Annotated in this window: 54 protein-coding genes and 1 pseudogene (1 of these 55 cut by a window edge); 29 read left to right on the top strand and 26 right to left on the bottom strand. The window is 70.6% G+C overall.

Annotation, left to right across the window (positions count from 1 at the left end; genetic code table 11):
• Together trmB and ACWICD_RS02330 are read right to left on the bottom strand one after the other, a co-directional pair.
• Positions 1 to 398: the 5' portion of a tRNA (guanosine(46)-N7)-methyltransferase TrmB gene (gene trmB, locus ACWICD_RS02335; RefSeq protein ID WP_454139154.1), read on the bottom strand. The gene continues 340 nt to the left of window position 1, outside the view; 398 of the gene's 738 nt are visible here — the first part of the coding sequence; it begins with the start codon at positions 396 to 398; its stop codon lies beyond the left edge, outside the window.
• 30 nt (positions 399 to 428) lie between these two features.
• On the bottom strand, positions 429 to 1,265 hold the full coding sequence (locus ACWICD_RS02330; RefSeq protein ID WP_376129688.1) for a DUF3097 domain-containing protein: 837 nt from the start codon (positions 1,263 to 1,265) through the stop codon (positions 429 to 431).
• 189 nt (positions 1,266 to 1,454) lie between these two features.
• Here ACWICD_RS02330 and ACWICD_RS02325 point away from each other — a divergent pair, with 189 nt between their 5' ends.
• From ACWICD_RS02325 to ACWICD_RS02310, 4 genes are all read left to right on the top strand, one after another.
• Entirely contained in the window at positions 1,455 to 3,467 is a 2,013-nt protein-coding gene (locus ACWICD_RS02325) for a TPM domain-containing protein (protein ID WP_454139153.1), read from the top strand.
• A 73-nt stretch (positions 3,468 to 3,540) separates the two neighbouring features.
• Positions 3,541 to 4,278 (top strand): PspA/IM30 family protein, encoded by a 738-nt coding sequence (locus ACWICD_RS02320; RefSeq protein WP_376129682.1) that lies wholly within the window; start codon positions 3,541 to 3,543, stop codon positions 4,276 to 4,278.
• Between the two features lie 148 nt (positions 4,279 to 4,426).
• Positions 4,427 to 5,248 carry an arginase family protein gene (locus ACWICD_RS02315; RefSeq protein ID WP_454139152.1) on the top strand — a complete coding sequence of 274 codons (822 nt, stop codon included), beginning with the start codon at positions 4,427 to 4,429 and terminating at the stop codon, positions 5,246 to 5,248.
• Positions 5,245 to 5,733 (top strand): Fe-S oxidoreductase, encoded by a 489-nt coding sequence (locus ACWICD_RS02310; protein WP_376131143.1) that lies wholly within the window; start codon positions 5,245 to 5,247, stop codon positions 5,731 to 5,733. Before ACWICD_RS02315 ends, ACWICD_RS02310 begins: the two co-directional genes overlap by 4 nt.
• Before the next feature lie 8 nt (positions 5,734 to 5,741).
• Here ACWICD_RS02310 and ACWICD_RS02305 read toward each other — a convergent pair whose 3' ends face one another.
• The 3 genes from ACWICD_RS02305 to ACWICD_RS02295 are packed head-to-tail and all read right to left on the bottom strand — an operon-like array spanning position 5,742 to position 7,493.
• Entirely contained in the window at positions 5,742 to 6,224 is a 483-nt protein-coding gene (locus tag ACWICD_RS02305; protein ID WP_376131146.1) for an SIP domain-containing protein, read from the bottom strand.
• Positions 6,225 to 6,279: 55 nt separating this feature from the next.
• Positions 6,280 to 7,011, bottom strand: a complete 732-nt coding sequence (locus ACWICD_RS02300) for a tyrosine-protein phosphatase (protein WP_376131149.1) — start codon at positions 7,009 to 7,011, stop codon at positions 6,280 to 6,282.
• A gap of 5 nt (positions 7,012 to 7,016) precedes the next feature.
• Positions 7,017 to 7,493, bottom strand: coding sequence for a carboxymuconolactone decarboxylase family protein (locus ACWICD_RS02295; protein WP_376131152.1), 477 nt, complete (start codon positions 7,491 to 7,493; stop codon positions 7,017 to 7,019).
• A 192-nt stretch (positions 7,494 to 7,685) separates the two neighbouring features.
• Here ACWICD_RS02295 and ACWICD_RS02290 point away from each other — a divergent pair, with 192 nt between their 5' ends.
• From ACWICD_RS02290 to ACWICD_RS02260, 7 genes are read left to right on the top strand one after another with little or no spacing between them, the layout of a single operon-like run.
• Entirely contained in the window at positions 7,686 to 9,188 is a 1,503-nt protein-coding gene (locus ACWICD_RS02290) for an ABC transporter substrate-binding protein (RefSeq protein WP_376131154.1), read from the top strand.
• Positions 9,185 to 10,135, top strand: a complete 951-nt coding sequence (locus tag ACWICD_RS02285; RefSeq protein WP_376131157.1) for an ABC transporter permease — start codon at positions 9,185 to 9,187, stop codon at positions 10,133 to 10,135. The genes ACWICD_RS02290 and ACWICD_RS02285 overlap by 4 nt, the downstream gene beginning before the upstream one ends.
• The gene (locus tag ACWICD_RS02280) at positions 10,132 to 11,037 is read left to right on the top strand and encodes an ABC transporter permease (RefSeq protein ID WP_376131160.1); all 906 of its coding nucleotides are present in this window, start codon (positions 10,132 to 10,134) and stop codon (positions 11,035 to 11,037) included. The genes ACWICD_RS02285 and ACWICD_RS02280 overlap by 4 nt, the downstream gene beginning before the upstream one ends.
• The gene (locus ACWICD_RS02275; protein ID WP_376131163.1) at positions 11,034 to 11,822 is read left to right on the top strand and encodes an ATP-binding cassette domain-containing protein; all 789 of its coding nucleotides are present in this window, start codon (positions 11,034 to 11,036) and stop codon (positions 11,820 to 11,822) included. Before ACWICD_RS02280 ends, ACWICD_RS02275 begins: the two co-directional genes overlap by 4 nt.
• Positions 11,819 to 12,625: an ABC transporter ATP-binding protein gene (locus ACWICD_RS02270; RefSeq protein ID WP_376131166.1), complete on the top strand. Its 807-nt coding sequence runs from the start codon at positions 11,819 to 11,821 to the stop codon at positions 12,623 to 12,625. Before ACWICD_RS02275 ends, ACWICD_RS02270 begins: the two co-directional genes overlap by 4 nt.
• 38 nt (positions 12,626 to 12,663) lie before the next feature.
• Positions 12,664 to 13,728, top strand: a complete 1,065-nt coding sequence (locus tag ACWICD_RS02265) for a M4 family metallopeptidase (protein WP_376131169.1) — start codon at positions 12,664 to 12,666, stop codon at positions 13,726 to 13,728.
• A gap of 4 nt (positions 13,729 to 13,732) precedes the next feature.
• Entirely contained in the window at positions 13,733 to 14,020 is a 288-nt protein-coding gene (locus ACWICD_RS02260) for a protealysin inhibitor emfourin (protein ID WP_376131172.1), read from the top strand.
• Positions 14,021 to 14,094: 74 nt separating this feature from the next.
• Here the strand turns inward: ACWICD_RS02260 and ACWICD_RS02255 are convergent, their stop codons facing one another.
• Together ACWICD_RS02255 and ACWICD_RS02250 are read right to left on the bottom strand one after the other, a co-directional pair.
• On the bottom strand, positions 14,095 to 14,805 hold the full coding sequence (locus tag ACWICD_RS02255) for a uracil-DNA glycosylase (RefSeq protein ID WP_454139151.1): 711 nt from the start codon (positions 14,803 to 14,805) through the stop codon (positions 14,095 to 14,097).
• Positions 14,806 to 14,813: 8 nt separating this feature from the next.
• Positions 14,814 to 15,602, bottom strand: a complete 789-nt coding sequence (locus ACWICD_RS02250) for an SDR family oxidoreductase (protein WP_376131178.1) — start codon at positions 15,600 to 15,602, stop codon at positions 14,814 to 14,816.
• A 135-nt stretch (positions 15,603 to 15,737) separates the two neighbouring features.
• Between ACWICD_RS02250 and ACWICD_RS02245 the strand changes: the two genes are divergently transcribed.
• Both ACWICD_RS02245 and metX read left to right on the top strand, forming a co-directional pair.
• Positions 15,738 to 17,060 carry a bifunctional o-acetylhomoserine/o-acetylserine sulfhydrylase gene (locus ACWICD_RS02245; protein ID WP_454139150.1) on the top strand — a complete coding sequence of 441 codons (1,323 nt, stop codon included), beginning with the start codon at positions 15,738 to 15,740 and terminating at the stop codon, positions 17,058 to 17,060.
• An 81-nt stretch (positions 17,061 to 17,141) separates the two neighbouring features.
• Positions 17,142 to 18,344 carry a homoserine O-acetyltransferase MetX gene (gene metX, locus ACWICD_RS02240; protein ID WP_376129785.1) on the top strand — a complete coding sequence of 401 codons (1,203 nt, stop codon included), beginning with the start codon at positions 17,142 to 17,144 and terminating at the stop codon, positions 18,342 to 18,344.
• Here metX and ACWICD_RS02235 read toward each other — a convergent pair whose 3' ends face one another.
• Genes ACWICD_RS02235 through ACWICD_RS02215 form a run of 5 tightly spaced genes read right to left on the bottom strand, consistent with a single transcriptional unit; the run spans position 18,345 to position 22,789 of the window.
• Entirely contained in the window at positions 18,345 to 19,088 is a 744-nt protein-coding gene (locus ACWICD_RS02235; protein WP_376129788.1) for an NUDIX hydrolase, read from the bottom strand.
• The gene (locus tag ACWICD_RS02230; RefSeq protein ID WP_376129875.1) at positions 19,085 to 20,332 is read right to left on the bottom strand and encodes an MFS transporter; all 1,248 of its coding nucleotides are present in this window, start codon (positions 20,330 to 20,332) and stop codon (positions 19,085 to 19,087) included. Before ACWICD_RS02230 ends, ACWICD_RS02235 begins: the two co-directional genes overlap by 4 nt.
• 50 nt (positions 20,333 to 20,382) lie before the next feature.
• Complete coding sequence (locus ACWICD_RS02225; protein ID WP_376129791.1) at positions 20,383 to 20,697, bottom strand: thiamine-binding protein; 315 nt, start codon at positions 20,695 to 20,697, stop codon at positions 20,383 to 20,385.
• Positions 20,694 to 21,932: a glycosyltransferase 87 family protein gene (locus ACWICD_RS02220; RefSeq protein ID WP_376129794.1), complete on the bottom strand. Its 1,239-nt coding sequence runs from the start codon at positions 21,930 to 21,932 to the stop codon at positions 20,694 to 20,696. Before ACWICD_RS02220 ends, ACWICD_RS02225 begins: the two co-directional genes overlap by 4 nt.
• Positions 21,933 to 21,964: 32 nt before the next feature.
• Positions 21,965 to 22,789, bottom strand: a complete 825-nt coding sequence (locus ACWICD_RS02215) for an ADP-dependent NAD(P)H-hydrate dehydratase (protein ID WP_376129797.1) — start codon at positions 22,787 to 22,789, stop codon at positions 21,965 to 21,967.
• 27 nt (positions 22,790 to 22,816) lie between these two features.
• Between ACWICD_RS02215 and ACWICD_RS02210 the strand changes: the two genes are divergently transcribed.
• Complete coding sequence (locus tag ACWICD_RS02210; RefSeq protein ID WP_454139149.1) at positions 22,817 to 23,890, top strand: NADH:flavin oxidoreductase/NADH oxidase; 1,074 nt, start codon at positions 22,817 to 22,819, stop codon at positions 23,888 to 23,890.
• Positions 23,891 to 23,917: 27 nt separating this feature from the next.
• Here the strand turns inward: ACWICD_RS02210 and ACWICD_RS02205 are convergent, their stop codons facing one another.
• Complete coding sequence (locus ACWICD_RS02205) at positions 23,918 to 24,976, bottom strand: hemolysin family protein (protein WP_376129802.1); 1,059 nt, start codon at positions 24,974 to 24,976, stop codon at positions 23,918 to 23,920.
• The gene (locus ACWICD_RS02200) at positions 24,973 to 26,304 is read right to left on the bottom strand and encodes a hemolysin family protein (RefSeq protein WP_376129878.1); all 1,332 of its coding nucleotides are present in this window, start codon (positions 26,302 to 26,304) and stop codon (positions 24,973 to 24,975) included. The genes ACWICD_RS02205 and ACWICD_RS02200 overlap by 4 nt, the downstream gene beginning before the upstream one ends.
• A 428-nt stretch (positions 26,305 to 26,732) precedes the next feature.
• Here ACWICD_RS02200 and ACWICD_RS02195 point away from each other — a divergent pair, with 428 nt between their 5' ends.
• The gene (locus ACWICD_RS02195; RefSeq protein WP_454139148.1) at positions 26,733 to 27,683 is read left to right on the top strand and encodes a hypothetical protein; all 951 of its coding nucleotides are present in this window, start codon (positions 26,733 to 26,735) and stop codon (positions 27,681 to 27,683) included.
• 143 nt (positions 27,684 to 27,826) lie between these two features.
• On the opposite strand, the pseudogene guaB1 reads toward ACWICD_RS02195, so the two are convergent.
• Positions 27,827 to 29,282: pseudogene (guaB1, locus tag ACWICD_RS02190) on the bottom strand (GMP reductase).
• 186 nt (positions 29,283 to 29,468) lie between these two features.
• Here guaB1 and ACWICD_RS02185 point away from each other — a divergent pair.
• Positions 29,469 to 33,170, top strand: coding sequence for a multifunctional oxoglutarate decarboxylase/oxoglutarate dehydrogenase thiamine pyrophosphate-binding subunit/dihydrolipoyllysine-residue succinyltransferase subunit (locus ACWICD_RS02185; RefSeq protein ID WP_454139147.1), 3,702 nt, complete (start codon positions 29,469 to 29,471; stop codon positions 33,168 to 33,170).
• Positions 33,171 to 33,227: 57 nt separating this feature from the next.
• On the opposite strand, the gene ACWICD_RS02180 is transcribed toward ACWICD_RS02185, so the two are convergent.
• A complete protein-coding gene (locus ACWICD_RS02180) occupies positions 33,228 to 33,890 on the bottom strand; it encodes a response regulator (RefSeq protein WP_376129814.1) in 663 nt (220 codons plus the stop codon).
• A gap of 252 nt (positions 33,891 to 34,142) precedes the next feature.
• Here ACWICD_RS02180 and ACWICD_RS02175 point away from each other — a divergent pair, with 252 nt between their 5' ends.
• Positions 34,143 to 35,306: a sensor histidine kinase gene (locus tag ACWICD_RS02175; protein ID WP_454139146.1), complete on the top strand. Its 1,164-nt coding sequence runs from the start codon at positions 34,143 to 34,145 to the stop codon at positions 35,304 to 35,306.
• A gap of 54 nt (positions 35,307 to 35,360) precedes the next feature.
• Positions 35,361 to 36,047 carry a GOLPH3/VPS74 family protein gene (locus ACWICD_RS02170; protein WP_454139144.1) on the top strand — a complete coding sequence of 229 codons (687 nt, stop codon included), beginning with the start codon at positions 35,361 to 35,363 and terminating at the stop codon, positions 36,045 to 36,047.
• Positions 36,048 to 36,063: 16 nt separating this feature from the next.
• On the opposite strand, the gene ACWICD_RS02165 is transcribed toward ACWICD_RS02170, so the two are convergent.
• Positions 36,064 to 36,306 carry a zf-HC2 domain-containing protein gene (locus tag ACWICD_RS02165; RefSeq protein WP_376129822.1) on the bottom strand — a complete coding sequence of 81 codons (243 nt, stop codon included), beginning with the start codon at positions 36,304 to 36,306 and terminating at the stop codon, positions 36,064 to 36,066.
• Positions 36,303 to 37,001, bottom strand: coding sequence for a sigma-70 family RNA polymerase sigma factor (locus ACWICD_RS02160; protein WP_376129825.1), 699 nt, complete (start codon positions 36,999 to 37,001; stop codon positions 36,303 to 36,305). The genes ACWICD_RS02165 and ACWICD_RS02160 overlap by 4 nt, the downstream gene beginning before the upstream one ends.
• Positions 37,002 to 37,068: 67 nt before the next feature.
• Between ACWICD_RS02160 and aroA the strand changes: the two genes are divergently transcribed.
• From aroA to bcp, 3 genes are read left to right on the top strand one after another with little or no spacing between them, the layout of a single operon-like run.
• Entirely contained in the window at positions 37,069 to 38,436 is a 1,368-nt protein-coding gene (gene aroA, locus ACWICD_RS02155; RefSeq protein ID WP_454139143.1) for a 3-phosphoshikimate 1-carboxyvinyltransferase, read from the top strand.
• A complete protein-coding gene (gene rsgA / locus ACWICD_RS02150; RefSeq protein ID WP_376129831.1) occupies positions 38,433 to 39,476 on the top strand; it encodes a ribosome small subunit-dependent GTPase A in 1,044 nt (347 codons plus the stop codon). The genes aroA and rsgA overlap by 4 nt, the downstream gene beginning before the upstream one ends.
• Before the next feature lie 21 nt (positions 39,477 to 39,497).
• Positions 39,498 to 39,962: a thioredoxin-dependent thiol peroxidase gene (gene bcp, locus ACWICD_RS02145; RefSeq protein WP_454139142.1), complete on the top strand. Its 465-nt coding sequence runs from the start codon at positions 39,498 to 39,500 to the stop codon at positions 39,960 to 39,962.
• A 4-nt stretch (positions 39,963 to 39,966) separates the two neighbouring features.
• On the opposite strand, the gene ACWICD_RS02140 is transcribed toward bcp, so the two are convergent.
• Positions 39,967 to 40,377, bottom strand: coding sequence for a histidine kinase (locus tag ACWICD_RS02140; RefSeq protein ID WP_454139141.1), 411 nt, complete (start codon positions 40,375 to 40,377; stop codon positions 39,967 to 39,969).
• Positions 40,378 to 40,592: 215 nt separating this feature from the next.
• On the opposite strand from ACWICD_RS02140, the gene ACWICD_RS02135 reads away from it, so the two are divergent.
• Positions 40,593 to 40,841, top strand: a complete 249-nt coding sequence (locus ACWICD_RS02135; protein WP_194425087.1) for a WhiB family transcriptional regulator — start codon at positions 40,593 to 40,595, stop codon at positions 40,839 to 40,841.
• 83 nt (positions 40,842 to 40,924) lie between these two features.
• On the opposite strand, the gene ACWICD_RS02130 is transcribed toward ACWICD_RS02135, so the two are convergent.
• From ACWICD_RS02130 to ACWICD_RS02120, 3 genes are read right to left on the bottom strand one after another with little or no spacing between them, the layout of a single operon-like run.
• Positions 40,925 to 42,412 (bottom strand): sensor histidine kinase, encoded by a 1,488-nt coding sequence (locus tag ACWICD_RS02130; protein WP_376129838.1) that lies wholly within the window; start codon positions 42,410 to 42,412, stop codon positions 40,925 to 40,927.
• A gap of 26 nt (positions 42,413 to 42,438) precedes the next feature.
• A complete protein-coding gene (locus ACWICD_RS02125; RefSeq protein ID WP_376129841.1) occupies positions 42,439 to 43,680 on the bottom strand; it encodes an AAA family ATPase in 1,242 nt (413 codons plus the stop codon).
• Positions 43,677 to 44,306 carry an SAF domain-containing protein gene (locus ACWICD_RS02120; RefSeq protein WP_376129844.1) on the bottom strand — a complete coding sequence of 210 codons (630 nt, stop codon included), beginning with the start codon at positions 44,304 to 44,306 and terminating at the stop codon, positions 43,677 to 43,679. The genes ACWICD_RS02125 and ACWICD_RS02120 overlap by 4 nt, the downstream gene beginning before the upstream one ends.
• Before the next feature lie 98 nt (positions 44,307 to 44,404).
• Here ACWICD_RS02120 and ACWICD_RS02115 point away from each other — a divergent pair, with 98 nt between their 5' ends.
• The gene (locus ACWICD_RS02115; RefSeq protein WP_376129846.1) at positions 44,405 to 44,686 is read left to right on the top strand and encodes a helix-turn-helix domain-containing protein; all 282 of its coding nucleotides are present in this window, start codon (positions 44,405 to 44,407) and stop codon (positions 44,684 to 44,686) included.
• Positions 44,687 to 44,692: 6 nt separating this feature from the next.
• Here ACWICD_RS02115 and ACWICD_RS02110 read toward each other — a convergent pair whose 3' ends face one another.
• Complete coding sequence (locus tag ACWICD_RS02110) at positions 44,693 to 45,283, bottom strand: hypothetical protein (protein ID WP_376129849.1); 591 nt, start codon at positions 45,281 to 45,283, stop codon at positions 44,693 to 44,695.
• Between the two features lie 129 nt (positions 45,284 to 45,412).
• Here ACWICD_RS02110 and ACWICD_RS02105 point away from each other — a divergent pair, with 129 nt between their 5' ends.
• Positions 45,413 to 45,853: an Rv3235 family protein gene (locus ACWICD_RS02105; RefSeq protein WP_454139140.1), complete on the top strand. Its 441-nt coding sequence runs from the start codon at positions 45,413 to 45,415 to the stop codon at positions 45,851 to 45,853.
• A 155-nt stretch (positions 45,854 to 46,008) separates the two neighbouring features.
• Here the strand turns inward: ACWICD_RS02105 and ACWICD_RS02100 are convergent, their stop codons facing one another.
• Both ACWICD_RS02100 and secA read right to left on the bottom strand, forming a co-directional pair.
• Positions 46,009 to 47,232 carry a pyridoxal phosphate-dependent aminotransferase gene (locus tag ACWICD_RS02100; RefSeq protein WP_376129855.1) on the bottom strand — a complete coding sequence of 408 codons (1,224 nt, stop codon included), beginning with the start codon at positions 47,230 to 47,232 and terminating at the stop codon, positions 46,009 to 46,011.
• A 174-nt stretch (positions 47,233 to 47,406) separates the two neighbouring features.
• Positions 47,407 to 50,229 carry a preprotein translocase subunit SecA gene (gene secA / locus ACWICD_RS02095; protein ID WP_454139139.1) on the bottom strand — a complete coding sequence of 941 codons (2,823 nt, stop codon included), beginning with the start codon at positions 50,227 to 50,229 and terminating at the stop codon, positions 47,407 to 47,409.
• Between the two features lie 173 nt (positions 50,230 to 50,402).
• Between secA and ACWICD_RS02090 the strand changes: the two genes are divergently transcribed.
• From ACWICD_RS02090 to ACWICD_RS02075, 4 genes are read left to right on the top strand one after another with little or no spacing between them, the layout of a single operon-like run.
• Positions 50,403 to 51,371 (top strand): efflux RND transporter periplasmic adaptor subunit, encoded by a 969-nt coding sequence (locus ACWICD_RS02090; protein WP_454139138.1) that lies wholly within the window; start codon positions 50,403 to 50,405, stop codon positions 51,369 to 51,371.
• The gene (locus ACWICD_RS02085) at positions 51,368 to 52,129 is read left to right on the top strand and encodes an ABC transporter ATP-binding protein (protein WP_454139234.1); all 762 of its coding nucleotides are present in this window, start codon (positions 51,368 to 51,370) and stop codon (positions 52,127 to 52,129) included. The genes ACWICD_RS02090 and ACWICD_RS02085 overlap by 4 nt, the downstream gene beginning before the upstream one ends.
• Positions 52,126 to 53,334, top strand: a complete 1,209-nt coding sequence (locus tag ACWICD_RS02080) for an ABC transporter permease (protein ID WP_454139137.1) — start codon at positions 52,126 to 52,128, stop codon at positions 53,332 to 53,334. Before ACWICD_RS02085 ends, ACWICD_RS02080 begins: the two co-directional genes overlap by 4 nt.
• A gap of 14 nt (positions 53,335 to 53,348) precedes the next feature.
• Positions 53,349 to 53,936, top strand: coding sequence for a PadR family transcriptional regulator (locus ACWICD_RS02075; protein WP_376129866.1), 588 nt, complete (start codon positions 53,349 to 53,351; stop codon positions 53,934 to 53,936).
• Positions 53,937 to 53,983: 47 nt separating this feature from the next.
• Here the strand turns inward: ACWICD_RS02075 and ACWICD_RS02070 are convergent, their stop codons facing one another.
• On the bottom strand, positions 53,984 to 54,358 hold the full coding sequence (locus ACWICD_RS02070) for a PIN domain-containing protein (protein WP_376129869.1): 375 nt from the start codon (positions 54,356 to 54,358) through the stop codon (positions 53,984 to 53,986).
• On the opposite strand from ACWICD_RS02070, the gene ACWICD_RS02065 reads away from it, so the two are divergent.
• Positions 54,289 to 56,058 (top strand): DEAD/DEAH box helicase, encoded by a 1,770-nt coding sequence (locus ACWICD_RS02065; protein ID WP_454139136.1) that lies wholly within the window; start codon positions 54,289 to 54,291, stop codon positions 56,056 to 56,058. The two genes, ACWICD_RS02070 and ACWICD_RS02065, sit on opposite strands and share 70 nt — an antisense overlap.
• Positions 56,059 to 56,165 lie beyond the last annotated feature (107 nt).

Here is a 56,165-nt window from a genome sequence, read left to right as displayed (position 1 = left end):
TGCTGCAGCACTTCGGGTGCGTTCGCCTCGACGAGGCGCAGATTGTCCACGCCGGCACGCTCGGCATCGAGCATCGTCCGGGCGAGGCCCGCGCGGAAGACCTCGATCGCGAGGAAGTCGTCCTCCGGGCGGGACGACGCGGCGTGCACGATCGCGTGCCCCTGGCCCGAGCCGATCTCGGCCATGAGCCGTGCGCGGCGCCCCCACACCGCCTCGGGGTCGATGGCCGTGCCGGGACGGATGCTCGTGACGGCGGCATCCCGTTCCACGTCGAGGACCATGCGGGGTGCGAGCTCGGCCCACGCGCGGTCCTGCCCGTCGGTCATGCGTCCGCTGCGTCGCACGAACGAGACGGGGCGATCGCGGAAGCGGGGGCGGGGGGCGGCGGGGTCGGACACCTCCCCAGGCTACCGAGCGACTCGTGCGGGTCAGGGCACCGTCACGAAGTCGATGAGCTCCTCGACCCTGCCGAGAAGGGCCGGATCCAGATCGCGGAAGGTCGTCACCGACGCCAGGATGCGCTGCCAGGCACGGGCGAGATCGGTCTGATCCTCCGCGGGCCACCCGAGAGCGCGGCAGACGCCGACCTTGTAGTCGATGCCGCGCGGCACGTCGGGCCAGCGCGGGATGCCGACCGAGGCCGGGAGCACGCACTGCCACACATCGACGTAGGGGTGCCCGACGATCCGCACGTGCGCTCCGTGCGGTCCGCGCTCAACGGCCTGAGCGATGCGCGTCTCCTTCGACCCGGGCACGAGGTGGTCCACGAGCACGCCGTAGCGGCGGTCGGGTGACGGCGGGTCCGACTCGAGCACCTCGGCGAGCAGGTCGACGCCCTGCAGGTACTCCACGACGACGCCTTCGACACGCAGGTCGTGGCCCCACACCTTTTCGACGAGCTCGGCGTCGTGGCGTCCTTCGACGAGGATGCGACTGGCCCGTGCGACGCGGGCCCGGCCGTCCGGCGCCGCGAACGAGCCCGAAGCGGTCCGTGTGCGCGGCGCGGGGCCTTTCCGCGTCGGCGCGACGAGCACGACATCGGCGCCGTCGATCAGGAAGCCCGCGCCGAGCGGGAACAGACGGCGGCGACCGCCGCGGTCCTCGAGTTCGACCACGCCCGAGGACAGGCCGACGATCGCGCCGCAGTATCCGTCGGCGGCGACCTCGACGACGAGGTCCCGCTCCGCCTCGACCCGTGGGACCGGCTTCGCGGCGCGCTCCCGCCATCCGGCTGCGAGCACGTCCGTGCCATAGCGATCGTCCATCGTGCGCCCTCCGAATGCGCAAGGCTACGCGAACGGCCCGGTCCCCTGTCCCCGACCCGCCGCCCTCGAGACGGATGCCGCCCGTTCGCTGTGCGCGTCCGGTGGAGGCCGCCCTGACCTACCGGGTCGCGCGCGGGGCTGAATAGACTCGTGAGGGGCGTTGTCTCATCGCCCGAGAAGGGGGACTCGATGCGTTCGCGATGGACCGCAGCCCTCGCGACGGCGTTCGCCCTGGCCCTCACGGGCACCGCGACCGCCGCGTGGGCGACCGACCCGGTGCCGCTGGGCGAGGGCTTCGTGTACGACGATCCGGGCGTGCTGTCGTCGTCCGAGACCGCGACCGTCGAAGAGCGTCTCGAGCAGCTCGCCGCCGACTCGCCCGTGAGCTTGTGGGTCGTCTACGTCGATCGCTTCACGAGCCCGAGCGATGCCCAGGAATGGGCGAACGCCACCGCGACCTCCAACGGGCTCGGCCCGAACCAGTACCTGCTCGCGATCGCCGTCGAGCAGCGCAACTACTATCTCTCCGGCGACTCCCAGGGCCCGGTCGGCTTCGACACGCTCGGCACGATCGAGCAGGAGCGGATCTACCCGGAGCTCGTCGACGAGGACTGGGCCGGCGCCGCCATCGCGGCTGCCGACGGACTGCAGGATGCCGCGACCGGCGGCAGCGGCGGCGCAGCATCCGCCGACAACTCGACAGGCGTGAGCATCGTCATCGGCGTCATCGTCGTCGGCGCGATCGGAGTCATCGTCTGGCTCGTCATCCGCTCCCGCCGCAAGAAGGGCTCGGCGAGCCGTCCCGTCGAACAGGTCAGCACCGAAGAGCTCGAACGGCGCGCGGCATCGGCCCTCGTGCAGACCGACGACGCGATCCGCACGAGCGAGCAGGAGCTCGGCTTCGCGAAGGCGCAGTTCGGCGACGCGGCGGCGGCCGAGTTCGAGAGCACCCTCGCGGCGGCGAAGGAAGGCCTCAATCGCGCCTTCACCTTCAAGCAGCAGCTCGACGACGAGATCCCGGACACCCCCGAGCAGACGCGCGAGTGGAACATCGAGATCATCCGGCTGTGCGATGAGGCGAACACGAGCCTCGATGCCAAGGCCGCCGCGTTCGACGAGCTGCGAAAGCTCGAGCAGAACGCGCCCGAAGCCCTCGCGCGCGTGCAGGGCGAGCGCGCCCAGGTCGCCGCGGCGCTCGACGAGGCGACGGCGCACCTGCACTCCCTGTCGGATTCGTACGCGCGCGAAGCCCTCGTGACCGTCGCCGACAACCCGCAGCAGGCCCGGCAGCGCATCGCGTTCGCCGACGAGCAGCTGTTGGCGGCGGCTGCGGCGATCGCCGCCGGCAGCGGCGGCGAAGCGGCCGTCGGCATCCGCGCGGCCGAAGAAGCCGTCGGGCAGGCGGCCCTGCTCGAGCAGGCCATCGACAAGCTGGGCGCCGACCTCGCCGAGGGCGAGAAGAGCGCCGCACGACTGGTCGCCGAGCTCGAGCGCGACGTCGCTGCCGCCTCTGCCCTCCCCGACGATGACGGGCGGCTCGCCCCCGTGATCGCTGCAACCCGGCAGCAGATCGAGAGCGCGCGAACGCACCTCTCGGGCACCGACAGGCGACCGCTGTTCGCCCTCGAGGGTCTCGAATCCGCCAATCAGCAGATCGACGCGATCGTGCAGGGTGTGCGGGATGCCGCGGCGCAAGCCGAACGCGCCCGCCAGATGGTGGGTCAGGTCATCCTGCAGGCGCAGGCGCAGGTCTCCACCGCCGAGGACTACATCACGGCCCGCCGCGGTGCGATCGGCGCTCAGGCCCGTACGCGCCTGGCCGAAGCGGGCGCATCCCTCGTGCAGGCGCAGCAGCTGCAGCAGGTGGACCCCGATCGGGCGATGCAGTCCGCACAGCGCGCCCAGCAGCTCGCCGCGCAGGCGATCCAGCACGCCCAGAACGATGTCGGCGGCTTCCAGGGCGGCGGCATGTACGGCGGCGGATCAGGGGGCGGCGACAACCTGCTCGGCGCCATGCTCGGCGGCATCGTCATCAACTCGCTCCTCGGCGGCGGCTCCTCCGGGCGCTCCCGCCGTTCGTCGGGCGGTTTCGGCGGCGGCTTCAGCGGCGGAAGCCGCAGTCGCGCAGGCGGCGGCGGGTTCCGCACCGGCAGCTTCGGCGGGGGCGGTACCCGCTCACGCCGGGGAGGAGGACGCTTCTGACCGCCGCACGCCCGACACCCGGCATCCGATCTCTCTCGACCTCGAAACCAACCCTCGATAGGAAGGACACCTGATGGCAAAGCAGTCCATCTTCGGTCGCATCTCGACGCTCGTACGCGCCAACATCAACGCAATCCTCGACCAGGCCGAGGACCCGCAGAAGATGCTCGACCAGCTCGTCCGCGATTACACCAACTCGATCGCCGACGCCGAGTCGGCCATCGCCGAGACCATCGGCAACCTGCGTCTGCTCGAGCGCGACCACCAGGAAGACGTGCAGGCGGCGCAGGAATGGGGCAACAAGGCCCTCGCCGCGAGCCGAAAGGCCGACGAGCTGCGCGGATCGGGCAACACGTCCGACGCCGACAAGTTCGACAACCTCGCCAAGATCGCGCTGCAGCGCCAGATCAGCGAAGAGAACGAAGCCCGCGCCATCGCTCCGGCGATCGCGTCGCAGAACGAGGTCGTCGACAAGCTCAAGGACGGCCTCAACGGCATGAAGCACAAGCTCGAGCAGCTTCGGTCGAAGCGCTCCGAGCTGCTCGCCCGCTCGAAGACCGCCGAGGCCCAGAACAAGGTGCACGACGCCGTCAAGTCGATCGACGTCATGGACCCGACGAGCGAGCTCGGTCGTTTCGAGGACAAGGTGCGCCGTCAGGAGGCTCTCGCCGCCGGCAAGCAGGAGCTCGCCGCGTCGACCCTCGACGCGCAGTTCAACCAGCTCGACGACATCGGCGAGCTCACCGAGGTCGAAGCGCGCCTGGCCGCGCTCAAGGTGGGCGGCTCGCCGCAGGCGGCGATCGAGGACTGAGCAGCGCTCACGCACGTCGCTTCCCGCGCACGGAACCCGCACTCGCGCACGCACTTCGCGTGCGCGGGTGCGGGTTTTCTGCGCGCGGCCGGCCGCCGCTGCGCGACGACCATCCGGATGTGCCGCCGGGGTGGAGGATGATGGACGGATGACCCGTTACATCGTGGTTCCGCAATGGCAGGGGAGCCCGTCCTCACGCGCGATGCAGCTGATCGACGGTGCGCAGGCGATCGCCGGTGACCTGCCGCGATCGGCGACGACCGTCGTCGAGGTGCCCGCCGAGGCGGGAGAGTCGCTCGACACGGGCGTGCGACGCCTGAGCTCGCTGCGCCGCGTGCGCGAGCAGGTCGCCGCCGCTCTCGAACCGCACACCGAGCCCGTGCTGCTCGTGGGCGGCGATTGCGGTGTCGCGGCCGCCGCGATCGCCCATGCCGCCACGCGCACGGCGAAGCTCGCTGTCGTCTGGTTCGACGCGCACGCCGATTTCAACACGCCCGACTCGTCGCCTTCGGGCGCCTACTCGGGCATGGTGCTGCGCTCCATCGCGGGCGACGGCGAGCAGAGCCTGGGCCTGACGCCGGGCATCGTCCCGCCCGAGCGCATCGTGCTCGCCGGCGCGCGTTCGTTCGACGAGGCCGAGGTGCGGGCGATCGACGACCTCGACGTGCGGATGCTGCCGGTCGATGCCCTGCGCGACCCCGAGGCTCTCGCCGATGCGGTGCGCGCCACCGGCGCCGATGCCGTGTTCGTGCACGTCGATGTCGACGTGCTCGACCCCGCGGAGCTGACCGGCAACGCGCATCCCGAGCCCTTCGGAGTCACCGTCGCCGAACTCACGGCCGCGATCGGCGCCGTGCGCGCCGTGCTGCCCCTCGCGGGGTCCTCGCTCGCGGGTTACTCGCCCGCGTCGGCGGCGACCGCCGACGACGACCTCGGCGCGCTGCTGCGCGTCATCGGTGCGCTCGCGTGACGCCGATCGCGACGCCGCCCGCGGGCTGGGAGCGCGCCGCCGAGCGCGCGGTCGCACGCGGGCGCACGATCGACCGGCTGATCCCCCGCATCCTGCTCGACTCCCCCATCAGCCGCCTCGGCTATCTGTACGGCACGACCGTCGGCTGGATCTGGGGCACGCTGTGGAGCACGGGGCGCATCGAGAGGCGCGCCGGTCTGTGGGTGTTCCGCGGCCTGCCGGCCTGGGCCTTCCCGCGCGGCGGCGTGTGCGTCGGCGGCTGCTTCCTGACCGGCGACGGGCGGATCAGCGAGCACGTGCTGCGGCACGAGACCGTGCACAAGCGGCAGTGGCAGCGGTACGGCTTCCTGATGCCGGTGCTCTATGCGCTGGCCGGGCGCGATCCGCTGCGCAACCGGTTCGAGATCGAGGCCGGGCTCGAAGACGGCAACTACGTCGCGCGCAGCGTCGCAGGCGCGCATCGAGACGTGCGCACGACGCGATGAGGCGTGCGCTACCGCGAGCCGCCCGCGGGGGCCAGCCCGTACTTCGCGGGCGTGTGGATGGCCGCCGCAGCGATGCCGTTGCGCGTCGTGAGGTGGTCGACGATGTCGGCCGTGCCGAGATAGCCGCCGAGCAGGTGGATGCGGGTCTCATCGTCGGCGCCGCAGAGCATCTCGTCGGCCCACGCCGTGACGGCACGCGCGAGGGCCTGGCCTGCCGCGCACCCGCGCCCCGTGCCCGGATCCCCCGAACGGCGGGCGCGGTCGAGCCAGGTCAGCGTCATGCGCGCGGGGACGACGATGTCGGCCTGCCACGTGGCATCCGGAATCTCGATGAAGACGCGACCCGTCGAACACAGCGGGAGCGTCGCGAGCAGAGTCTCGAGCTCGGTGAGCGAGGTCTCGTCGGCCGTGATGAGGTGCTGCACACGCGTATGCCGCGATGCACGGCATGCCGACGCGCTGTGCGCAGTCTCGTTCCCCGGGGTGCTCATGATGCTTCGACTATACCCGAATGTAGGCATGCCTAACCTGACATGGGGAAGATTCTCACCCGACGAGGATGCGACGCAGTTCGACGATCTCGTCATCGCCCAGGCCGTGCGCGCGCAGGTATTCGCCGGGTGATCCGTAGACCTCGTCGACGCGCGCGAGAGCATCGTGCATGACGTGCGCGGGCGAACGGGTCGCGAGCTCTTCGAGGTGCACCGCTTCGGGATGCTGCGCACGCAGCCAGGCGAGCACCTGTCGGTTGCGCCGCTCGGGCAGGAGCGTCTCGGAGCGTGCGTAGTCCGCCACGACGGCGTCGGCGTCGACGCCTGCGGCGGCGAGCGTGAGGGCGACTGTGACTCCCGTGCGATCCTTGCCGACCGTGCAGTGCACGAGCACGGGCTGGTCGGTGACGATGCCGCGGACGACATCGACGACACCCTCCGACGAGTCCTCGAGCAGCAGGCGGTACATGTCGGCGAGGCTCAGGTCCTGCTCGAAGAACGACGCGACCGAGCCGAGGAACAGCGGCACGCGCTGCACTTCGATCCCGAGCCCGTCGATGAGGCTCGGCGCCGAGGACACCTCGTCCTCGTCGCGCAGGTCGATGACGCGGCGGATGCCGAGGGTCCCCAGCGAGGCCCGTCCGGAATCGTCGACGCGCGCGAGATTGCCCGAGCGGAAGAGCACGCCCGATCGCGTCTGTGCGCCGCCGGCGGGCAGACCGCCGACGTCGCGGAAGTTCGTCGCCCCCGAGACCAGGACGGCGTCCTCGTCGGCCCGACGGTCCATGCCCGTCACGTCTGTTCGGCGCCGCGCGGCGGCACGGGATACCGGCCGGCGATCGTGATGCGATTGAACGCGTTGATCGTCACGAGCAGCCAGCTCAGGGCGACGTACTCCTTCTCGCTGAGGATGCTCCCCACCCGGTCGTAGACGTCGTCGGGGATGCCGTCCTCGTGGATGAAGGTGAAGGCCTCGGCCAGTTCGAGGCCGGCGCGCTCGCGCTCGCTGAAGACACCTGAGTCGCGCCATGCCGCGATCTGGGCGATGACGTCGGCGTCGACGCCCGCCGCGACGGCGCGGTCCACGTGCACGCGCACGCAGTAGGCGCAGCCGTTCAGCTGCGACGCGTGGATCTGCACGATCTCTTTGATGCGGGCGTCCAGACCCGCTTCGGCGGCGATCCCGCCGACGGTCTTGGCCAGCCCGTCGAGCGCGGCGTAGGCCTCACGGGCGGATCGGGACAGGTGCACCCGCGGCTCAGGAGTCATGCTGCCAGCGTACTCACGGCCCGCCGCAGACGGCTCCCCTCCCGCGCCCGGATCAGCCCGCCCCGCGCGTCACGGATTGTTCTGGCGGGCCCGGGGAACTCTAGGCTTGTCTCCGCACTGGTCGAACCTGCCGATCACCCACCTCGAGGCCGGCATCCGAACAGCATCGGATGCCCCTCCGAAAGGACTCGCATGCACCGCCGCACAGCCTTCGCCGCCGGCCTCGTCGTCACGGGAGCGCTGCTCCTCAGCTCGTGCGCGAGCCCAGACCCGGCGCCGACGTCGACGGGCTCCCCCGACGCCGACGCATCGGTCGCGATCCGGCTCGTGCTCGAACCGGGCAACCTCGACATCCGCGAGACCGCGGGAGCGGCGCTGGACCAGATCCTGATGGACAACATCTACCAGGGGCTCGTCGCGCGCACACCCGAGCAGGACATCGTGCCCGCCCTCGCCGAGGACTGGGCCGTCTCGCCCGACGGGCTCGAGTACACCTTCACGGTGCGCGAGGGGGTCCTCTTCCACGACGGTCAGGAACTCACGGCGCAAGATGTCGTGTGGTCGCTGGAGACCCGCAAGGCCACCCCCGCATGGCGGGACTCCGGGCGCCTCGCCAACGTGACCTCGATCACGGCCGACGGCCAAGAGGTCACGCTCAGCCTCGAGGAGCCCGACTCCAGCCTGCTGTGGAACCTCACGGGCCGTGCGGGCGTCATCCTCAAGCAGGACGACACCGTCGACTACAAGACGTCGGCCAACGGCACGGGACCGTTCACCTTCGGCACGTGGCGCCAGGGCGACAGCATCACGTTCGACCGCAACCCCGAGTACTGGGGCGATGCCGCGGGCGTCGCGGAGGTCGTCTTCGACTACATCCCCGACAACCAGGCGGCCCTCAACGCCGCCCTCGCGAACGAGATCGACGTCGTGACGGGCTTCGACGCCAACCTGGCCGAGCAGATCGAGGCCGGCGGCGACTTCACCGTCGTGCTCGGGCAGTCCACCGACAAGGGCACGCTCGCGATGAACCAGACGTCCGGCCCGCTCGCCGACGAGCGCGTGCGCCAGGCGATCCGACAGGCGATCGACCACGACGCCTTCGTCGAAGCCCTCGCGTCGGGCTCGACGCTCTACGGCCCGATCCCCGAGCTCGACCCCGGCTGGGAGGACCTCGCCGACGTCGCCCCCCACGACCCCGCTGCCGCGCGCGAGCTGCTCGCCGAGGCCGGAGCCGAGGACATCGACCTCACCCTGACGATCCCGAACTTCTACGCCACGACGATCCCGCAGATCCTCGTGTCGAACCTGCACGAAGTGGGCATCACGCTCGAAGTCGAGTCGGTGGACTTCCCGACGTGGCTGACCGATGTGTACACGAACAAGGATTACGAGCTCAGCTTCGTGCTGCACACCGAAGCACGCGACTTCGAGAACTGGGCCGATCCCGACTACTACTTCACCTACGACAACCCCGAGGTGCAGGAGCTGTTCGCCCAGTCCCTCGCGGCGGTCGACGAAGCCGAGGCCTCACGACTGCTGGCCGAGGCCGGTCGCCTCGTGTCGGAAGACGCGGCCGCCGATTGGCTGTTCAGCGGCGCCTCCGTCGTCGCCGTGGGCACTAACATCGCGAGTATGCCCTCGATCAACGTGAACGAGCGCCTCAACCTGGCAGAGCTGACCAAGAGCGACGGGTGATCCGGTACGCGCTGACGCGGTCGGCCCTGCTCATCGTCGGGCTGTTCGTCGCCAGCGTCCTGATCTTCCTGACGCTGCGCGTGCTTCCGGGTGACGTCGCGCAGCTCATCGCCGGGGTGGGCAGCTCCCCCGCGCAGGTCGACGCGATCCGCGCGCAGCTGGGCCTGGATCGGCCCCTCACGGCGCAGTACGCAGACTGGATCGGCGGCATCTTCCGCGGTGACCTCGGCACGTCGCTGCTGACGGGGTCGGGCGTCGTCGACGAACTCGTCGAGAAGTCCCAGGTGACGGTGCCCCTGGGCATCATGTCGATGGTCATCGCGCTGCTCATCAGCGTGCCGTTCGGTGTGCTGTCGGCGATGCGCCGTGGCCGCGCCGACGGCACGGCACTGAACGTCGGCGCACAGCTGCTCGCCGCCGTGCCCGTCGTGTGGGCCGGCATGATGCTCGTCGTCGTCTTCGCCGTCTGGCTCGGGTGGCTTCCCGCGCAGGGGTTCCCCCGGGCGGGGTGGAACGAGCCGGGGGCGGCGTTGCGGTCGCTCCTGCTGCCCGCGCTCACGATCGGCATCGTCGAGGGAGCCATGCTGCTGCGGTTCGTGCGCAGCGCGACGCTGCAGGCCGTCGGGCAGGACTTCGTGCGCACCGCCGCCGCGAAAGGGCTCACCCGCAACGCCGCGCTCATCCGGCACGGGCTTCCGGTCGTCGGCCTGTCGGTCATCACGGTGCTCGGTCTGCAGGTCGCGGGCATCATCGTCGGCGCCGTCGTGATCGAGCAGCTGTTCACCCTGCCCGGAGTCGGTCGCATGCTCGTGGCCGACGTCGGCGCGCGTGATCTGCCCAAGGTGCAGGGCGAGCTGCTCGTGCTCACCGGCTTCGTGCTCATCGTCGGATTCCTCGTCGACCTCGCGCACCGCGCGATCGACCCCCGCCAGCGGGAGGCATCGTGACACGAACGGATGCCGCACCGGGCCGCTGGGCATGGCTCGGCCGGCTGTGGCGCCTGACGACGGGGCGGTTCGGCCTCATCGTCGTGGCCGCGATCGCCCTCACGGCCCTCGTCGCGGGAGTGTGGACGCCGTTCGATCCGCAGCAGGTCGCCATCTCGAACCGCTGGGCGGGGCCGGGCTGGCCGCACCTGCTCGGCACCGACGGATCGGGGCGCGACATCCTGAGCCTCATCATGGCGGGCTCGCGCACGGCGATCTTCGTCGCCGTCGGGGCGGGCATCATCGCGACCGTCATCGGCGTCTCGCTCGCTGCGCTCGGCGCGCTCACGGCACGGTGGGTGCGCGAATCGGTCGCCGTCTTCGTCGACATCCTGATCGCCTTCCCCGTGCTCATCATCGCCATGATGATCTCGGCCGTGTGGGGCGGAGGCCTGTGGGTCGTCATCTGGGCGGTCGGGATCGGATTCGGGGTCAACATCGCGCGGGTGACCCGGCCCGAGCTCCGTCGCGTCCTGCACAGCGACTTCGTGCTCGCGGGGCGTGCGTCGGGCCTGAACCCCGCCCAGAACCTGTTCCGGCACCTGCTCCCCAACGTCGCACCCGTCTTCATCGTGCAGCTGTCGTGGGGCATGGCCGTCGCGATCCTCGCCGAGGCGGGGCTGTCGTACCTCGGCTTCGGCGCGCCCGTCACCGAGCCGTCGTGGGGTGTCCTGCTGCGCGATCTGCAGGCCTACATCACGGTGCATCCGCTCTCGGTGGTCTGGCCGGGACTCGCGATCACCCTGACCGTCCTCGGGCTCAATCTGCTCGGCGACGGCCTGCGCGAGGCGACCGACCCGACCCTCAGCCGCGGCGCCGCGCGACGCGCCGCCCGCATCCCCGTGCCGGAGGTGGTCGCGTGAGCCTCGAAGTGACCGATCTCGTGATCGAGATCGCCGGGCGACGCGTCGTCGACGGCGCATCGTTCGCGGTGCCCGACGGAGCCCGCCTCGGCCTCATCGGCGAGTCCGGGTCGGGCAAGTCGCTCACGGCACTGGCGATCCTGGGCCTCCTCCCCGACGAGGCGAGTGCGACCGGGTCGATCCGCTGGAACGGGCGCGAGCTGCTCGGCCTGAGCGACCGTGAGCTCGCCGAGATCCGCGGCGATGAGATCGGGATCGTCTTCCAAGAGCCGCGCACGGCGCTCAATCCGATCCGCACGGTCGGCAGGCAGATCGCCGAGTCCGTGCGGATCCACGAGCGCGCATCGAAGAAGGATGCCGCCGCTCGCGCGGTCGTCGAGGCGGCGCGCGTCGCGCTGCCCGATCCCGCCCGCATCGTCTCGCGCTACCCGCACCAGCTCTCGGGCGGGCAGCGTCAGCGGGTCGCCATCGCGATGGCGCTCGCATGCCGCCCGCGCCTGCTCATCGCCGATGAGCCGACGACGGCCCTCGACGTGACGATCCAGTCCGAGATCCTCGAGCTGCTGCACTCCCTCGTGAAGGACGACGGCATGTCGCTCGTCTTCATCACGCACGACCTCGCGGTGCTGTCGCGGATCGCGACGCACGGCATCGTCCTCGAGCACGGCCGCGTCGTCGAGGACGCCCCCGTGGCGCAGCTGCTCACGGCGCCGGCATCCGTCGTGACGGAGGGGCTCCTGCGCGATGCGACGGCGACGCTGTGGCGACCCGGGGTCGACCGATGAGCGCCGGATCCGACGTGCTGCTGCGCGGGCGCGGGCTCACGCGCCGACACGCGGTGCCGAAGCGGACCCTGTTCGAGAAGCGCACCTTCACGACGGCTCTCGACGACGCCGACGTCGATGTGCGCGAAGGCTCCGCGCTGGGGATCATCGGCGAATCGGGATCGGGCAAGTCGACGCTCGTGCGGCTGCTGCTCGCTCTCGACACCCCCACGGCGGGGACGGTCGAGTTCGACGGCCGCCGCGTCGATGCGAGGGCGCCGGCTCGTGCGCTGCACTGGCTGCGCCGCGAGACGGGGATCGTCTTCCAGGATCCGTACGCGTCGCTGGATCCGCGCATGAGCATCGGCCGGATCATCGGCGAGCCGCTGTGGGCGCTGGGCATCGACGGCGATCGCCGCTCCCGCGTGCGGGAGGTGCTCTCGCAGGTCGGCCTCGAGGCCGACATGGCCGCGCGGTTCCCGCACGAGTTCTCCGGCGGTCAACGCCAGCGCATCGCCCTGGCGCGCGCCATCGTGCATCGGCCGCGGCTGCTGATCGGCGACGAGCCGCTGTCGGCGCTCGATGTCACGGTGCGCGCGCAGATCCTCGCCCTCATCGCCGAGATGCGCGAGCGCGACGGCCTCACCCTCGTGCTCGTCTCGCACGATATCGGCGTCGTGCAGAACCTCTGCGACGAGGTCATCGTCATGAAGGACGGCAGCATCGTCGAAGAGGGCCCCACCGAGAAGGTGCTGCTGCAGCCGCAGGTGTCGTACACGCGGCGACTCCTCGCCTCGATCCCCGTCATCGACCCCGACACCTGACCTGCCGCGATGTCCGGCGCCGGGGCTACTCTCGCAGCATGACAGCGATCGTCCCTCCGTACCTGCTCGCCCGCATCGCCGCGGTGCAGGAGCCGCAGTGGGCCCGGGCGGCCGCGGCCGCCCGGGCGACGCTCCTCGCGTCGCGCGACTACCGCCCGCAGCGCACTCGGCTTCAGCTCTCGATCGACGAAGACGGCTCGCTCGTGGTCGAGACGGCGCCCGGTCCCGACCGCACGATCTCAGACGCGCAGAACCGCGAGACGCTGCCGGGGGTGCACGTGCGCGGCGAAGACGACCCCGCGTCGGGCGACGCCGCCGTCGACGAGGCGTTCGACGGCCTCGGCATCACGTTCGACTTCTTGTGGGATGCCTTCGCCCGCAACGGTCTCGACGGGCTCGGGGGTGAGCTGCTGGCGACGGTGCACTACGGCAGCGATTACGACAACGCGTTCTGGAACGGCGAACGCATGGTGTTCGGCGACGGCGACGGCGAGGTGTTCACGGGATTCACCCGGTCGCTGACGGTCATCGCGCACGAGCTCGCGCACGGCATCGTCGAGTCCTCGGGCGGACTCGAGTACCGCGACCAGTCCGGCGCGCTGAACGAGTCGGTCGCCGACGTGCTGGGTGTCCTCGCCGAGCAGCACCATCTGGGCCAGACCGCCGACGACGCGACATGGCTGGTCGGCGAGGGTATCTTCACCGATGCCGTCGAAGGCCACGCGCTGCGCTCGCTCGCGGCACCGGGAACCGCCTATGACGACGACGTCCTCGGCCGTGACCCGCAGCCGGCGCACATGCGCGACTTCATCGTGACGCCCGACGACAACGGCGGGGTGCACATCAACTCCGGCATCCCCAACCACGCGTTCTATCTCGTCGCGACGGCGCTCGGCGGGCGGGCGTGGGAGCGCGCCGGCCGCATCTGGTACCGCGCGCTGACGTCGGGCACGCTCGCCCCCGATGCCGACTTCGTCGCGTTCGCCGACGCGACGGTGCGGGCCTCGGCGGCGGAGTACGGTGAGGAGTCAGAGGAGGTCGCCGCCGTCCGTGCCGGCTGGGCGGGCGTCGGCGTCGATGTGGATGCAACGCACGCAGCCTGACCCGGTGCCCGTCGTCGTGGTCACCCGCACGGGCGGGGTCGCGGGTATGCGCCGCGCGTGGCGCGCCGAGCCCGGCCCCGACGAGGCGCCCGTGCTCATCGAGCTCATCGAGCAGTGCCCGTGGGACGCCGTGGCCGACCCGTGCGATCCGCCGCGCGGGGCGGATCGCTTCGTCTGGCGCATCCACGCCCGCTGCGACGACGACCGCGAGCATGACGCCGAGCTCGCCGACGCCGAGCTCACGGGCGCGTGGCGCGCGCTCGTCGACGCCGTCCGGGCCTGGGGGTCGTGAGCCGCCGGCCGGTCCGCGCACCGGAGAGAACGAGCGTGTCGCGGACGACAGCGCGCCGGGAGAGAACGAGCGCGTCAGCCGGCCGTGCCGGGCGGAGCGGACACGCGCCAGTCGACGGGCTCGGCACCCCGCTCCGCGAGGAGTGCGTTGGCCCGCGAGAAGGGGCGCGACCCGAAGAAGCCGCGGCTCGCCGAAAGGGGTGACGGGTGCGGCGATTCGACGACGGGCGTCGCACCGAGGAGCGGGCGCAGGCCCGCGGCATCCCTCCCCCAGAGGATCGCCACGAGCGGCGTGTCGCGGGCGACGAGCGTGCGGATCGCGTGCTCGGTGACACGCTCCCAGCCCCAGCCGCGGTGCGACGCGGGTTGTCCGGGCGCGACGGTGAGCACGCGGTTGAGCAGCATGACCCCCTGATCGCTCCACGCGGACAGATCGCCGTGCGGCGCGGGCGGCAGGCCCAAGTCGGTCTCGAGCTCGCGGTAGATGTTGGTCAGGCTGCGCGGCAGCGGACGCACGCCGCTCTCGACGGCGAAAGAGAGCCCGATGGGGTGGCCGGGCGTCGGATAGGGGTCCTGCCCGACGATGAGCACGCGCACATCGGCGAGGGGACGCTGGAACGCCCGCAGCACGCGCTCCCCCGCCGGCAGGTAGCCGCGCCCCGCCGCGACCTCGCCCCGCAGCCGCTCACCGAGCGCCGCGATGTCGTCGGCGACCGGCGCGAGCGCGTCGGCCCACCCGGGATCCATCAGACCGGCGCCCGCGAGCTCGGGCAGGGTCGTCGCCACCGCGGTGCTCAGTCCTCGCGGCCGCCGCGCACCGTGAGGGTGCCGCGCGCGAGCAGGTGCTGCGCCGACTGGGCGACGGGGCGCATCGTGACGAGGTCGAGATTGACGTGACCGGGTGCATCGAGCGCGTACGCGATCACATCGGCGACGTCGTCGGCCGTGAGCGGATCCGCCACGCCCTCGTACACGCGTTCGGCCGCGGCCCGATTGCCGCCGAGCCGGTTGACCGTGAACTCGGGCGTGTAGACCATGCCGGGCGCGATCTCGATGACGCGGATGGGCTCGCCGTTGAGTTCGAGGCGCAGGGCATGCGCGAGCATCGCCTCGCCGGCCTTCGCTGCGTTGTATCCGGCGCCGCCGGCGTAGGCGTTGTGGGCCGCGGTGGAGGTGACGAACAGCGTGTCGGCGTGACCGTCGGATGCCGCGGCGTCACGCAGCAGCGGAAGGATCGCGGCGACGACGCGCTGCGCCGACAGCACGTTGACATCGAACATCCACTGCCAGTCCTCGACGCGTCCGTCCTCGACGCGGTCCGTGCCGCGTGCACCGCCGGCGACGTGCACCAGCGCGTGCACGGGGCCCGTGTCGGCGAGCCAGTCCGCGAGCGCCGCGACGTCGGCGTCGCGGGTCAGATCCGCGGCGAACGCGGCGATGCCGATCTCGGCCTCGAGCTTCGCGAGCCGTTCGGCGCGTCGTGCGACGCCCACGACATCCCATCCGCGCGCGCGCAGCGCACGCGCCGCCGCTTCGCCGATCCCCGAACTCGCACCCGTCACGACTGCACGCCTGGTAACCATGCCTCCACGCTACCCGCCGACGTTACGTAACATTTCCCCCGCGTTGTCCGTCGCCCGCCGCCGCCCTACGCTCGGATGAGGTCGCGGCCCGTGCCGCGCCTCCACCAGCCACCACCCGAACCTTCAGGAGCACTCATGTCCGCACCCGAGAACTGGCGCTTCGAAACCAAGCAGATCCACTCGGGCGCCGCGCCCGACCCGACGACCAAGTCGCGGGCGACGCCGATCTATCAGACCACCGCCTACGTCTTCGACAACACCGAGCACGCCGCGAACCTGTTCGCCCTCGCCGAGTTCGGCAACATCTACACGCGCATCCAGAACCCGACGCAGGACGTCGTCGAGCAGCGACTCGCGGCGCTCGAGGGCGGCACGGGAGCACTCCTGCTCGCCAGCGGGCAGTCGGCGACGACCTTCGCGATCCTCAACATCGCACAGGCCGGCGACCACTTCGTCTCGTCGAGCTCGATCTACGGCGGCACCTACAACCTGTTCAAGTTCACCCTGGCCAAGCTCGGCGTCGACGTGACGTTCGTCGACGATCAGGACGACCCCGAGGAGTGGCGCCGCGCGATCCGGCCGAACACGAAGCTGCTGTTCGCCGAGACGATCGGCAACCCGAAGATCAACGTGCTCGACATCCGCACGGTCGCCGACATCGCCCACGAGAACGGCCTGCCGCTCATCGTCGACAACACGATCGCGACGCCGTACCTCATCAAGCCGTTCGAGCACGGCGCCGACATCGTCGTGCACTCGGCGACGAAGTTCCTCGGCGGACACGGCACCACGATGGCCGGTGTCATCGTCGACGGCGGCACGTTCGAGTGGTCCAAGAACGTCGAGAAGTTCCCCGGTCTCACCGAGCCCGATGAGAGCTACCACGGCGCGAGCTACACGGCGGCCGTGGGCGACGGCCTCGCCTACATCATCAAGGCACGCGTGCAGCTGCTGCGCGACCTGGGGCCCGCCATCGCGCCGCAGAGCGCCTGGAACCTCATCCAGGGCATCGAGACGCTGTCGCTGCGCATCGAGCGCCACGTGCAGAACGCGCAGGAGATCGCCGAGTGGCTCGAGAGCCTCGACGACATCGCGTCGGTGAACTACTCCGGGCTGCCGACCTCGCCCTGGTACGACGTGGCGAACACCTACGCGCCGAAGGGCGTGGGCGCCGTGCTCTCGTTCGAGCTCAAGGGCGGCGTCGACGCGGGGCGCGAGTTCGTCAACTCGCTCACGCTGTTCAGCCACGTCGCCAACATCGGCGACGTGCGCTCGCTCGTCATCCACCCCGCGTCGACGACCCACTCGCAGCTCACGCCCGAGGAGCAGCTCGCCGGCGGAGTGACGCCGGGCCTCGTGCGCCTTTCGGTCGGGCTCGAGAACATCGACGACATCAAGGCCGACCTCGAGCAGGCGCTCGCCGCCGCGCGCCGCCTCTCGGAGGCCGCCCGCGCCTGACCCCTTCCCGCGAGGAGAAGCCGGGGCGGGGGCGACGTAACACGGGGCGGCGGTCGGCCGGGGCGGGAGAGAATGGCACCCATGGACTGGCAGACCTCGGAGGACACCGTTCCCTCCGCTCCCGTCACCGAGGCGGACGCTCGGATGCTGCTGGGGCGGCCTCCCGCGACGGGGGCCTGGCGTGACGGTGATCCGGTCGGCGACCGGCACTTCGCGTCGTTCGGTCCGTTCCGCACCGAGGGCGGCGCGGAGCTGCCGGGCTACCGCCTGGCGTACGAGACGTGGGGCGAGCTGTCACCGCAGCGCGACAACGCGGTCCTCATCCTGCACGCCCTCACCGGCGACAGCCACGTGCGCGGCGCCGCCGCCCCCGGCCACCCCACGTCGGGCTGGTGGGAGTCGATCGTCGGACCCGGCGCGCCCATCGACACCGACCGCTGGTTCGTCGTGGCCCCCAACATGCTGGGCGGATGCCAGGGCTCGACCGGCCCCTCGAGCATCGCGCCCGACGGCTACGAATGGGCGGGGCGATTCCCGTACCTGACGATCCGCGACCAGGTCGCCGCGCAGCTTCCGCTGACGGACGCGCTCGGCATCGACGCGTGGGCGGGCGTCATCGGCGGATCGATGGGCGGGATGCACGCTCTCGAGTGGGCGATCGGTCATCCGGAGCGCGTCGAGCGACTGGCCGTCCTGTCGGCGCCGCCCATCAACACCGCCGACCAGATCGCCCTCAACTCGGTGCAGCTCGAGGCGATCCGCATCGACCCGCGCTTCCAGAACGGCGAATACTACGACTCGGGCGACGGCGACGGGCCGCACCGCGGGCTCGCGCTCGCGCGGCGCATGGCACTGCTGAACTACCGCTCCCCCACCGAGCTCAATCAGCGCTTCCAGCGCTCGTGGCAGTCGGTCGTCAGTCCCCTCGGGCACGGGGGCCGGTTCGCCGTGGAGTCCTACCTCGACTTCCACGGCAACAAGTTCACGCGCCGCTTCGACGCCAACAGCTACCTGACGCTCGTCGAGGCGATGAACTCGCACGACATCGGACGCGACCGCGGCGGCGTCGAGGACGCCCTGGCACGTGTCACGGCGACCACGCTCGTGCTCGGCATCGACAGTGACCGCCTCTTCCCGATCGACGGTCAGCAGCGCATCGGGCGCGGCATCCGCACGCTCGTCGACGACGGCGTCGTGGTGCTGGCGAGCGACTTCGGCCACGACGGGTTCCTCATCGAGACCGCCGCCGTCGGCGCGCATCTGCGACGCCTGCTGGCCGCCTGATCAGTCGGTGCGGATGTAGGTCCACGGCAGCGCGCCGACTTCGAGGCGGTGCCGGGCCGTGCCCGCCCGCGGGGCGTCGGGATCGAACTCGGCGTCTTCGGGCCACAGCATGAACGGCCCGTTCGGCCCCGTACGCGCGACGGAGTCGAAGCGGCGCAGCCCACCGAGTCGTGCGGCGCCGAGCGCGCCCTCGGCCGAGACCTCGTGCTCGAAGCCGTGCAGGGTGACCCAGGTCGGCGGATACAGCGTCGCCTCGCCGCGCGCGTGTCGCTCCAGCAGCCTGCCGGGACGCACCCACTCCGCGGCGACGGCCTCGTGTTCGGAGAGCACGAGGTCGACACCGGATGCCGCCGCGACGAAGAACCACGTGCGGATGCGCAGCGGGATCCCGGGCGGGGGATCCCAGATCGACAGCGGCACGAGGGAGTCGGGGGCGAGCGTGAGCCCCGTCTCCTCCCACGTCTCGCGCACGGCGGCGCGACGCACGACGGCTTCTTCCGGTTCGTCGGCGCTCTCGCGGTCGGCATCGTCCAGCTTGCCCCCGGGAAAGACCCACGCCCCCGCGAACGAGCCCCGATCGGGACGCTGGATGACGAGCACTTCGGCGCCGTCCGTGCCGTCGCGCACGACCACGACCGTCGCAGCGACGGGGATGTCGGGGTCGTCGGCGTCGGCGGGGCGGCGCGGCCGCGCTCCGTCGACCGCGTCGGAGATCACGCGCGCGGCTTCGTCATGGCGGGTCACCCGCCCAGCCTATGCGGCAGTCGCGCCGCACCTCGCCCGGCCGCGACGCGGCGGCGCTCGAGCGACAGGCTCACGGCGGCGAGCAGGACACCGCCGACGGCGAGCAGGACTCCGGCCCACGCGGGGGCGGTGAAGCCCCATCCCGCCGCGATCACGGTGCCGCCGACGAAAGCCCCGATGCTGTTGCCGAGATTGAGCGACGAGTGGTTGACGGCGGCGGCGATCGACTGGTTGTCTTCGGCGACATCCATGAGCCGCGTCTGGATCGTGGGCACGAGCACCGACGAGACCAGTCCCGTCAAGAAGACGAAGAGCCCGAGCGTCCAGATCCACTGCGCCGTGAGCGCGACGAGGATCAGCACGACCGCGAGCGCGATGAGCCCGCCGAGCAGGGAGCGTTTGAGGTCGACGTCGGCGAGATGTCCGCCGATGATGTTGCCGATCATCATGCCCACGCCCATCAGCATGAGCACGATGGGCACGACCCACGCCGGCGACCCCGTGAGCTCGGTCACCATCGGCGCGACGTAGCTGTACACGGCGAAGAATCCGCCGAACCCGACCGACCCGATCGCGAGCGCGAACCACACCTGGCCGATCCGGAACACCTTGAGCTCCGCACGGAACGTGCGTCCGGGGTCTCCCGCGTGCCGCGGCACCGAGAAGGCGATGGCGATCGTGGCGACGGCGAAGATCGCCGCGACGACGAGGAAGGCCGCACGCCATCCCGCTTGCTGCCCCAGGAATGTGCCCAGCGGCACGCCCGCGACGTTCGCGACGGTCAGGCCCGTGAGCACGAACGCGACGCCCTTGGCGCGTTTGCCGGGACCGAGGACGTCGGCGGCGACGAGGGCGCCGATGCCGAAGTATGCGCCGTGCGGCAGGCCCGCGACGAAGCGCGACGCGGCGACGAGCTCGAACGTCGGCATGACGAGCGTCAGGGCGTTGCCCACCGTCAAGGCGAGAGCCAGCCCGATCATGACGCGGTGGCGCGGATGCCTGGCGACCAGGCCCGCGATCGTGGGGGCGCCGACGACGACGCCGAGCGCGTAGAGCGTGATGAGCCAGCCGGCCTGCGCGATCGCGTCGTCCTGGCTCGCCGACCACGTCGCCGGCAGCAGGTCCTGCGCGATGTCGGGCAGCAGGCCCATGACGACGAACTCGGTCATGCCGATGCCGAAGCTGCCGATGGCGAGGGAAAGGAGCGCCCACCTCGCCGCACCCCTCCTCGGCGGAGAGGAGATCACCGGGTCATGCTAGCCGCGTCGCGGCACCCGCGGCGAATCGATTCGACTCAGTCGGTCTCGTCGGCGTCGATCGCGGCTTCGAGGCGCTCCACCTTGGCGTCGAGCTCGCCCGTCCACCCCGGCCGGATGTCGGCTTTCAGCACGAGCGAGACGCGCGATCCGAACGGCATGACGGCCTCGGTCGCGCGGCGCACGACGTCGAACACGTCGTCCCACTCCCCCTCGATCTCGGTGAACATCGAGGTCGTGCGGTGCGGCAGGCCGCTCGCGCGCACGACGCGCACGGCGGCGGCGACGGCGTCGTGCACCGAGCCGTCGGTCGAGCCGGTGCCGCTGGGGGCGACCGAGAAGGCGATGATCATGGTGTTACCTCCGGTTTTCGTGGGGTCCCGACGAGAGCGGATGCCGCGCGGCGGCCCCGAACGAGACGGATCAGCCGCACGACGGTCCAGACGAAGAGCACGATCAGAAGCGCGTTGCGGACGGTCAGGATGCCGACCGCGACGGGGTCGGCCGAGAGCACTTCGCCGTACGTGAGCGGGTAGACCACCTGCGTCAGCGCCGCGAGCAGGAGCCCGAGCGCCGCGGGTCGGCGCCAGCGATCCCGCGCGATCACCAGGCCGACGACGAGCGGCGCGATGAGCCACGTGAGGTACTGCGGTGAGCCGACCTTGTTGAAGACGATGAAGGCGAGCACGAGGGCCAGCGCGAGCGGCGGGAAGAGCGCGACGAAAGGCGCCCCTCGCCGGGCGGCGATCGCCCCGAGCACCGCCACGGCGACGAGCACGGCGATCAGAAGCGGCGTCATGACGGCGATGACGGTGTCGACCTGCGGGCCGGTGACCTGGAAGGTGAGGATGACGGGGTCGTAATAGACGGATGCACCGGGCGCGCGCGCGGCCGCGAGCCACAGGTAGAGCATGCTGACGGGCGCTTCGACCTGCAGGCCCCGTCCCGTCTGCGCCGTCACGAAGCCGAGGGCGTGCGGGGCTCCGCCGAGCAGGGCGACCGTCACGAGCGCGAGGGCGCTCACGATGAGGGCCCCGCAGACGACCGCCACGCGGCGCCGCACCGCGAGGAAGGCCGCGGCGAGCAGCGCTGCGGGCCACACCTTGATCCAGGTCGCGACGGCGAGCAGCACCGAGGCGAGCCAGGGCCGGCCGACGAGCCACAGGCAGCCCGCCACGGCGAGCGGCACCGTGACGGCGTCGAGCCGGTACATCCCGACGGGACCGAGCAGCAGGGCGAACGCGAGCCAGAACCACGCGGCGTGCCGGCGTCCGCGCGATCGCGCATCCCCGACGAGCATCCTGAAGGCGAGCGCATCGCACGCCGTCACGAGTAGGGCCCACGCGATCTCGTATCCCGCGATCCACTCGAGGGCCTGCGCGGCCAGCAGCGGCAGGAGGGCGACCGGCGGATAGATCCAGTCCTCGGCGATTCCCGGGATGCCGCGCCCGTCGAGCGCTTGCAGCGCCCACGGTTCGTAGACGAGATAGACGTCGCCCATGGGCTGATGGGGCAGGGCGAAGCCGAGGCCGGCGACGACGATGTGCACGAGCGCGAACGCGACCCACAGCACTGCCCGCCTCGACACGCTCCCATCGTAGGGGGTGGCCGCCGAGGCGCTCAGGAGTGCGCGAGCACGCCGCCGATCGCGCGCGGAAGCGCCTCGGCGACATCCAGCGCCGTGAGCGGACCGCCGCGCGGACCGAGAGCGGATGCCGCGACCCGAGCGGCGCGAGCGTGCAGCCACGCGGCCGAGGCCGCGAGGTGCGGCAGCGGCGGAGCGGCATCCGGAACCGCGTGAGCAGCAGCGACGAGCGCGCCGAGGACGCCGCCGAGCACATCGCCCGTCCCGGCCGTCGCGAGCCACGGCACGTCGACGTCGACGTCGATGACCTCGGACCCGTCGGCGATGAGCGTCATCGCCCCCTTGAGCAGCACGACCCCGCCCAATTTGCGCGCCGTCTCGGCGACGTCGGTGCGTCGATCGCCCGTGCCGTCGCCGAGCCCGAGCGCCGCTCGCAGCACGGCGTGTTCCCGCGCGTGCGGTGTCACGATGAGCGGCGCGGATGCCCCGGGAGCGAGGTCGAGGGCACCGGCGTCGAGTACGACGGGCTCGTTCTGTGCCAGGATTCCGCGGATCGCCGCCGTCTCGTCGGCGTCGCGGGTCGCGGAATCCGTGCCCGAGCCGATGAGCCAGGCCTGCACCCGCCCCGGTGCCGTGACCGTCTCGGGGCGCCGTGCCAGCACGGGATCCGCGGCCGCGCCGAGGTAGCGCACCATGCCCAGACCCGTGCGCCACGCCGCCTCCACACCGAGCACGGCGGCGCCGGGATAGACGCGCGAGCCGGTGCGCACACCCAGCACGCCCCGGGAATACTTGTCATCGGAGTGCGTCGGCAGACGCACGACGCCGGCGACATCCCGCTCGGTCCACTCGCGAGTCATGCCGACACCCTACCCGCGGAGCTTTCCATGACCCTGTTGTTCTCTTCCCTCACGATCGGCCGGCACACGGCGCGAAACCGGCTGTGGGTCGCGCCGATGTGCCAGTACAGCGCCGTCGACGGTCTGCCGCAGGAGTGGCACCACGTGCACCTCGCGCAGTTCGCGTCGGGTGGCGCGGGCATCGTCATCGCCGAAGCCACGGCCGTGTCGCCCGAGGGACGCATCTCGCCCGACGACACGGGCCTGTGGAACGACGAGCAGAGGGATGCGTGGGCGCCGATCGCCGCCGCCATCCGCTCGCGCGGCGCTCTCGCGGGCATTCAGCTCGCGCACGCGGGGCGCAAAGCCTCGACGTGGTCTCCGCTCATCGCGGGCACGTACGGCAGCGTCGGCCTGCGTGACGGCGGATGGCGGACGGTCGCTCCGTCGGCGATAACGTTCGAGGGATACGCCGTACCCGAGGCGCTCGATCTCGCGGGCATCGACACCGTCGTCGCCGATTTCGCCGCCGCGGCACGACGGGCCGCCGACGCGGGATTCGAGGTGATCGAGATCCACGGGGGTCACGGCTACCTGCTGCACCAGTTCCTCTCGACGCTGGCCAACCGCCGCGACGACGACTACGGCGGCCCCCTCGAGAACCGTGCTCGTCTGCTGTTGCGCGTCGTCGAGGCCGTACGCGCCGAGACGCCCGAGGTCGCCCTGGTCGTGCGCATGTCCGCGACCGACTGGACGGCGGGCGGGTGGAGCGTGGAAGAGACCGCGACCGTCGCGCGCTGGTGCGCCGACCGTGGCGCCGACTTCTTCGACATCTCCAGCGGCGGCACCGTGCCCGGCGAGCGCATCCCCGTCAGCCGCGGCTACCAGGTGCCGCTCGCGGCGCGCGTGCGGCGCGACGCCGACGTGCCCGTGAGCGCGGTCGGCCTGATCGCCGACGGCGCTCACGCCGAGGCGATCCTGCAGGCCGGCGACGCGGATGCCGTCATGGCCGCGCGCGAGTGGATGCGCGACCCGCACTTCGCGCTGCGCGCGTCGCTCGAGCTGGGCGTCGACCTGCGGTACTGGCCCGTGCAGTACGTGCGGGCCCGCCGCTCCCTCTGACGGGCGGCGGGCCGGCAGCATCCGCTGTCAGTAGCTGCGGCGACGCGTCGCGTCCTGCACTTCGCCGATGAGCTCCTCGATGATGTCCTCGAGGAACAGCACCGCCGTCGTCGTGCCCTCGGCGTCGCGCACGCGGGCGAGGTGGCGCCCGGCGCGCCGCATGACGGCGAGCGCGTCTTCGAGGTCGGTCGTCTCGAGCACGGGCACCATGTGATGGATGCGCTTGGCCGGAAGCGGCCGCGCGACCTCGGTTGCGGCATCCGGTCCTTCGGCGGCACGCAGGATGTCCTTGAGGTGCACGTAGCCGACCGGATCGCCGGAGTCATCGACGATGACGTAGCGCGAGAAGCCGTGCTTGGCGACGGCGCGCTCGATCTCGGCCGCCGTCGTGCGCTCGGGCAGCGTGACGAGCTTGTCGAGCGGCAGGGCGATGTCCTTGGCCTTCTTGTCGGTGAACTCCAGCGCCGCCGAGACGGCGCCCGACGTGTCGTCGAGCATGCCCTCGATGCGCGACTGGTTCACGATCGTCGCGACCTCGTCGAGCGTGAAGGTCGAGGCGGCCTCGTCCTTCGGCTCGACGCGGAACAGGCGCAGCACGTGGTTCGCGACCCAGTTGAGCGACACGATGATCGGATAGAAGAGCTTCGAGACCCAGACGAGCGGGGTCGCGAGCATGAGCACGGCGCGATCGGGCACCGAGAACGCGAGGTTCTTCGGCACCATCTCGCCGAACACGACGTGCAGGTACGACACGATGAGCAGCGCGATCACGAACGCGATGACGTCGACCGTTCCCTCCGCGAGTCCGGTGAGACCCAGCGGTCCTGCGAGCAGGTGGTGGATCGCCGGCTCGGAGACGTTCAGGATGAGCAGCGAGCAGATCGTGATGCCGAGCTGGCTCGTCGCGAGCATGAGGGTCGCATGCTCCATGGCGTACAGCGCGGTCTTGGCCGAGCGCGAGCCCTTCTCGGCGCGCGGCTCGATCTGCGAGCGCTTGGCGGAGATGACGGCGAATTCGGCGCCGACGAAGAAGGCGTTGGCGATGAGCAGCACCACCAGCCAGGCGATTCCGGCCCAGTCGTTCATCGACGATCACCCCCTTCCTCCGTCGCGTGGGCGTGCGGCATCGGCTCCGGCGTGAAGCGGATGCGGTCGACCCGGCGCCCGTCCATCCGCTGCACCTCGATCGTCCCGTCGTCGATGCGCAGCGAGTCCCCCGCGGCGGGCACGCGCTCGAGCACGCTCATGACGTAGCCGCCCACGGTGTCGTACACGTCTCCTTCGGGAATGCGGATGCCGGTGCGATCGAGCAGTTCGTCGGGTCGCAGTTCGCCGGGGAAGATGATCGAGTCCTGCGAGCGGACGATGCCGGCCCGGCGACGGTCGTGTTCGTCGAGGACTTCACCGACGATCTCTTCGACGAGGTCTTCCAGCGTCACGACTCCGGCCGTGCCGCCGTACTCGTCGACGACGATCGCCATCTGGTAGCCGCGGGCACGCAGCTCGGACATGAGCACGTCGAGGTGCACGGCTTCGGGCACGCGCAGCGGCTCGGTCGCGAGCGCCGCGGCGGGCACGTCGTTGCGACGTTCGCGCGGCACGCCGACCGCGGCCTTGAGGTGCACGATGCCCGTGATGTCGTCCATTGACTCGTCGTAGACCGGAAAGCGGCTGTTGCCCGTGCGGCGTGCGAGCTGGATGACGTCCTCGGCCGAGTCGTCGGCGGCGAGCGCGTGCACGCTGGGGCGCGGGGTCATGACGTCGGAGGCCGACAGGCGCGCGAAGGTCAGCGTGCGATCGAGCAGCGACGCGGTGTCCTCCTCGAGCACGCCGGCGCTCGCCGAGCGGCGCACGAGGCTCGACAGCTCTTCGGCCGTGCGCGCGCCGGACAGCTCTTCCTTGGGCTCGATGCCCATGGACCGCAGCACGCCGTTGGCGCTGCCGTTGAGCACGACGATCGCGGGGCGGAAGACCGTCGTGAACGCCGTCTGGAACGGGATCACGAGCTTGGCGGTCTGCCGCGGCACGGCGAGGGCGAAGTTCTTCGGCACGAGTTCGCCGACGATCATCGACAGGATGGTCGCGAACGTCACCGCGATGACGACGGCGAAGGGGCTCGCGAAGCCCTCGGGCCACCCCCATGCCGCGAAGACGGGACGCAGCAGGTTCGAGATCGCCGGCTCCATCGTGTAGCCGGTGAGCAGCGTCGTGAGCGTGATGCCCAACTGGGCACTGGACAGGTGCGTCGAGGTGATCTTGAGCGCGCTGATCGTCAGAGACAGACGCGTCTCACCCGCCGCGCGGCGCTTCTCGAGCTCGGCGCGATCGAGGTTCACGAGCGCGAACTCGCTCGCGACGAACAAGCCTGTTCCGATCGTGAGGAGGAGCCCCACGCCCAAGAGGACATAGTCCATCACGCGTCACCCCTCTGCGAGCGGTGTACGGGAGCGCGGGGCGTACATCTACTGGGGGGGTCGTCCATCGTGCGCGCAAGTCTACGGGACCGCGCGCGGTCGCTGCGCCGTCGCGCGCTGCGCCGTCGCGCGCTCCCGCCGTCGCGCTTCCGGGTTCGAGCATCCGGGTCCGCACGTCCGGGGTCGGGCGTCCGGGGTCGGGCGTCCGGCGTCGTCGCGCGCCGCGCCGTCGCGCGTCCGGGTCCGGGTCTTCCGCCCGGCGCTACCGAAACCTGCCCACGCCACCGTATGTTCGGGCGCGCCTGCAGGTTTCGGTAGCGCGGCCCCTCAGCGCGAGCGGTTCCTCCCCCGGCCGCCCGGCGAGCGCTCTATCCCCGGGTGCGCGCAGAGTGCGCGCGGTACCGCTCGATGGCGGCGAGGGTGGGGTCGTGACCCTACAACCCACGATCCAGGTGCACCGCCGTCGCGACCAGCTCGACCGCGTCGATGACCGGCGCCTGCTCATCGCGACGACGTCAGGTCGATGGCACCGCGTCACGGCCGGTGCATACGTCTCCACGTCCGAGTGGCTCGCGCTCAAACCTCATCAGCAGCACCTGGTTCGCGTGCGCGAGGTTTCTCGACGGATGCGCAAACCCGCGGTCCTGTCCCACGCTGCGGCCGCGGCGATCCTGGGCATCGATCTGCTCGGGGACTGGCCCACCCTGGTCGACGTCCGCACGGACCGGACGAGCGGGGGCCGGACGCACGGCGCGATCCGTCGACACGGGCTCGGACTCGCGGACGTCGAGATCGAGCAGTGGGAGGGCGGACACTGGATCACGACGGCGACGCAGACAGCGCTCGATCTCGCGCGCTCGCTGACGTTCACGAAGGCCGTCGCCGCCGTCGACCAGGCTCTGTGGGCGCGCCGCGAAGGAGGGCCGCTGACCACGAAGGAGGAGTTGCTCGCGCAGTTCGAGAAGGCGACGCCGACGCGCGGAGACCACAAAGTGCGCCGCGTGCTCGAGGCCGCTACAGACCTCGCCGACAACGTGCGAGAGACCGAGAGCCGCGTGATCATCGCTCAGCTGGGCTTTCCCACCCCGCGCCTGCAGGAGCGACGAGAGCTCGCAAGCGGTCGGATCGTGTTCGGCGACTTCTACTTTCCCGAGCACGATCACTGGGGTGAGCTCGACGGGCGAGGCAAGTACATGAGCCCAGAATTCTCCGGCGACCGCGACGCATCGGAGATCGTGATCGACGAGAAGGATCGAGAGAACGAGATCCGCCGCGAAGTGCGCGGCTTCTCGCGCTGGCAGCCATCCGATATCACGCCCCGGCGCCTCTACGACATCCTCACCGGCGACGGGCTCCCCAGCCGCCTCCCGCGCCCCTGATCTGTGCCGCGGATCGGTCGCCCTCCCGTCGCGCTACCGCAACCTGCACCCGCGGGTGAAGTTACGGGCGCGCGCGCAGGTTTCGGTAGCGCGACCCAGCGGACGACCGCGAACCACCCGACGACCCCGAACCGCGAACCGCGTCACCAGCTGACGGGGAGCGCCTTGCCCTCGTCATAGCCGGCGGCAGACTGCAGGCCGACCCGGGCGCGGTCGTGGAACTCGGCGAGCGTCGTCGCGCCGGCGTACGTGAGCGAGGAGCGCACGCCCGACGTGATCATGTCGACGAGGTCCTCGATGCCGGGGCGAAGCGGGTCGAGGTAGATCTTCGACGACGAGATCCCCTCGGCGAACAGCTCCCTGCGCGCGAGGTCGTACGGGTCGAGCCGTGCGAACCGCGAGTGCACGGCTTTCGTCGAGGCCATGCCCCACGATTCCTTGTAGGTGCGCCCCGCCGCATCGACGAGCAGCTCGCCGGGAGCTTCGATCGTTCCGGCGAACCACGACCCGATCATGACGGATGCCGCTCCCGCGGCCAGCGCGAGCGCGACATCGCGCGGATACCGCACGCCGCCGTCGGCCCACACGTGCGCCCCCATGACGCGGGCCGCCTCCGCCGTTTCGAGCACGGCCGAGAACTGCGGCCGCCCGACGGCGGTCATCATCCGCGTCGTGCACATCGCACCGGGACCGACGCCGACCTTGAGGATGTCGGCGCCGGCGGCGACGAGGTCGTACACGCCCTCGGGGGTCACGACGTTGCCCGCCACGAGCGGGATGCCCAGGTCGAGCTGAGCGACGGTGTGCAGGGCGCGCAGCATGGCGTCCTGGTGTCCGTGGGCGGTGTCGACGACGAGCACGTCGACGCCGGCCGCGGCGAGCGCCTTCGCCTTGGCGGCGACGTCGCCGTTGATGCCGACGGCCGCGGCGACGATGAGCCGGCCGTCGCGGTCGACCGCGGGCCGGTAGATCGTGGAGCGCAGCGCGCTGCGGCGCGAGAGCGTCCCCACGAGGTGCCCGTGGTCGAGGACGCACACCGTCTCGGCCCCGGCGGCGACGATGAGGTCGAAGGCATGGCGGGCGTCCTGCACCGACTCCGCGTCGATGGATGCCGCGCGGTCGCGGGCGAGATCGCCCAGCCGCGCGTCGGCGAGAGCCGTGGCCAGTCGTGTCGCGGGAACGACGCCGACGATGTCGTCGTCGTCGACCGCGGTCGACGTTCGGGCGACGACGATGCCGTGGCCCTCGGTCGCCGGCAGCAGGCGCGACGCGTCGGCGACCGTCGCCTCGGGGGGGCAGGACGAGGGGCGTGTCCCAGATGACCGGCTGCGCCTTGACCCATCGGATGGCGGCGTCGAGCTCCTGCAGGGGCATGTCCTGCGGCAGCACGCCGAGGCCGCCGCGCCGGGCGAGGGTGGCCGCGAGTCTGGCGCCCGTGACCGAGTTCATGTTCGCCGACACGAGCGGGATGGTCGCGCTCGTGCCGTCGCCGGGCGAGAGATCGACGTCGAGCCTGCTCGTGACGGCCGACCGGCGCGGCACGAGGAAGACGTCCGAGTACGTCAGGTCGACCGCCGGCTGCTCACCGTAGAACTCCATGTCCACCGAGGGTAGTCAGTCTTCCTGAGCGGAAAAGAGGCGAGTTCTTACTCCGAGGTCGCGCCGGGACACCGAGTCCGACCGCCCAGACTGGGTTAGGCTTGACTGTCGTGCGCGCGGGTGGATTTCGGCGCCGCCTCACGACCACTTCACCACCACTTCACCGACGAAAGCAGGCGATCGAGAGTGTCGACTCAGGCGACAGGCCCCGGGGTTTCGAACGAAGGAGAGTTCGGAGCGAACGAGTGGCTCGTCGAGGAGCTGTACGAGCAGTTCACCATCGATCCCAACTCCGTCGACAAGGCGTGGTGGCCCATTCTCCAGGACTACCGACCCGCCGGTCAGGACGCCTCCGCGGCGGCATCGGCGCCGGCGGCATCGCGCCCCGCCGGGGCGGAACCTGCCCCGGTGACGGCACCCCTTCCCGTCATCGGAACGCAGCCGGTGGCCAAGACCACGGCGCGGCCGGCAGCGGCTCAGCCGATCCCCGCGCAGGCTCCCAAGGTCGTGCCGTCGACGGCAGAGGCGCCCGAGGACGACTCGGACGACCAGGACAAGGTGACGCCGCTGCGCGGCCTGCCCAAGACCCTCGCGGCCAACATGGACGAGTCGCTCACGGTCCCGACCGCGACGAGCGTGCGCACCGTGCCGGCCAAGCTCATGATCGACAACCGCATCGTGATCAACAACCACATGTCGCGCACCCGCGGCGGCAAGGTGAGCTTCACGCACCTGATCGGGTGGGCGATGATCCGGGCTCTGAAGCAGTTCCCGAGCCAGAACGTGTTCTACGCCGAAGTCGACGGCAAGCCCTCCGTCGTCGCGCCGACCCACATCAACCTGGGCATCGCGATCGACCTGCCCAAGCCCGACGGCTCGCGAGCTCTGCTCGTTCCGAGCATCAAGCGTGCCGAGTCGCTGACGTTCAACGAGTTCCTCGCCTCGTACGAAGACCTCGTCAAGCGCGCTCGCGCCAACAAGCTGACGGCATCCGATTTCCAGAACACGACGATCTCGCTCACGAACCCGGGTGGCATCGGCACCGTCCACTCCGTCCCCCGTCTGATGAAGGGGCAGGGATGCATCGTGGGCGCCGGCGCCCTGGAGTACCCCGCCGAGTTCCAGGGGTCGAGCGAGAAGACGCTCGTGAACCTCGGCATCGGCAAGACGATCACGCTGACGAGCACGTACGACCACCGCGTCATCCAGGGTGCCGGTTCGGGCGAGTTCCTCAAGATCGTCCATGAGCTGCTCACGGGCCAGCGCGACTTCTACCAGGAGATCTTCGCGGCCCTGCGCATCCCGTACGACCCGATCCACTGGGCCAGCGACATCAACGTCGACCTCGCCGAGCGCGTCGACAAGACGGCGCGCGTGCAGGAGCTCATCAACTCCTTCCGCGTGCGCGGTCACCTCATGGCCGACACCGATCCGCTCGAGTACGTGCAGCGCACGCACCCCGACCTCGAGATCGAGAGCCACGGCCTGACGTTCTGGGACCTCGACCGCGAGTTCGTCACGAACGGCTTCGGCGGCAAGCGCCAGATGAAGCTGCGCGACGTGCTCGGCGTGCTGCGCGACTCGTACTGCCGCACGATCGGCATCGAGTACATGCACATCCAGGATCCGACGCAGCGCGCGTGGTTCCAGGAGAACCTCGAGGTCAAGTACCAGAAGCCCGGCCACGACGAGCAGATGCGGATCCTCGACAAGCTCAACCAGGCCGAGGCGTTCGAGACGTTCCTGCAGACGAAATACGTCGGCCAGAAGCGCTTCAGTCTCGAAGGCGGCGAATCGCTCATCCCGCTCCTCGACGAGATCCTGCAGGGCGCCGCCGCGGCGGGCCTCGACGGTGCCGCGATCGGCATGGCTCACCGCGGTCGTCTCAACGTGCTGACGAACATCGCCGGCAAGACCTACGGCCAGGTGTTCCGCGAGTTCGAGGGCTCGGTCGCGATCGGGTCGAAGAGCGGCTCGGGCGATGTCAAGTACCACCTCGGCACCGAGGGCACCTTCGTCGCCGACGGCAAGCAGGAGCTGCCGGTCTACCTCGCCGCCAACCCGTCGCACCTCGAGACCGTCGACGGCGTGCTCGAGGGCATCGTCCGCGCGAAGCAGGATCGCAAGCCCATCGGCACGTTCGCCTGGCTGCCGATCCTCGTGCACGGCGACGCGGCCTTCGCCGGCCAGGGCGTCGTCGTCGAGACGCTGCAGATGTCGCAGCTGCGCGGCTACCGCACGGGCGGCACGGTCCACGTCGTGGTGAACAACCAGGTGGGCTTCACGACGACGCCGCAGGATGCCCGCACCTCGGTCTACGCGACGGATGTCGCCAAGACCATCCAGGCTCCCGTCTTCCACGTGAACGGCGACGACCCCGAAGCCGTGACGCGCGTCGCGCAGCTCGCCTTCGCCTACCGCGAGCGGTTCCACCGCGACGTCGTCGTCGACCTCGTCTGCTACCGCCGCCGCGGTCACAACGAGGGCGACGACCCGTCGATGACGCAGCCCCTCATGACGAACCTCATCGAGGCGAAGCGGTCGGTACGACGCCTTTACACCGAGGCCCTCGTCGGTCGCGGCGACATCACCGAAGAGGAGTACGAGAAGTCGAAGAAGGACTTCCAGCACCGCCTCGAGATCGCCTTCACCGAGACGCACGAGGCCGAGACGGGTTCGAACACGATCGTGTTGGATGCCGAGGCTCCGGTCCCCGTCGGCGAGCCCGAGACGACCGCGGTCTCGCGGGATGTGGTCAGCCTCATCGGTGACACCTTCGTCAACAAGCCCGAGGGCTTCACGGTGCACACCAAGCTCCAGCAGCTTCTCGACAAGCGCCTCGACATGAGCCGGAACGGCTCGATCGACTGGGGTTTCGGCGAGCTGCTGGCGTTCGGTTCGCTGCTGCTCGAGAAGACCAACGTCCGTCTCGTCGGTCAGGACGCGCGCCGCGGCACCTTCGTGCAGCGCCACGCCGTGCTGCACGACCGCGCCAACGGGCAGGAATGGATCCCGCTGTCGAACCTGAGCGAGGATCAGGGCCGCTTCTGGGTGTACGACTCGCTGCTCAGCGAGTACGCCGCGATGGCGTTCGAGTACGGCTACTCGGTCGAGTGCGCTGACGCGCTCGTGTTGTGGGAGGCGCAGTTCGGCGACTTCGCGAACGGCGCCCAGTCGGTCATCGACGAGTACCTCTCGTCGGCCGACCAGAAGTGGGGCCAGCAGTCGAGCGTCGTGCTGCTGCTCCCCCACGGCTACGAGGGCCAGGGGCCGGACCACTCTTCGGCGCGCATCGAGCGCTACCTGCAGATGTGCGCGCAGGAGAACATGACGGTGGCTCGTCCCTCGACGCCCGCGTCGTACTTCCACCTCCTGCGTCGTCAGGCCTACGCTCGCCCGCGTCGCCCGCTCGTCGTCTTCACGCCGAAGGCGATGCTGCGTCTGCGCGGTGCGACGAGCCCCGTCGAGGACTTCCTGACGGGTCGCTTCGAGCCGGTCCTGGACGATGAGCGCGGCATCGACAAGAGCGGTGTGACGCGCGTTCTGCTGCACTCGGGAAAGATCCACTGGGATCTGAAGGCCGAGCTCGACAAGAACCCGAACCCCGCGATCGCCCTCGTGCGCCTCGAGCAGTTCTACCCGGCGCCGATCGACGACCTCAGGGCCGTCATCGCCGCCTATCCCGACGCCGAGCTCGTGTGGGTGCAGGACGAGCCCGAGAACCAGGGCGCGTGGCCGTTCATCGCACTCGATGTCGTGCCGCAGCTGAACGGGCGCACGATCCGTCTCGTGTCGCGTCCCGCTGCCGCCTCGACGGCGACCGGGTCGCCCAAGGTGCACGCGACCGAGCAGGCCGCGCTCATCCAGGACGCACTCTCGAAGGACTGATCCGCAGAGATCGGGAAGGGCCGCCCTCCGGGGCGGCCCTTCGCCGTGCGGTAGCCGTCAGTCCAACCGGACCACGCCGGCGCGCACGGCGCGGATGAGGACTTGCACGCGGTCGCGCGCGTTCCACTTGGCCATGACGTTGCTGAGGTGGGACTTCACCGTCGCTTCGGACACACTCTCGCGCCGGGCGATCTCGCCGTTGGACAAACCCTGTGCGAGCAGTTCGACCATCTGAGACTCGCGAGGAGTGAGACGCTCCTCGGGGGTGAGGGCGTCGGCGGGGGCAGAAGTGGAGGCCTCGACGATCGTCGACACCAGGAGCGAGCTCACCGCCGGCGACAGCACGCGCAGCCCTCGGTGAACCTCGCGCACCGCCGCGACGATGTCCTGCGGGTCCGAGTCCTTGAGGAGGTAGCCCGTCGCGCCGGCGACGAGCATCGGCAGCACGGTCTGCATCGTGCCGAAGGTCGTGACGGCGAGCACCTTGGTCTCGGGCATTTCGCGGGTCAGCTGCGTCGTCGCCGCGACACCGTCGAGGTTCGGCATGTGGATGTCCATGAGCACGACATCGGGCTTCAGCATCCGGGTCTGCTCGATCGCATCGGCGCCGTCGACGGCTGTTCCGACCACCTCGATGTCCTCGGCTTCTTCGAGGAACATCGTCAGCGCGCGGCGGAGAAGGAACTCATCATCGGCGACGAGGACGCTGATCGAGGCCACCCGTCCATCCTAGAGGCGGGCGAAACCCCGCCCCCGGACCCCCTACGAAAGTCGTAGACGCCCTCGGCGTGCGACGGATGCGCCGCATCGGTCCGCCCGACAGAATCACCATAAGCCTCAAGCACACCCGAGCCGAGAGGAGGAGACCCATGTTCACGACGTCCATCTGGAGCGCGATCTGCCGTCTCATCGGCGCTTGCAGCTGACGGCTGCACCGCGACGGGGCGCGGTCGCTTTCAGGATAATGAAGCGGTGACCCGCCCCCAGATATCGCGTGCGCGCCGGCTGTTCCGCACGGCGGGCTCGCAGCGCCCCACGCGCGTCGAGCGCGTGGCGATCATCGGCGTCGTGACGGCGGCCGCCCTCGCCTCCGTGCTGCTGTGGGCGTTCGACGGGTTCGTCGAACCCGCGTCGTTCTTCTTCGACGTTCTTCTCACGCTCGCCTTTCTTCCCCTGCTGTGGAACGCGACGCTGACCGCGCTCGCCCTGTTCGCACTGATGGCGGTCTCGCCGTTCGCCGACGAGCAGCAGGTTGCGCTCTTGGGGCTCGCCATCGGCTGCCTCGTGGTCGTGCGGTACTGCCCCGCGCGCATACAGGCGGTCTACCTCGTGCTCTTCCTCGCGGCAGCCGGCGGCGTGCACCGCTTCGACCAGCGCCCGGACTCCGTCGCGATGTTCAGCGCCGTGCTCATCGTCGCCGCCGGGGCGAGCGCCGTCGGAGTCGTGCTGCGCGCCCTCGTGGCGCGCGCGGGCAGCATCGGCGAGGAGCTCGTCGATGCTCGGCGGATGAACGTCGAGCTCGTCCGCGAGGAGCGGCAGCGCATCGCCGATGACCTGCACGACGTCGTCGCGCACGACCTCACGGTGATCGCGATGCACGCACGGCTGCTGGATCGCACCGATGACCCCGACGAGCGATCACAGTCGCAAGAGGCGATCCTCGCCTCGGCGAAGCAAGCGCTGGTCGATCTGCGACGCGTCGTCGATATCGCAGCGGACAGCCGCGAAGACGCGGCGCGCTCGACGGACCACAGTCTCGCGGCCGCGGTCGAGAGCTTCCGCACCGCGCTCGAACACGCGGGTTACGACGTCGCGGTCCGCGTGGACGCGGCCGCCGACGAGCTGGACCTCTTGACGGTGAGCACCCTTGAGCGCATCATCCGCGAAGCCGCGACCAACATCATGAAGCACGCGCCGGCCCCGCAGCACGTGGAGCTGAGCGTCGCCCGGGGCGGGGAGGGCGTCGTGCTGCGCATCAGGAACACTCTCGCGGCGACCGTCGGCGCCCCGAAGCTGCCCGGCAGCGGATATGGCACCGCACGCATGCGTGAGCGAACGGCACTGCGCGGGGGCACGTTCTCCTCGGGCGCGCACGAGGACGACTGGCTGCTCGAGGCCCGGTTCCCCCCGCACTGACCCCCTACTTTCGTCGCATTGTCCGCACGATGACGGCTTCGTACGCTCGAAGGCATGGACCGTACGATCACGGAGCAGATCCTCCTGCTCACGGCCGACCGACGCGGATGGCTCCACCGCAGCGACGCCACCGAGGCCCTCGTGGGCGGCGCGGTCCTCGCAGATCTCGTGCTCGACAGCGTCATCGACCTCGCCGCGACCGACGCGGACCGCACCGACGTGCGCATCGTACGCATCGTACGCATCGCGGATGCTGCTGCCCTCGGCGCCGCCGCGGAGTGTCTGCCGCGGGACGCGCCCCTCACGCCCGGCCTCGTCTCGCGGGTGGGAAGTCGCTCGTACGACGACGCGGTCACCCGTCTTGTCCGGCGAGGCCTGGTCGTGCGCGAGGAGGGCCGCGTGCTCGGGCTCGTGCCCCGCACACGGGTGCGCCTGGCCGATGACCGCGTCGCCGAAGATGCCCGCGACGAACTGCGCCACGCGGCATCCGGACGCATCGAGATGGACCAGCGCGTCGCGACCGTCGTCACGCTGCTCGACGGCGCGGGAGTGCTCGATCGCATCGTGGGCGGATATGAAGCCCACGCTGCCCGCGACCGGATCGCGCAGGATACGACCGCCGCTGAGCAGGTCGCTCAGGTGCTCCACGGCATCTCGATCGTCGCGGGAGCTGCGAGCGCTGCCGCGACGGCGGCGGCGGCAGCCACCAAGGCACCCGCTATCGCGGGGTGGCGCATCTAGGCGGAGCAGACCGCCGTCAGTGGGCCGCTTGCCGCTCGCGCAGGCGGGCGAGCACCTGGTCGCGCAGTTCTTCGGGCGCGGTCTCCTTGCACGCGCGCGCGACGACCTCGGTCAGAGTCCGGGCGACGAGCGCTTCGCTCTGGCATTCGGAGCAGTTCTCGAGGTGCTCCTTGATCTCGGAATGCTGGGTCTTGCAGACCTCGTTGCGCAGGTACTCCTCGAGATCCTTGCGCGCCTTCTCACACCCGCAGTCGGTCATTTCTTTCTCCTAGCCGCGGCCTCGGTGTCGATGCCGCGTTCCTTCGCGTAGTCGGCGAGCAGGTCACGCAGCTGCCGCCTGCCACGATGCAGGCGGCTCATGACCGTGCCGATGGGGGTCTTCATGATGTCGGCGATCTCCTGGTACGCGAATCCCTCGACATCGGCGAGATAGACCGCGAGCCGGAAGTCCTCGGGGATCGACTGCAGCGCATCCTTCACGACGGATGCCGGCATGTGATCGATCGCCTCGGCTTCGGCCGAGCGCGCGCTCGTCGCGGTCGTCGACTCGGCGCCGCCGAGCTGCCAGTCCTCGAGCTCGTCGATCGCGCTCTGATACGGCTCGCGCTGCTTCTTGCGGTACGTGTTGATGTAGGTGTTCGTCAGGATCCGATAGAGCCAGGCCTTGAGGTTGGTCCCCTGCGTGAAGGTGTGCCACGAGGCGAACGCCTTCACGAACGTCTCCTGCACGAGGTCGGCCGCATCCGCGGGATTGCGCGTCATGCGCATTCCCGCCGCATACAGCTGATCCATGAAGGGCAGTGCCTGCTCTTCGAACTGGGTGCGCGGATCCTGCGTGTCCTGCGCCTGTTCTGCCTGCTCGGTCATCAGGCGCCAGTCTACGGGGGTCGCGTTCCACGACCGCTCGAGATCGTCGACGGAATCCGCCGTGAGGCGGTCAAGCGTTGCGTTCACTCGAGCTCCGTTCCGATCTGTGGGCTCCTCGCGGCGCGAGCAGCGGGGTTCAGTAGGGTAGAACCCGATGACTGCCGACGGGTATTCCCCTTCTTCTGTGACCTCTTCGCGCGGCCGGTGGCACGCCCCCCTGGCCGGCGGACCGCTGCGCGCGACCGTGACCGTCCCGGGCTCGAAGTCGCTCACCAACCGAGAGCTGATCCTCGCCGCGATCGCCGACTCCCCCAGTCGCCTGACCGCGCCGCTGCACTCCGAGGATTCGGCGCACATGATCGAGGCGCTGCGCGTCCTCGGCGTGCACATCGAGCACGTGCCCGGCGAGGGCCGCTACGGCGACGACCTCATCGTGACGCCGACGTGGCCGCTGCGCGGCGACACGACGATCGACTGCGGCCAGGCCGGCACCGTCATGCGTTTCGTCTCGCCGCTGGCCGGGTTCGCTGCGGGAGAGATCACCCTCACCGCCGACGAGAACGCGCTGCATCGCCCCATGGGCGCCATGATCAAGGCGCTGCGCGACGTGGGCGTGGACATCGACGACGGCGGCACGTGGTCGCTGCCGTTCTCGGTGCGCGGGCACGGCCGCGTGCGCGGCGGCGAGATCACGATCGACGCGAGCGGCTCGAGCCAGTTCGTCTCCGGCCTGCTGCTGGCCGCGGCGCGCTTCGATGTCGGCCTGCACCTCGTGCACGCCGGCGACCGCCTGCCGAGCATGCCGCACATCGACATGACGATCGAGGCCCTCGCGCACCGCGGCGTGCACGTCGAGCGCCCCGCTCCCGGCGAATGGGTCGTCCCGGCGGGACCGGTCCGCGGCAAAGAGGTCGCGATCGAGCCCGACCTGTCCAACGCGGCGCCGTTCCTGGCGGCGGCGATGATCGCCGGTGGTTCGGTGTCGGTCACGGGATGGCCCGCTCACTCGACGCAGCCGGGCCACATGCTCACCGACATCCTCACCGTCATGGGCGCGCGCACCTCGCGTCGCGCGGGCACGCTCACCGTCTCGGCGGGAGCCTCGATCCAGGGCGTCGACCTCGATCTGTCCGCCGCGGGCGAGCTCGCCCCGACGATCTTCGCGCTCGCCGCGTTCGCCGAGTCGCCGACCACGCTGTACGGCATCGGGCACATCCGCGGACACGAGACCGACCGCATCGCGGCGCTGATCGGCAACCTGCGTGCCATCGGCGGCGAAGCGCACGAGATGGAGGACGGCATCCGCATCGTGCCGCGCGACCTCCACGGCGGTCTGTGGCCGGCCCATCACGACCACCGCCTCGCCACGACGGGAGCCCTCATCGGTCTGGCCGTGCCCGACATCGAGGTCGACGACATCGGCACGACGGCCAAGACGATGCCGGCGTTCCCCGCCATGTGGCGGGGCATGCTCGACGGCGACGACACGACCGACGACCCCGAGGCGCAGCGCGCATCGTGAGCTGGCTCGCGGAGGACGACGAAGACGACGAACCGCAGTTCGACGAGCAGAGCGTGCGCGTCCGCCCCAATCCGAAGGCGAATCGGCCGCGCACGAAGCGACGCCCCGCGCACGACGACGCGCGGATCGCACGCGTGCTCGGGGTGGACCGCGGGCGGTACACGGTGCTCGTGGACGAAGACGAGCCCGATGAGCACACGGTGCTCGCGGTGCGGGCGCGCGAGCTGCGCAAGACCCCCATCGTGACGGGCGATCTCGCCCGTGTCGTGGGGGACGCGTCGGGCGACCAGGGGACACTCGCCCGCATCATCGGGATACAGGAGCGCACGTCGCTGCTGCGCCGCAGCGCCGATGACACCGACCAGGTCGAACGCGTCGTCGTCGCCAACGCCGACCAGATGCTCGTCGTCGTGGCGGCGGCCGATCCCGAACCGCGCGCGAGGCTCGTCGACCGTTATCTCGTCGCGGCGCTGGATGCCGGCATCCGCCCCCTGCTCGTCGTGACGAAGACCGACCTCGCCGACCCGAGCGAGTTCCTCGAGCACTTCGAGGGCCTCGATCTCGAGGTCTTCACGAGCGCGCGCGACGAAATGCCCGTCGAGCGGGTCGGCGCGGCGATCGCCGGGCATTCGACCGTCTTCGTGGGGCACTCCGGCGTCGGCAAGTCCACCCTCGTCAATGCCCTCGTGCCCGATGCGAAGCGTGCGACGGGGCACGTCAACGTCGTCACGGGACGCGGACGCCACACGTCGAGCTCGACCGTCTCGCTGCGCTATCGGGGACCCACCGGCGCGGGGTGGGTCATCGACACTCCGGGTGTGCGCTCGTTCGGGCTCGGGCACGTCGACACCGCCAACATCCTGAAGGCCTTCACCGACCTCGCCGTCGTCGCCGAGGAGTGCCCGCGAGGCTGCACGCACCTTCCGGATGCACCGGACTGCGCGATCGTCGAAGCCGTGGACGAGGGCCGTCTCGGGCCGACGGGTGCCGCGCGGCTGGATTCGCTGCAGCGCCTGCTCGAGACATTCGCCAAGTCCTGACGCGAGTGGTTGACTGGTCGTGTGACCCGTCTCGAGCCCGGCCAGCCCGCCCCCGACTTCTCCCTCGTCGACCAGGACGACACGACCGTGTCCTTGCGCGATCTGCGCGGCGGCAAGGTCATCGTCTTCTTCTACCCCAAGGCCATGACGCCCGGGTGCACGACCGAGGCGTGCGACTTCCGCGACAGCCTCGTCCCGCTGCAGCAGGCCGGTTACACCGTCCTCGGCATCTCGCGTGACGAGCCCGCCGTGCTGCGGCGCTTCCGCGAACGCGACGCGCTGACCTACGACCTGCTGAGCGATCCCGATCACGCCGTGCACGCCGTCTACGGCGCGTGGGGCGAGAAGATGAACTACGGCAAGGTCGTCGAGGGGGTCATCCGCTCGACGTTCGTCATCGACGCCGAGGGCCTCATCGAGCACGCGCTCTACAACGTCAAGGCGACGGGACACGTCGCGCGCGTGCGCGCGCTCGTCGGCGTCTGAGCTCTCACTCCGCGGCGTCTGCCGCCGGCTCCTCGTCGGATGCCACGCGTCCGGCGGCGCGTGCCGCGAAAACCAGCAGCACGAACACGACGACGGCGGGCACCGCGATCGCCAGTGCCACCGTCGGGCTTGCCCACGCCCCCGTCGCCGCGCCGAGCGCGACGGCGAGGATGAGCAGCTGCGTCACGATCCCGCCCGAGCGCCCCCACGAGCGCCCGCGGTAGATCGCGACCGCGAAAGCGAGGAGCGCCGCGGCCCCGATGACGGTCAGGACGAGCAGCGCGATCGCGCTGCTGACGGCTTTGGTGTCGCCGGCGACGAGCGCGCCGGTCTCGAGCACGGCGAGTACGAGCACCCCCGCACCCTCGAGACCTACGAGCACGGCCGCGATCCGGCTGACGAGGTGTCGGCGCATCGTTCAGGGTTCTTTCGGTCGAAACGGACTCACGGCGAAAATTAGCAGGAAACTCGACGGAAATCTCTTGATCATACCGATGTGCTATGGGACGATTGGTAAAGCCGTGTGCTCCCACAGCGACGTGGGGCGAGTTCAATCTCGCACTCCCACAGGGTACCCGACCCGAACGAGTACCTCGCTAAAAAACACCATCCCTAACAAGGAGCACAACCATGGATTGGCGCGACAAAGCCGCCTGCCTGACCGTCGACCCCGAACTGTTCTTCCCCGTCGGGAACACCGGTCCGGCCGTCGACCAGATCGAGAAGGCTAAGGCGGTCTGCGCTCGCTGCACCGTCACCGAGGTCTGTCTGCAGTACGCCCTCGAAAGCGGTCAAGACTCCGGCGTCTGGGGTGGGCTCTCCGAAGACGAGCGTCGCGCACTCAAGCGCCGCGCTGCACGCGCTCGCCGCGCGTCCTGACTCGCACCCGCGCGGGCGGACTCTCACCCGCGCGGGCTTATTCTCACCCGCGCGGGCTTATTCTCACCCGCGCGGGCTTATTCTCACCCGCGCGGGCGGTCGATGTAACGCAGCGGGATGTCGATCGTGACCTCGGTGCCGGCTCCGACCGCCGTGTGCCAGTCGATCGTTCCGCTGAGCTCGCCCTGGATCAGGGTGCGCACGATCTGCGTGCCGAGCCCGCGCCCGACCTGACCCTCGGGCAGGCCCACGCCGTCATCGCGCACCGTGACGGCCAGGTGCTCGTCGGAACGTTCGGCGACGATCTCGACCTCACCCTCCTGGCCTGCCAGACCGTGCTCGACGGCGTTGGTGACGAGTTCGGTGAGGGCGAGCGCGAGCGGCGTCGCGTATTCGCTCGGCAGCGTGCCGAAGCGCCCCGTCGTGCGGGTCCGCGCACGCGTGCTCGGGGCGGCGGCGACTTCGGCGATCAGTTTGAGGGCGCGTTCGAAGACGTCGTCGAAATCGACGTTCTGGGCGAGCCCCTCCGACAGGGTGTCGTGCACGACGGCGATCGCCGTCACGCGGCGCATGGCCTGCGTGAGCGCCTCGCGCGCCTCTTCCGAGTGCGAGCGGCGCGCCTGGATCCGCAGCAGCGATGCGACGGTCTGCAGATTGTTCTTGACGCGATGGTGGATCTCGCGGATCGTCGCGTCTTTCGTGATGAGCTCCTGCTCCTGGTGCCGGATCTCGGTGACGTCGCGGCACAGCACGATCGCGCCGATCCGTGCGCCGTGGTCCCAGAGCGGGATCGTGCGCAGCGACACGGTGACCCCGCGCGCCTCGAGGTCGGTGCGCCACGGGGCGCGGCCGGTCACGACGACGGGAAGGGTCTCGTCGAACTGGCGCTTGGCCGGGAGGATCTGCGTCACGACCTCGATGAGGGATTCGCCTTCGAGCTCGTCGTCGAAGCCGAGGCGGATGAAGGCCGACAGCGCGTTCGGGCTCGCGAACGTCGTGATCCCGTCGACGTCGAGGCGGATGAGCCCGTCCGAGGCGCGCGGCGCACCGCGGCGCGGCGCGGCGGGAGCTTCGAGGTCGGGGAACTCCCCCGACGCGATCATGCCGAACACGTCGTCGGCGCAATCGTTGAACGTGATCTGCTGGCGGCTGGGGGTGCGCGCCTCGCCGAGGTTGGTGTGCCGCGTCAGCACGCCGATCGTCTGCGGTTCCTCGCCGTTGGCCCGTCGCACGATCGGCACGGCACGCACCCGTGTGGGTGTCTCTTCGAACCAGTCGGGCGATGCGGAGTCGACGATGCGCGCGGTCTGGAAGGCCTCGCGAACCTGCGTCCGCCACTGCGGACGGACGTGATCCCCGACGATGTCGCGGTAGAACAGGGTCGCCGCACCGCCGGGCCGGGTGTGCCCGATCGCGACGAAGGAGTCGTCGCGGGTCGGCACCCAGATGACGATGTCGGCGAAGGCGAGATCGGCGAGCAGCTGCCCGTCGCCCGCGAGGCGGTGAAGCCATTCGACGTCTGCCGCGCTGGAGCGGCCCTGGGCATACACGAGATCGCTGAGGGTCGACACGCCTCCAGCGTAGGGCGTGCAGGCGTTCAGGCCGCGCGGCGACGCGACGTCGGGCGAGCCGCGCGTGCCGCGGGCACGAGCGCGTCGCCGACGAACCGCCGCAGCGCCAGCGTCAGGGGCGACTTCGGAGCGACCTCGGCGATGGGACGCGAGGCCAGCAGCGCAGCATCCGCCGAACGCGGGTCCTGGGGCACGAACCACACGTCGCGGATGCCGCCGAAGCGCTCGAGCGTGCGTCGCACCTGTCCGCGCGCGTCGATGCCGAGGGCACCGGGTCGCAGCCCGTTCGCGATCACCGCGACGGGGGTCGGTCCGACGGCTGCCCGCAGCTCGTCGTGCGCGCGCAGGAACCGCGCGACACCGACCGGGTCCGCCTTCGCGACCGCGACCACCGCGTCGGCCCGCTCGAGCGCTGCGAGGGTCGCGGCGTTGCGCCGTGGACCGTCGAGGTCGCTCACGATCTCCTCGTCGCGCTCGAGCGAGGAAGCGACGTCGACGACGGTGTAGTCGGCCCACTCGCGGCACACCGTCAGTGCGGCGGCGACCCGTGAGGCGGTCAGCTCGGGCCACCGCGACGGCCGGTTGATGCCCGTGAGCACGTCGACGCCGCTGCGGCCCAGCGGCAGGCTGATCCGCATGAGCTCGCGCGGATCGAGGCCGCCGAGCTCGGACTGCCGGCACGCCGCCGCGAACCCGGGCCCTTCGTCGGCCAGGCCGAGGGCGATCGCGATCGACGGGGCGTGGGTGTCGGCATCGACGAGCGCGACACGGCGGCCGCCGCGGGCGAGCTCGACGGCGAGCTCGATCGACAGGGTCGTCCGGCCCGGGGCACCGGCAGGACCCCACACGACGATCGTGCGCGGCCCCGGCACCGGCTCCGCCGCCTCGGCGGCTCGAACCGGCGGCGCCGCGAGCGCCGCCGCGAGCCGCCACGGTTCGATGTCGAGGGGACGGACGTCGTCGAAGCCGAACAGGGCCGCCGTGCGCGCGGCATCCGTCGTCGACCCGATCGGCACGATCCGCACCCCGGCACGGTCGCATGCCGCCACGAGCGCCGCCGTGGCCGATGCGCGGTGCGTCTCGAGCACGAGGATGTCCGCGTCGTCGATCGCGTTCGCGGCAGGCGCGGCATTCGGGTCGTGCGCGCCGCCGACGGCGCGGGCGGGGGCGGATGCCGCGACCACGTCGACGACGTCGACGTCCTCGCGCACGAGCCCGGCCGCGAGGCGCGAGCCGTGCGGCTCGTCGACGGCGACGATCACCCTCATCGGCTGCTCCCCGCCGACGGCACGACCGAAACCGCGGACTGGTCGGCGATCGCGGCGAGCACCGTCGCGACGTCGGCGCGCGGAATCGAGAGCTCGACCGACGCCGCACCGCCGCCCATCATCGACTCGTCGCGCTCGACCCGTGCGACGGTCGCATCGGCGACGAGGATGCGCGGCGGGTCGTAGAGTCCCCGCTCGACGAGCGGTGCGGCCCACACCTCGACCACCGAGCCGGGCCCGACGACGGCAGGCACGTCGGCTGCGCTGCGCACGACGACGCTCGTCGTGCGCGACGCCGACGCATCGCCGACGGCCGAGCGCGGGATGAGCTCGCCCCGCGCCACCGTGCGCGTCGCGACGACGCCGGGCTCGAGGGCGCCGTCGGCGAGATACGTCGTGCCGGCCTGCCCGAGGGCGACCTCGACGACGCGGACGTCGTCGGCCGAGACGATCTGCCCCGCGACGATCGTGCGGGAGGCCGCGAGCATCGCGTCGGTCTGACGCGCCGCGCTCACGACGAACCAGACGCCGAGGACGGAGGCGACGATGAGCAGGATGCCGAGGAGGAAGCGGGCATCCGCCCACGGGGCGCGACGCGGCGCGCGGGTGTGTTCGACAGCGGTCATGCCTCCATCGTGAGACAGCGCGCGGGTGGGCTCCCGCGGTTATCCACAGGCCGAGCCCGTGCCCCGGCGCCCTCGCGCGAGGCCGCGATAATGGGACCATGCCCCGCACCCCGACGCCCGAGACGCGCCTGCTCGCGCTCGCGCAGGCGGCCGAGATCCTCGCCGTGTCGGTCGATGAGGTGCTCGATCTCGTGCAGCGCGCCGAACTGCGCGGCGTGCGGGTCGGCGCGTCGGCGCAGTGGCGGATCGACCAGGCGAGCATCTCCGACTACCTCGACGCGCAAGCCGAGATCGCACGCCGGGCCGCGCTGTGGAACCAGTCGCAAGAGGCCAGCTTCCCCGAGCTGTGGGGCACCGGGCCGGTCCGCCACACCGACTGAGGGGGCTCAGTACTCGAGCCGGGCTTCGAGCCGCACCCACACGATCGCCCACGACGGCACGACGCGATGCGCCGTCACGGCATCGGCGCGCCGGGCTTCGCCCGGCTCGTGCACCGCGAGATCGAGGTGGTCGGCGCCGGCACGGTCGATCGTCCCGGTGAGCAGCCGCTCGCCCGTGAGGCGGATCGTGACGCCGATCCGCCGGCGCGCGACGTCACGCAGCACGTATCCGAACGTCTGTCGCTCCGCGAGCCGGTCGGGAGCGGTACCGGCGGGCCGGGCGCTGCGCAGCAGGTCGGCGTGCGGCATCCCGATGCTGCGGATCGAGGCGAACGGCACGACGAGCGCTCGTCTCGGGGTGTCGTCGAGGTCGAGCCCGACCCAGTCCGCACCGACGGCTCGCACGCGGGCGGCGACGGCGGTGCCGTCGGCGAGGTCGACCGCGGCAGAGACGCCCTGGACGGCCGTGAGGCGCTCGCGCAGCGAGAGGCCCGAGCGCTGCAGACGCTCGGCCTCGGTGGCCAGCGCGGCGCGTTCGGCCTCCCATTCCGAGGCGATCTGGTCTTCGAGGTCGTCGAAGAATCGGTCCCAGCGCACCCGGGCAGAGTACGGCACCGGTCACGAGTGCGTCACGAGTTGTCCACAGATCGCCGCTCGGTTCGTCGGGGCGCTCGGGGATGTGCTGTACTTCTGCGTGGCATCCCCCCTGGCCAAGTAAGGCACCGCATGGCAACGTCGCCCGCGGGCAGCGCCCGCGCCTTCGTCCCGCCCGCCGACGCATGGGAGCTGTCGAAGTTCTTCGCGCCGCAGCGCACCTCGTCCACCGTCCTCCCCGACCCGGAGCCCCTCCTGCGCAACCTGACGCGGGGTGTGCTCGAGGTGTTCGCGGGGGTGCGCGACGTCGACCAGCTCGCGCGCTGGCTCACCGAGGACCCCTACCGCCGGCTCGTCGCCCGGGCGAACCTCGCCGCCCGGGCGCGCTCGGCCCGCGGCATCCCAGCGCGTCGTCCCGTGCACGCGCTGACCTCGGTGCGGCACCAGTCCCCCGCCAACGGCGTCGTGGAATCGGTCGTCATCGTGCAGGGTCCCGCCCGTACGCGCGCCGTCGCTCTGCGCCTGGAGGGCATGGACGGCCGGTGGCGCGCGACGTCTCTCGCCCTTCTCTAGCCCGGCGCCCCGTCTCGGCCGCCACCCGGTCGCGCCGCCCTGATCAGCGACTCAAGACGGCGAGACTGCAACGGGGCGCCGAGACTGCGGGTAAAGCCCACGGTCTCGGCGCGCCGTTGCAGTCTCGTGGTCACGGGCTACGGCGGGGGCGGCGGCTACTGGCGGTACGACGAGAGGAAGTTGCCGAGGCGCTCGACGGCCTCGGCGAGCACACGTGCTTCGGGCAGCGTGACGATCCGCAAGTGGTCGGGCGAAGCCCAGTTGAAGCCCGTGCCCTGCACGAGCAGCACGTGCTCGGCGACCAGGAAGTCGTAGACGAGCTTGCCGTCGTCGTGGATCTCGTGCACCTCGGGATCGAGCCGCGGGAACGCGTACAGCGCCCCCCGGGGCTTGACGCACGAGACGCCGGGAATCGCCTCGAGGCCCTGCCACGCGGCATCCCTCTGCTCGTGCAGGCGCCCCGATGGCGCGAGCATCGCATCGATGGACTGCACTCCCGAGAGGGCCGCCTGCACGGCATGCTGTGCGGGAACGTTGGGGCACAGCCGAGTCGACGCGAGCAGCGTGATGCCTTCGATGAACCCGCGGGCATGCCCCTTCGGCCCGGTGAGCACGAGCCAGCCCGAGCGGTATCCGGCGACGCGATACGTCTTGGACAGGCCGTTGAAGGTGAGCACGAGCAGATCCGGCGCGACGGATGCCATCGGGATGTGCACGGCATCGTCGAACAGGATCCGGTCGTAGATCTCATCCGAGAGCACCAGCAGCGAGTGCTCCCGCGCGATCTGCGCGATCCCCTCGAGGACGTCGCGCGAGTACACCGCTCCCGTGGGGTTGTTCGGGTTGATGACGACGATCGCCTTCGTGCGCGGTGTCACCTTGGCCCGGATGTCGTCGAGATCGGGTTGCCAGCCGTTCTGCTCGTCGGCGAGGTAGTGCACGGGCGTGCCGCCGCCGAGGCTGGTCATCGCCGTCCACAGCGGGTAGTCCGGCGCGGGGATGAGCACCTCGTCGCCCTCGTCGAGCAGCGCCTGCATCACCATCGTGATGAGCTCGGACACCCCGTTGCCGAGGTACACGTCCTCGGGGCCGAACGCGGGAAAGGTCGGGTCCTGCTCGTAGCGGTACACGACCGCCCGCCGCGCCGACATGATGCCCTTGCTGTCGCTGTAGCCGTGCGCGTGCGGTATCGAATCGATCATGTCGCGCACGATCTGGAACGGCGCCTCGAACCCGAACACGGCGGGGTTGCCCGTGTTGAGCTTGAGGATCGTGTGGCCCTCGGCCTCGAGCCGATCGGCCTCGACGAGCGCCTGCCCGCGGATCTCGTACAGGACGTCTTTCAGCTTTCCGGACTGGTCGAGGGGGCGCAGACTCATCGATTCAGACTAGCGCCGGATGCTGCACCCTCAGCGCCGGATGCTGCACCTCAGCGCCGCGGCCTCACCCACGCGGCATCCCCCATGACCGCGAAACCGCATCGGGGCGCCGAGACTGCGGGGAATACCCACTGTCTCGGCGCCCCGATGCAGTCTCACGGAAAAGAGGGCGGGCTACTTCTTCTTGCTCGCGCGGCGGTCGGCGCGGTTCTGCGGAGCGGGTGCGGGGGCGGCTGCGGCATCCGTGCGCTGGCCGAAGGCACCGCGAGGGCCCTGGGGCTGGGTGGGTGCGGGCTGCGCGGGCCCGGCCGCGGCTGCCGCCTGGCGCAGCTTGTCGGTCGCCGCGCGCTGCACCTGTCCGCGCTCGTTGCGCACCTCGACCTCGCCGGCGTCATTGGCCGCCGAGTACTGCAGGCGCTGCGCGTCGACGGATGCTGCACCCAGGCCCTTCGCCTCGACCTGCGTGACCTCCGCGCCCTCTCCGTCGCCCTGGGAGCGCACCTCGACCTCGAGGTTGTAGAGGTAGCCGACCGACTCCTCCTTGATCTGTCCCATCATCGACTGGAACATCTCGAAGCCCTCGCGCTGGTACTCGATGAGCGGGTCGCGCTGGGCCATGGCGCGCAGGCCGATGCCGTCCTTGAGATAGTCCATCTCGTAGAGGTGGTCGCGCCAGCGGCGGTCGAGCACCTGCAGCACGACGCGCCGCTCGAGCTCGCGCATCGCCGGTGCGCCGAGGGACTCCTCGCGCTTCTGGTAGGCGATCGTCGCGTCCGAGAGGATCTCCCGCTTGAGGCCCTCTGCCGTGATACCGCCCTTGCGGCCGGCGCCCTCGGCGACGACCTCGTCGATCGTGACGCTGACGGGGTACAGCGTCTTGAGCTCGGTCCACAGCGAGTCGAAGTCCCAGCTCTCGTTGTGTCCCGAGCCGGTGTGCTCCTTGATGACCTCGTCGATCGCGTCCTCGATGAAGTGCGTGATGCGGTCGGCGATGTCGTCGCCGTGCAGCATGTGACGGCGGTCGGTGTAGATCGCCTCGCGCTGACGGTTCAGCACGTCGTCGTACTTGAGGACGTTCTTGCGGATCTCGGCGTTGCGCGATTCGACCTGGCTCTGCGCGCTCTTGATCGCGCGGCTGACCATGCTGGATTCGATCGCGACGTCGTCGGGGAAGTTCGTGCGCGAGAGGATCGCTTCGGCCGCCCCCGACTGGAACAGCCGCATCAGGTCGTCGGTGAGCGAGAGGTAGAAGCGGCTCTCGCCGGGGTCGCCCTGACGGCCTGAGCGACCGCGCAGCTGGTTGTCGATACGGCGCGACTCGTGCCGCTCCGTGCCCAGGACGTAGAGCCCGCCCGCCTCGGCGACCTTCGCCGCCTCGACGGCGACGACGTCGCGGGTCGCCTCGTAGACGGCGTCCCACTCGGCTTCGTACTCTTCGGGCGTCTCGACGGGGTCGAGGCCCTTCGCCTTCATCTCCTGCACGGCGAGGAACTCCGCGTTGCCGCCGAGCATGATGTCCGTTCCACGACCGGCCATGTTCGTCGCGACCGTCACGGCGCCCAGGCGCCCCGCGCGCGCGACGATCTCGGCCTCGCGCGCGTGGTTCTTGGCGTTGAGCACTTCGTGCTTGACGCCCTTCTTCGCCAGCAGCCGCGAGAGGTATTCGCTCTTCTCGACGCTGACCGTGCCGACCAGCACCGGCTGGCCCTTCGCGTGCCGTTCGGCGATGTCGTCGACGACCTGGGCGAACTTGGCCTGCTCGTTCTTGTAGACGAGGTCGGGCTGGTCCTTGCGGATCATGGGCTTGTTCGTCGGGATGGGCACGACGCCGAGCTTGTAGGTCGACATGAACTCGGCCGCCTCGGTCTCGGCGGTACCGGTCATGCCGGCGAGCTTGTCGTACAGGCGGAAGTAGTTCTGCAGCGTGACGGTCGCGAGGGTCTGGTTCTCGGCCTTGACCGGCACGTTCTCCTTCGCCTCGATCGCCTGATGGATGCCCTCGTTGTAGCGTCGTCCGGCGAGGATGCGGCCCGTGTGCTCGTCGACGATCATGACCTCGTCGTTGATGACGACGTAGTCGCTGTCGCGCTTGAACAGGGCCAGCGCCTTGATCGAGTTGTTCAGGAACGAGATGAGCGGGGTGTTCGCCGACTCGTAGAGGTTGTCGATGCCGAGGTAGTCCTCGACCTTCTCGATGCCGGGCTCGAGCACGCCGATCGTGCGCTTCTTCTCGTCGACCTCGTAGTCGACGCCGGCCTCGAGGGTCTTGGCGATCTTCGCGAACTCGAGGAACCAGCGGTTGGCCTCGCCCGAGGACGGGCCCGAGATGATGAGCGGCGTGCGGGCCTCGTCGATGAGGATCGAGTCGACCTCATCGACGATCGCGAAGAAGTGACCGCGCTGCACGAGGTCTTCTTTGCGCCAGGCCATGTTGTCGCGCAGGTAGTCGAAGCCGAATTCGTTGTTGGTGCCGTAGGTGATGTCGGCGTTGTACTGCTCACGGCGCACTTCAGGCGTCTGGCCGGCGACGATCGTGCCCGTCGTCATGCCGAGGGCGCGGTAGATGCGACCCATGAGCTCGGCCTGATACGACGCGAGGTAGTCGTTGACCGTGATGACGTGCACGCCCTTGCCGGCGATCGCGTTCAGGTAGACGGGGAAGGCACCGGTGAGCGTCTTGCCCTCACCGGTCTTCATCTCGGCGATGTTGCCCAGGTGCAGGCCCGCGCCACCCATGATCTGCACGTCGTACGCGCGCTGACCGAGCGTGCGCTTGGCCGCCTCACGGACGGCGGCGAACGCTTCGGGCATGAGCTGGTCGAGGGTCTCGCCCGCTTCGTGCCGCGCGCGCAGCTCGGCGGTCTCGCTGCGCAGCTCCTCGTCGGTGAGGTGCTCGTAGTCCTCTTCGAGGGCGTTGACGGCCTTCACGACCTGCTGAAGTCGGCGAAGGATGCGTCCCTCGCCGGCGCGGAGCAGTTTCTCGAGAGGGTTGGCCACGGGGCATCTCCATCTGTCGGGTCGGGCACCGGTCGGCGCCAGTGCCGGGCGGGCGCGCAGTGCGCCCGGGCATACCTCCCCATGTTACTGGGCTGTGATCTTTGCGTGCGCTGTGTGCGGGTCATCGCCGCGCGGCATCCCGGATATGTATTCTCAGAAACTAGATACAGGGTATGCATCGCACCCCGGGCGTCCGCGCCGGAAAGGTTCTCATGATCGTCTGGCGCCGCTGGGTCTTCCCGATCCTCATGGTTATCGTGTTCTCGGCGATCGCCGCCGCCCTCGTCAAGCTCGCGTTCTTCCCTGACCGCACCGAAGCGGCCGTCGAGCCGACGGCGCAGATCGCCGACTCGATCGTCGTGGCCGAACGCGGTTCCGTCGTCAACGAGCTGAGCCTGTCGGGCACGGTGGCACGGGATGCCGCGTTCCCGATCCGCTCCGAGATCGACGGCACCGTGGTCACGGTCCATGTCGCGGCGGGCCAGGCGGTCACGGCGGGGCAGGTGCTCTTCACCATCAAGCAGGCCTCCCCCGAGCGGCTCATCGACGTCGTCGCCCCCGAATCCGGCGACCTCACGGTGGTCGACATCGTGAAGGGCCAAGCGGCCTCGGTCGGCGGCGAGCTCGCGCAGCTCACACCGGCGCGTTACCACGTGCTCAGCACGGTGCAGCCCGTGCAGCTGTACCGGCTGATCGACGCTCCCCGCGAGGCATCCGTCACGATCCAGGGCGGCCCCGAGCCGTTCACGTGCACGGGCTTGACGGTGCAGGTCGCCGAGGACGGCGCGACGAGCGTGCGGTGCGCCATCCCGGCCGACCAGGTCGTGTTCGCGGGGCTGCAGGCGACGCTCGACATCACCGTCGGCACAGTCGAAGACGCCCTGCTCGTGCCGACGACGGCCGTCAAGGGCGGATCGGGAACGGGTGTCGTGTGGGTGGATGCCGGCGACGGCGGCACACCCGAAGAACGGTCCGTGACGCTCGGCGTGAGTGACGGCACGGTCGTCGAGGTCACGGAAGGGCTCGAGGCGGGCGAGCAGATCCGCCAGTTCGTGCCCGGTCTGACCGCTGACGACGAGCCCGTCTGCTACGACGACGGCATGGGCGGCCAGTACTGCGAAGAGCAGGGGTGGAGTTGGTGACGCTCGTCCGTCTGGAGGGCGTCACCAGGAGCGTCCTGCTGCCCGACGACTCGCGCCTCGAGATCCTGCGCGGCATCGACCTCGATGTCTCCGCGGGCGACCACGTGTCGATCGTGGGACGCAGCGGCTCGGGCAAGTCGACGCTGCTGAACATCCTCGGGATGCTGGACAGCCCGACCGACGGCATGGTGTCCTTCCGCGAGCGGCCGGTCGGCCGGATGCGCAAGGGCGCCCTCGATCGTCTGCGCGGGCGCAACGTCGGCTTCGTCTTCCAGCAGTTCAACCTGCTCGCAGGGCGCTCGGCGCTCGAGAACGTCGAGATGCCGCTCAGCTACGCCTCCGGCCGTGCGTTCTGGACGCGCCGGCGCGTTGCGACCGACATGCTCGAACGCGTCGGATTGGGCCACCGCATCGACTCGACCCCCGAGCAGCTGTCCGGCGGCGAGCAGCAGCGCGTCGCGATCGCGCGGGCGCTCGTGCGGCGCCCCTCGCTCATCCTCGCCGACGAGCCCACGGGTGCGCTCGACGTCGAGACCGGCGGCGCCGTCATGACGCTGCTCGACCAGATCGCCTCCGAAGCGGATGCCGCGCTCGTGACGATCACGCACGACGTGCACGTCGCGGCGCGGGCGCGACGGCATTACCGGCTCGAAGAGGGCGTGCTCACGCCCGTGCGTCTCGATCGCGCCTTCCGCGAGACGGCGCTGGGGGCGGTCACGACGGCCGAAGCGGTCGGCGACGCCGGAGTCCGCTCGTGAGCGGCGTCATCGGCGCGCTCGCGGACGCCTGGTCCGAGCTGCGGCACCACAAGCTGCGGGTGCTGCTGAGCCTCATCGGGATCGCCGTGTCGGTCGGTGCGATCACCGCCGTCGTCGCGTTCGGCGAGTACCAGCGGCAGTTCGCCGCCGAGCAGTCCGACCGCTCGGGCGGCCGCGTCGCGACGATCAACGTCTCGGCGAACACCTCGGACGGCTCGCCCATGGACTGGGCGGCGTTCGGCGACCGCGTCGAGCGCGTCTCGGAGCGCTTCGACTTCTCGCACGCGTCCCGCATCGTCGACGGGCTCATGCTCGACGTGCAGACCCCCGACCAGGTGCGCGCCGTCATGGCGCGCCTGGTCGATCCGGCCCATCCCGTCATCCACCGCACTCCCCTCCTCGAGGGACGGTGGTTCCGCGACGCCGACGCCGAACTGCTGGCGCCGCCGGTCGTCATGACCGAGGCCCTGTGGGAGAGCTTCGGCCGCCCCGACCTCGGCAGCGGATTCACGCTCGACGTGCAGGGCGAGGCGGGTGGCAGCTACGCTGTGATCGGTGTGACGCCGCGCCAGTACGCCGGCGACGAAGAGAAGTCGGTCACGCTCCTCTACGACGCGTACGCCGCGCGCGTCGACGCGCTGCCGCCCGACGTCTACGCGCAGTGGGAGTTCTGGGTCGGCGAGGACATCGTCGCCGATCTCGGCCCCGTGCTCGCGATGGATCTTCGCGCGGGGCTCGAGAACACCGACGTGTCGGTGTCGCGCAGCGACTGGGGGTCGCGCCCCGACATGGCCGCATCCACCGTCGTGTTCGAGCTCGTGACGGGATCGATCGCGGCGCTCGTGCTGCTGCTGGGAGGACTCGGCCTGGTCAACATCCAGCTCGTCGCGATGCGGCAGCGGATCCGCGAGATCGGCGTGCGGCGCAGCTTCGGCGCGACGGCGGGGCGCATCTTCACGTCGGTCATGCTCGAGAGCGTCGTCGCGACCGCCGTCGCAGGCGTCGTCGGGATCGCGATCGCGATCGTGGTTCTGCGGGCCCCGTTCGTGCTCGACATGTTCCCCGGCATGCAGGACATCCCGCCCTTCCCGCTGCGCGCCGCGCTCACGGGTCTCATCGCCGCCGTCGCGATCGGTGCGCTGGCCGGCTTCATCCCCGCTCTGGTCGCCGTGCGCGCGAAGGTCATCGACGCGCTGCGGTTCTGACGCAAGGAGTCATCATGTCCGTCCGGCAGAGTCTGCTCGCGATCCTCGATCAGGGGCCGTGCTACGGCTACCAGCTGCGCGCCGAGTTCGACCGGCGCACGGGGTCGACCTGGCCGCTCAACGTCGGTCAGATCTACAACACGCTCGACCGACTCGAGCGCGACGGCCTCGTCGTGAAGGACGACGTCGACGAACACGGGCACGTCTACTGGCAGATCACGGATGCCGGCACGGCGGCCGTGCGCGATTGGCTCGACTCGCCCGTGGAGCGCGGTCAGGGCACGCGCGACGAGCTCGCGATCAAGCTGGCGGTCGCCGCGACCCTGCCGGGCGTCGATGTCGCCGGGATCATCCAGGCGCAGCGGCGCTCATCCCTCGCGCGGCTGCAGTCGCTCAACCGCGCGAGGTACGCCGGCGCGAATCCCGAGGGGCCCGAAGAGCTCGCCTGGGCGCTCGTCGTGGACTCGATGATCTTCGCGGCCGAGGCCGAGGTGCGCTGGCTCGATCACGTCGAGCAGCGACTGGCGCAGCATCCGGAACACGCCCTCGAGCTGTCGCTGTCCACCGAGCGCCCCAAGCGCGGGCGACCGGCGGCGGAGTGAGCACGTCGGAGTCGGGCAGACGGCGCACCGCGATCACGTGAGCCGCGTCAGCCCTTCCACGGATCGAGCACCCGCACACCGAGCGGCGCGAAGTCTTTGGTGTTGCGCGTGACGACCGTGAGATTGTGATGCAGCGCCGTCGCGGCGATGAAGGAATCGGCGAGCGGCCTGGGATCGGGAACGTGCAGCGACGCCGCGATGATGGCCACGTCGGCGTCGACCGGGAGCACGCGCGCGACGTATTCGACCGTCCATCCGGAACTGACGCGTCGCGCAGAGTGCCCGGGTACCCTGAACTGTGTCCACAGATCAAGACCCGATCGATGTCGAGGCTCCTGCCGAGCCCGCGCCGATGACGTTCGCCGACCTCGGGCTCGGTGACGCGGCGCTGAAGGCCCTGCGCGACGTCGGATACGAGACACCGTCGGCGATTCAGGCGGCCACGATCCCGACGCTGCTCGACGGGCGTGACGTCGTCGGACTCGCGCAGACCGGCACGGGCAAGACGGCCGCCTTCGCGCTGCCGATCATCGACCGGCTCGACATCGAGCAGAAGACTCCGCAGGCGCTCGTGCTCGCTCCGACGCGCGAACTGGCACTGCAGGTGTGCGAGGCGTTCGAGAAGTACGCGTCGCACCTGAAGGGCGTGCATGTCCTGCCGGTGTACGGCGGGCAGGGGTACGGCGTGCAGCTGTCGGCCCTGCGCCGCGGCGTGCACATCGTCGTGGGCACCCCCGGTCGCATCATGGATCACCTCGACAAGGGCACGCTCGACCTGTCGGAGCTGCGCTTCCTCGTGCTCGACGAAGCCGACGAGATGCTCAAGATGGGCTTCGCCGAAGACGTCGAGACGATCCTCGCCGAGACCCCCGACACGAAGCAGGTCGCCCTGTTCTCGGCGACGATGCCCGCCGCGATCCGCCGCATCTCGAAGCAGTACCTGAACGATCCCGAAGAGATCACGGTCAAGTCCAAGACGACCACCTCGTCCAAGACGACGCAGCGCTATCTGATCGTCTCGTTCGCGCAGAAGATGGACGCCCTCACGCGCATCCTCGAGGTCGAGAACTTCGACGGCATGATCGTGTTCGGCCGCACCAAGAGCGTCACCGAGGAGATCGCCGAGAAGCTGCGCGCGCGCGGATACTCCGCCGCCGCGATCAACGGCGACGTCGCGCAGGTGCAGCGCGAGCGCACGGTCAACCAGTTGAAGTCGGGCAAGCTCGACATCCTCGTCGCGACCGACGTCGCCGCCCGCGGCCTCGACGTCGAGCGGATCTCGCACGTCGTGAACTTCGACATCCCCACCGACACCGAGTCCTACGTGCACCGCATCGGCCGCACGGGGCGGGCCGGACGCTCCGGCGACGCGATCAGCTTCGTCACGCCGCGCGAGCGCGGGCTGGTCCGGGCGATCGAGCGCGCAACCCGCCAGGAGCTCACCGAGATGCAGCTGCCGAGCGTCGACGAGGTCAACGTCACGCGGCTCTCGCGGTTCGACGACCGGATCACCGCCGCCCTCGGCGAGACCGCCCGCGTCGAGCGGTTCCGCGACATCGTCGCCCACTACGTGCGCCACCACGACGTGCCCGAGGTCGATGTGGCCGCAGCCCTCGCCGTCGTCGCGCAGGGCGAGGTTCCGCTGCTGCTCGAGGCCGAGCCCGAACGTCCCGCCCGCAGCAGGGACGACCGCGAACGCGGCGACCGGCCCGAGCGCGGTGACCGCGGCCCACGCCGGTCGCGCGAGGGCATGGCGACGTACCGCATCGCCGTCGGCAAGCGCCACCGCGTCGAGCCGCGGCAGATCGTCGGTGCACTCGCCAACGAGGGCGGCCTGCGCCGCGACGACTTCGGCGCGATCCAGATCCGACCGGACTTCTCGCTCGTCGAGCTGCCGGCCGACCTGCCGCGCGACACGCTCTCGCGCCTGGCCGACACCCGCATCTCGGGCAAGCTGATCGAGCTGCGCCCCGACACCGGCGGCCCCTCGCGGCGCCGGGACGACCGCGACGACCGCGCGCGTCGGGACGACCGTCGGGGCTCGTACCGCGACGACCGCGACGCCGCGCCCGACGACCGTCCCGCCCGCAAGCCCCGCCACAAGGCCGCCGACGACGCCTGACCCGCACCCCGGCGCCCCTCGACCCGACCGGATGCCGCGACCCCGCGGCATCCCTCACCGCGAGACTGCAACGGCGCGCCGAGACCGTGGGGTTCACCCGCTGTCTC

Source organism: Microbacterium sp. NPDC055357 (assembly GCF_053644835.1).
This window is presented reverse-complemented; position numbering and strand designations above follow the sequence as displayed.

What these genes read in the sequence shown, in the direction of transcription:
- ACWICD_RS02330 (WP_376129688.1), bottom strand. Translation starts at nt 1,265, where the DNA reads ATGGACGATCGCTATGGCACGGACGTGCTCGCAGCCGGATGGCGGGAG.
- ACWICD_RS02325 (WP_454139153.1), top strand. Translation starts at nt 1,455, where the DNA reads ATGCGTTCGCGATGGACCGCAGCCCTCGCGACGGCGTTCGCCCTGGCC.
- ACWICD_RS02320 (WP_376129682.1), top strand. Translation starts at nt 3,541, where the DNA reads ATGGCAAAGCAGTCCATCTTCGGTCGCATCTCGACGCTCGTACGCGCC.
- ACWICD_RS02315 (WP_454139152.1), top strand. Translation starts at nt 4,427, where the DNA reads ATGACCCGTTACATCGTGGTTCCGCAATGGCAGGGGAGCCCGTCCTCA.
- ACWICD_RS02305 (WP_376131146.1), bottom strand. Translation starts at nt 6,224, where the DNA reads ATGAGCACCCCGGGGAACGAGACTGCGCACAGCGCGTCGGCATGCCGT.
- ACWICD_RS02300 (WP_376131149.1), bottom strand. Translation starts at nt 7,011, where the DNA reads ATGGACCGTCGGGCCGACGAGGACGCCGTCCTGGTCTCGGGGGCGACG.
- ACWICD_RS02295 (WP_376131152.1), bottom strand. Translation starts at nt 7,493, where the DNA reads ATGACTCCTGAGCCGCGGGTGCACCTGTCCCGATCCGCCCGTGAGGCC.
- ACWICD_RS02290 (WP_376131154.1), top strand. Translation starts at nt 7,686, where the DNA reads ATGCACCGCCGCACAGCCTTCGCCGCCGGCCTCGTCGTCACGGGAGCG.
- ACWICD_RS02270 (WP_376131166.1), top strand. Translation starts at nt 11,819, where the DNA reads ATGAGCGCCGGATCCGACGTGCTGCTGCGCGGGCGCGGGCTCACGCGC.
- ACWICD_RS02265 (WP_376131169.1), top strand. Translation starts at nt 12,664, where the DNA reads ATGACAGCGATCGTCCCTCCGTACCTGCTCGCCCGCATCGCCGCGGTG.
- ACWICD_RS02250 (WP_376131178.1), bottom strand. Translation starts at nt 15,602, where the DNA reads ATGGTTACCAGGCGTGCAGTCGTGACGGGTGCGAGTTCGGGGATCGGC.
- ACWICD_RS02245 (WP_454139150.1), top strand. Translation starts at nt 15,738, where the DNA reads ATGTCCGCACCCGAGAACTGGCGCTTCGAAACCAAGCAGATCCACTCG.
- metX (WP_376129785.1), top strand. Translation starts at nt 17,142, where the DNA reads ATGGACTGGCAGACCTCGGAGGACACCGTTCCCTCCGCTCCCGTCACC.
- ACWICD_RS02225 (WP_376129791.1), bottom strand. Translation starts at nt 20,697, where the DNA reads ATGATCATCGCCTTCTCGGTCGCCCCCAGCGGCACCGGCTCGACCGAC.
- ACWICD_RS02215 (WP_376129797.1), bottom strand. Translation starts at nt 22,789, where the DNA reads ATGACTCGCGAGTGGACCGAGCGGGATGTCGCCGGCGTCGTGCGTCTG.
- ACWICD_RS02210 (WP_454139149.1), top strand. Translation starts at nt 22,817, where the DNA reads ATGACCCTGTTGTTCTCTTCCCTCACGATCGGCCGGCACACGGCGCGA.
- ACWICD_RS02205 (WP_376129802.1), bottom strand. Translation starts at nt 24,976, where the DNA reads ATGAACGACTGGGCCGGAATCGCCTGGCTGGTGGTGCTGCTCATCGCC.
- ACWICD_RS02200 (WP_376129878.1), bottom strand. Translation starts at nt 26,304, where the DNA reads ATGGACTATGTCCTCTTGGGCGTGGGGCTCCTCCTCACGATCGGAACA.
- ACWICD_RS02170 (WP_454139144.1), top strand. Translation starts at nt 35,361, where the DNA reads ATGGACCGTACGATCACGGAGCAGATCCTCCTGCTCACGGCCGACCGA.
- ACWICD_RS02165 (WP_376129822.1), bottom strand. Translation starts at nt 36,306, where the DNA reads ATGACCGACTGCGGGTGTGAGAAGGCGCGCAAGGATCTCGAGGAGTAC.
- aroA (WP_454139143.1), top strand. Translation starts at nt 37,069, where the DNA reads ATGACTGCCGACGGGTATTCCCCTTCTTCTGTGACCTCTTCGCGCGGC.
- ACWICD_RS02140 (WP_454139141.1), bottom strand. Translation starts at nt 40,377, where the DNA reads ATGCGCCGACACCTCGTCAGCCGGATCGCGGCCGTGCTCGTAGGTCTC.
- ACWICD_RS02135 (WP_194425087.1), top strand. Translation starts at nt 40,593, where the DNA reads ATGGATTGGCGCGACAAAGCCGCCTGCCTGACCGTCGACCCCGAACTG.
- ACWICD_RS02125 (WP_376129841.1), bottom strand. Translation starts at nt 43,680, where the DNA reads ATGAGGGTGATCGTCGCCGTCGACGAGCCGCACGGCTCGCGCCTCGCG.
- ACWICD_RS02120 (WP_376129844.1), bottom strand. Translation starts at nt 44,306, where the DNA reads ATGACCGCTGTCGAACACACCCGCGCGCCGCGTCGCGCCCCGTGGGCG.
- ACWICD_RS02115 (WP_376129846.1), top strand. Translation starts at nt 44,405, where the DNA reads ATGCCCCGCACCCCGACGCCCGAGACGCGCCTGCTCGCGCTCGCGCAG.
- ACWICD_RS02105 (WP_454139140.1), top strand. Translation starts at nt 45,413, where the DNA reads ATGGCAACGTCGCCCGCGGGCAGCGCCCGCGCCTTCGTCCCGCCCGCC.
- ACWICD_RS02100 (WP_376129855.1), bottom strand. Translation starts at nt 47,232, where the DNA reads ATGAGTCTGCGCCCCCTCGACCAGTCCGGAAAGCTGAAAGACGTCCTG.
- ACWICD_RS02090 (WP_454139138.1), top strand. Translation starts at nt 50,403, where the DNA reads ATGCATCGCACCCCGGGCGTCCGCGCCGGAAAGGTTCTCATGATCGTC.
- ACWICD_RS02075 (WP_376129866.1), top strand. Translation starts at nt 53,349, where the DNA reads ATGTCCGTCCGGCAGAGTCTGCTCGCGATCCTCGATCAGGGGCCGTGC.
- ACWICD_RS02065 (WP_454139136.1), top strand. Translation starts at nt 54,289, where the DNA reads ATGACGTTCGCCGACCTCGGGCTCGGTGACGCGGCGCTGAAGGCCCTG.